Raw genomic sequence first — 57,671 nt, forward strand, 5'->3', positions numbered from 1 at the left:
TCTCGGTATTGCGATGGTGATTCGCGGTGTTGATGCCTGGCTTCAAGCCCCGCCGATTGCCGTCACAGACGCAGCAATCCCGGGGCCCGCCAATGTTCCGGCCGGAGTGTCGCACAGCAGGGCCAATTTTTCCAAATCGTGCGATAGCGTTTCACATAATGAAATTCAAAGGGATTGCTCGCTGCCCCGCCCCCACGCTGGACGGGATAATCCGCCCCATGTCTTCGCGTTTCGATCTCAAGGCCCAGCTGCGCCGCTGGTCCCAACCCCTGCGCCTGCTGGCCACCACCTGGTGGCGCCGCCAGTCCCCCTCCCGACAGGACCGCTTCGCCACCCTCGGCCCGCTGATCTCGGTGCTCCTGTTCCTGGCGGCCATCATCCTGGCCTTCTGGTATCTGCGTAACGAGGAAATCGAGCGCGAGCAGGAGGCCGTCAAGCGCGACACCGAGATCGCCCAGAAGCAGATCCAGCTGCGCCTGATCGAGAACCAGGAGCAGCTGGTGCGCATCGCCCGGGAGATCGCCACCCGCGCCACCGATACCCATGACTTCAACACCCAGGCCAGCACCTGGGCCCGGGACCGGCCCGAGATCACCCACGTCACCTGGCTCAACAACCGCCGCGAGCGGCGGGCCAGCGTCAGCGCCGCGGGCTACCAGGCGGACAGCCTCATGGCCCTGGAAGGCAGTGATCCGTCCATGCCGGCGGGCCATCCGGGCAGCGCCGCGGAAAGCGCCTTCCAGCTGGTCAAGGAGCGCCGCCAGCCGGCCTATTCCCAGGCCTTCAGCGACGCCAACAACACCATGGTCTTCCAGGTCCAGGTGCCCCTGATCGACCGCACCGGCTTCTCCGGCGTGCTGATCGCCGAGTACACCGTGGAGGGCCTGCTGCGCTACTACGTGCCCTCTGACGTCGCCGTGCGCCACGCCATCGCGGTGCTGGACTCGCGCGACATGATCGTGGCCAGCACCGTCACCCCCATGCCGGGGCAGAAGCTCAAGAAGCCCTCCATCTTCCACGAGGTGCCACTGGCACCGGCCTTCAACGGTCTGGTGCTGCGCGGCCAGGGCTACCGCACCTCGGTCGGCCTCATCTCCAACACCCTGTTCTGGATGGTGGTGGCGCTCTCGGTGCTGACCGTCTGGATGCTGCTGGGCACCTGGAAGCACATGCGCCGTCGCATGCAGGCCCAGAACGCCCTGATCAACGAGACCAACTTCCGCCGGGCCATGGAGAACTCCATGCTCACCGGCATGCGCGCCATGGACATGGAATCGCGCATCTCCTACGTGAACCCCGCGTTCTGCGCGATGACGGGCTTCTCGGAAGGCGAGCTGATCGGCCGCAAGCCGCCCTTCCCCTACTGGCCGCCCGATCGCTACGAAGAGAACGCCCGGCTGCTGCAGCAGGAGATCCAGGGCCGCAGCCCGGCCGGCGGCGCCGAGGTGAAGGTGATGCGCAAGGACGGCACCACCTTCGATGCCCGCATGTACGTCTCGCCCCTGATCGACCCCAAGGGCAAGCAGACCGGCTGGATGACCTCGATGACCAACATCACCGAGGCCAAGCGCGTGCGCGACCAGCTCTCGGCCTCGCACGAGCGCTTCACCACCGTGCTGGAAGGCCTGGACGCGGCCGTGTCCGTGCTGTCGGTCCAGCAGGGCGAGCTGCTCTTCGCCAACCGCAGCTACCGTCTCTGGTTCGGCGCCGATCCGAAAGGCCATGCCATGCTGGCCGGCGGCAAGCTGGGCCGCAGCAAGGAGGACCCGGACCACGATGAAGAGGTCGACGACTACTCCGGCCTGCCCGCCCAGCCGCTGATGGAAGTGGGCTCGGACCCGCGCGAGGTCTACATCGACAGCCTGGAGATGTGGTTCGACGTGCGCGCCCGCTACCTGCAGTGGACCGACGGCCGCCTGGCCCAGATGCTCATCGCGACCGACATCACCGCACGCCGCCGCGCCGAGGAGCAGGCCGCCCAGCAGGCCGAGAAGGCCCAGGTCACCAGCCGGCTGATGACCATGGGCGAGATGGCCTCCAGCGTGGCGCACGAGCTGAACCAGCCACTGACCGCCATCACCAACTACTGCAATGGCATGGTCTCGCGCGTACGCAATGACCAGATCGGCAAGGACGACCTGCTGGCCGCGCTGGAGAAGACCGCCAAGCAGGCGCAGCGCGCGGGGCAGATCATCCACCGCATCCGCAACTTCGTGAAGCGCAGCGAACCGCAGCGCGCGCCCTCGCAGGCGCATGACATCGTCGAGGATGCGGTCGAGCTCGCGGGCATCGAACTGCGCCGGCGCAATGTGGCCATCCACACCTACGTGGCCCAGCGCCTGCCCACGCTGCTGGTGGATCCCATCCTGATCGAGCAGGTGCTGATGAACCTGCTGAAGAACGCCGCCGAGGCCATCGACAACGCCGGCCTGCCGGTCTCGCGCCGCCACATCGAGCTGCGCGTGGTGCCCAAGCACACGCCGGAGCTGGGGGCCAATATCGAGTTCTCGGTGACCGACATGGGCCCGGGTTTGCCCGAGGAAGTCATCGAGCGCATGTACGAGGCCTTCTTCTCGACCAAGGCCGATGGCATGGGCATCGGACTAGGGTTATGCCGGTCCATCGTGGAGTCCCACCAGGGCCGGATCCGTGCCGAGAACTTATACAATGGCTCGGCGATCGTGGGGTGCAGGTTCGCCTTCACCATCCCCGTCGAAATCCCGCGCCACGAGGCGCCGGGCACAGCCCAAAACACTGCAGAGACACCATGAGCCTGATTCCGAAGAAGGGTACCGTCTACGTTGTCGATGACGATGAAGCGGTGCGCGATTCCCTGCAATGGCTGCTGGAAGGCAAGGACTACCGCGTGAAGTGCTTCGATTCCGCCGAGTCCTTCTTGAGCCGCTACGACCCGCGTGAAGTGGCCTGCCTGATCACCGACGTGCGCATGGACGGCATGAGCGGCCTGGACCTCCAGGACAAGCTGCTGGAGCGCAAGAGCCCCCTGCCCGCCGTGTTCATCACCGGCCATGGTGACGTGCCCATGGCCGTCAACACCATGAAGAAGGGTGCGATGGACTTCATCGAGAAGCCCTTCAAGGAAGAGGAGCTGCTGGCCCTCGTCGAGCGCATGCTGGAGCAGGCCCGCGTGGAGTTCTCGCAGCACCAGGAAGCGGCCAGCCGCGAGGCCCTGCTGTCGCGCCTGACCACCCGTGAAGCCCAGGTGCTGGAGCGCATCGTCGCCGGCCGCCTGAACAAGCAGATCGCCGACGACCTGGGCATCAGCATCAAGACCGTGGAGGCGCACCGCGCCAACATCATGGAGAAGCTCAACGCCAACACCGTGGCCGATCTGCTCAAGATCGCCCTGGGCGCCTCGGCCCAGGCCAAGGCCTGAAGCTTCACCCCATCCCAGGAAAGCCGCTGAAGTTCCAGCGGCTTTTTGCATTCTCCGGAGCCTTTCCCCCATGACCGCAACCCTCATCGACGGCGTCGCCCTCTCCAAGCAACTTCGCACCGAGGTGGCGCAGCGCGCCGCCGCCCTCGCACCGAAGGGCATCAAGCCCGGCCTGGCCGTGATCCTGGTCGGAGACAACCCGGCCAGCCAGGTCTATGTGCGCAACAAGGTCAAGGCTTGCGAAGACGTGGGCTTCCATTCGGTGCTGGAGAAGTACGAGGCCACGATGAGCGAGGCCGAGCTGCTGGCCCGCGTCGAGGCCCTCAACAACGACCCGTCCATCCACGGCATCCTGGTGCAGCTGCCCCTGCCTGACCACATCGACGACCACAAGGTCATCGAGGCCATCTCGCCCCTGAAGGATGTCGACGGCTTCCACGTGGCCTCGGCCGGTGCGCTGATGGTCGGTGAAGCCGGCTTCAAGGCCTGCACGCCCTACGGCTGCATGAAGATGCTGGAGAGCATCGGCATGAAGGACCTGCGCGGCAAGCATGCCGTGGTGATCGGCCGCTCCAACATCGTGGGCAAGCCCATGGCCCTGATGCTGCTGCAGGCCAATGCCACCGTCACCGTCTGCCACAGCGGCACGGCGGACCTCGCCGCCATGACCCGCCAGGCCGATGTGGTCGTTGCCGCGGTGGGCAAGCGCAATGTGCTGACTGCGGATATGGTCAAGTCTGGTGCCGTGGTGATCGACGTGGGCATGAACCGCAACGACGAAGGCAAGCTCTGCGGCGACGTGGACTTCGACGGCGTGCGCGAGGTGGCGGGCTGGATCACGCCCGTGCCCGGCGGCGTCGGCCCTATGACCATCACGATGCTGCTGGTCAACACCATGGAGTCGGCCGAGCGGGTGGCGGCAGGCCGCTGAGCGCCTGAGCGCCGCCGCAGCTGGCAGCTGCACCGCAAGAGCACCCGAGACACCGCAAGAGGCCCAGCGCCCAGGGAGAACCCGTGAACAACCCGCTGCTCAGTACCGCCCCCCTGCCCGCCTTCGCGAGCATCCGCCCCGAGCACATCCAGCCGGCCATCAGCGAACTGCTGGAGGCCGCCCGCCGGGCCCAGGCCGAGGCGACCGCGGACACCACGCCGGCGGACTTCGACACCCTCGAGCGCGTGCTGAGCATTGCCACGGAGCGCCTGTCGGTGTCCTGGGGCGCCGTCAGCCACATGAACTCGGTGGCCAACACGCCCGAGCTGCGCGAGGCCTACAACGCCATGCTGCCGGCCGTCACCGAGTTCTACACGAGCCTGGGCGCCGACGAGACGCTGTTCGCCAAGTACAAGGCCATCCAGCGGGCGCAGGGGGCGACGCTGAACCCCGCGCGCCAGCAGGCCCTGCGCCACTGGATCCGCGACTTCGTGCTCTCCGGCGCCGACCTGCACGGCGAGGCCAAGACCCGCTTCGCCGCCATCCAGGAGCGCGCCGCCGAGCTGGGCCAGGCCTTCAGCGAGCACGTGATGGACGCCACCGACGGCTGGGTGCACTACGCCAGCCCCGCCGAGATGGCCGGCGTGCCGGACGACGTGCTGGCCCAGACCGCCCAGGCCGCCGAGGCTGACGGCAAGCCCGGCCTGCACAAGATCACCCTGCACTTCCCCTGCTACCTGCCGGTGATGCAGTACGCCAGCCACCGGCCGCTGCGCGAACGCGTCTACCGTGCCTACGTCACCCGCGCCAGCGAGCTGGGCGACAAGCCCGAGTGGGACAACAGCGCCCTGATGCAGGAGATGCTGGCCCTGCACCAGGAAGAGGCCGCGCTGCTGGGCTATGCCAACTACGCCGAGGTGTCCCTCGTGGCCAAGATGGCCGAGTCGCCGGCCCAGGTGATGGCCTTCCTGCGCGAGCTGGCCGCCAAGGCCCGCCCCCATGCCCAGCGTGACCTGGACGCTCTGCGCGCCTTCGCCCGCGAGCAGCTGGCCGCCGAGTTCCCCGATGGCCAGCTGCAGGCCTGGGACCAGGCCTATGTCTCCGAGAAGCTGAAGATGGCCCGCTACGCCTTCAGCGACCAGGAGGTGAAGCAATACCTGACCCTCCCTCGTGTGCTGGAGGGCCTGTTCAGCATCCTGGAGCGCGTCTTCGGCGTGCGCCTGATCGCCGACACGGCCGAGGTCTGGCACGAGTCCGTGCGCTTCTACCGCCTGGAGCGCCAGGGTCAGCTGATCGGCCAGGTCTACCTGGACCTCTACGCCCGCACCGGCAAGCGCCCCGGCGCCTGGATGGACGAGGTGCGCGGCCGCTGGCGCCGCCCCGAGGGTTCGCTGCAGCTGCCGGTAGCGCACCTGGTGTGCAACTTCGCGTCGCCGGTGGGTGACAAGCCCGCCCTGCTCACGCATGACGACGTCACCACCCTCTTCCATGAAGTCGGCCATGGCCTGCATCACCTGCTGACGCGGGTTGAAGAAGCCGGCGTCTCCGGCATCTCCGGCGTCGAGTGGGACGCCGTGGAGCTGCCCAGCCAGTTCATGGAGAACTTCTGCTGGGAGTGGGAGGTGCTGCAGCAGCTGTCCCGCCATGTGGACAGCGGCGAGCCCCTGCCCCGCAGCCTCTACGACAAGATGGTGGCCGCCAAGAACTACCAGGCCGGCCTGCAGACCCTGCGCCAGATCGAGTTCGCGCTCTTCGACATGCGCCTGCATGCCGAACCCGGCAGCGAGACCCGCATCCAGCAGGTGCTGGACCAGGTGCGCGCCGAAATTTCCGTCAACCCGCCGCCGGCCTTCAACCGCTTCCAGCACAGCTTCTCGCACATCTTTGCGGGCGGGTATTCTGCAGGTTATTACAGCTACAAGTGGGCCGAGGTGCTCTCGGCCGATGCCTGGAGTGCCTTCGAGGAAGAAGGCGTGTTCAACCCGGCCGTGGGCCAGCGCTACCTGGAGAACATCCTGGAGGTGGGCGGCTCGCGCGACGCCATGGACAACTTCAAGGCCTTCCGCGGCCGCGAGCCCAGCATCGACGCCCTGCTGCGCCACCAGGGCATGGCGGCCTGAGCGGGCGCTCCGCGCCGCGCCTGCCGGGCACGCAGTGCGCAGGCAGGCACGGGGCACGCCGGACCGGCGGCATGGCCCCATGGGATGGATGCTGTGGCCGAAAGCCCTGTGGGCGGGAGCCTGCCGCCGGGATCAGCTCGACGGGCTTGTGGGATGGGGCCGGTTGGATGGACCCGGTCTGGTGGGCCCGGTCTGACGGACGCCTGATACGTGGCACGCAAGACGTGACACGGACTACATGACACGGTATTCGGGGTCACCGAAAAGCGGGTCATGGAACAGCGGGAGCGGTTTGAGTCGCTCGGCCTGGAGCGTGCGCATGGAAGACCCGGTTCGCACGCCCCCCGGGGCGGAAGGCTCAGCTCGCCAGGTCCAGCGCCGTTCCCGGTTCCAGGCCCAGGCGGCGCGCCATGCCGGCGCGGAGCTTGAGCACGGAGCGCGCCTGCTGGCAGCGCACGGTGCGCCAGGGCCGCACGCCGGTGACGATGCGCGCCACCGTGCCGTCGGCGTTCAGGAAGACGGCGTCCACCGCCTGGTTCATCCACCAGGTGGACAGGGTTCGGCTGGGCGCAATCCACAGCCCGTAGCTCTTGGCCTGCCCGTAGGTGGGCAGGGGTTCTCCGATGGGACGCCGCCACCAGGGCAGGGTCTTGTGCACGTGATAGGGCGTTGCCTGCCCGTCCACATGCAGGGCAATCGTGGCCATTCCAGTCTCTCCTCGCTGCGTCCTGCGCCGGGGCTTCTCTCTCGAGCCCCTGTGCGGCAAGGCCTTGCTCTCAGGCAGCCCTCCCCGGCTGCCGCGTTCCCGCGGACGTGCCGGCGGGAGAGGGAAGATAGCGTGGCCCTCCCGCGCTGTCCGTCAGCAGCGGTGAACAGAGGTAAGGGAATGTGGAGGGCAGATGACAGCGCCGCGGACCCGGGCTTCAGTCCAGCGCCAGACGCTGCTGCAGGCGCTGCAGCGCAGCCTCGTCGCGCCGGCCCTGGGCGCAGCTGCGCCCCTGCTGGCAGCGCACGCCGCCCTGCCCGGGCTGCAGCACGATGCCGGGTCCGGCCTCGCCCCGCCACTGGGCCTGCACGCCCTTGCTGCTGAAGGGCTCGCTGGCTGCGGCGCTGCCGTCGGGCGGCTCGCGGGACTCTACCGCCACCTCGCCGCTGAGCACATGCACCTGGGTGGCCTGGCGGCCGTCCACCTCCACCAGGAATTCCGTGCCGCGCACGGCGGTGACGGCGCTGGGCGTACGCACCTGCCAGTGGCCGCCGGCCACCGGGGCCACCTTCTGGCCCAGCAGGCCCAGCTTCAGCAGGAAGCTGGCCATGCGCGGCTGGCCCGCCATCGCCTCGAAGTGCTCGACCAGCAGGCGGCTCTGTTCGGCCATCACGAGCACGGAGTCGTCTGCACAGTGGAGCTTGAGGCGGGCGCCCTTGGCCGTGCGCAGCTCCATGCCCACCGGCACTGCCAGGCCCGCCTGCACGGCGCCCTGCCGGGTGCCCTGCTGCCACTGCGCGCTGCCCTTGAGCGAGCGCACCTCGCAGGCCGCGGTGGACGGCTCCGTTGCCGCGGCCGGGCCGGCCCAGCCCAGCAGGGCCAGCAGAGCCAAGGCGGCCAGCGCGGCCCGAGGCGCAGGTTGGCCGGGCATGGGCGTCCACAAGAAAACTGGCACGAGGCGCATGGACTTCTCCTGCAGGGGACTGCGGCAAGTCTAGCCCGCTCGCCCGCGGCTGCGCAGGCCGCCAATGCGGGGGGCGATGTCGCCGGTTTCCCTGCCATCGCCGCCTTGCCGCGGCGCGCTGCGCGGGCGCAGAATTCCCGCAGCTCGCCAGAGATCTGGCCGGAGGTGCCCGCATGAACGCCTCACCCGCACCGCGCCTGCTGCGCAGCGCGCTCCTCGCGGCCCTGCTGCTGGCGATGGTCGCCTCGCCGCCCCTGCAGGCCCAGCAGTCGGCCAATGCGGCGCTGGACCAGTGCATACGCGGCCAGCAGCGCGGCAGCGGCTTGCTGGGCGGTCTGCTGGGCGCGCTGGGAGGCCTGGGCGTGCACCTGGGTCGGCGCAGCGAGGACCGCAGCAACGAGCGCGGCGGCGTCAGCGTCAGCGTGGGAGCCGGCACCGGCGGCGCCCTCGGCCTGGCCTCGGCCTATTTCAATGCCGCCGCGACCTGCTTCAGGAAGCACCCGGAGTGGCTGCCCGAGTCCCGCCTGGAGCGCGGCCAGGACGTCGACGCCCTGGCACGCGAGACAGACTACCGGCCAGAGCAGGGCCTGCTGGCCCGCAGCACCCGGGTCGAGATGCCCGCCCAGGCGCGGCCTGACAGCGCGGTGGAGGTGCGCAGCCGCTTCATCCTGCTGACGCCCGACGGTGCCGAGGCCGCCGTGCAGATCGAGCGCCTTCTCTTCGCCGTGGTGGAGGGCCAGGAAAGCGCCCTGCCCCTGCCCGCCCAGGCCCAGGAGCAGCGCGTGCTGCCGCCGGGCGAGCACCTGGACCTCGTGCGCCTGCCCATCCCCAAGGACGCGCCGCTGGGCACGGTCTACCGGCTCGAGTTCCGCATCCGCGCCGGCGAGCTGCCGGCCTCCAGCGCGCAGGCGCAGGTCCAGGTGATCTGAGGCCGGGCGATGCGACGCCGCGCGCTGCTGGCCCTCACCTCGCTGCCCCTGCTGCCGCTGGCGGGCTGCGTCTCGCCCCAGCAGGTGCGCGGCTACGAGCGGGCCTACCTGGCTCATCAGCTGAGCGAACCCCAGCTGGCGCAGCTGCAGGCCCGGCTGCGCGCCGAAGGCCTGGCCGAGGCCCGCGTGGCCCGGGACGCCGTCGGTCGCGCGCAGCTGCAGGGCCGCTATGCCAGCGAGGAACAGGTGGAGACCGCCTTCGTGCTGGCCCAGGCCCTGCTGGGGCCGGCGGCGGTCTCGCCTTTCTATCCGGAGGACATCACCGAGCGGCGCTGGGAACGCGAGGCGGCGCTGGCCCTGCAGGCCCATGCCCAGGCCCGCCAGCGTCAGGCGCCGCCCTCGCGCCGGCGCGCCCTGCTGATCGGCATCAACCAGTTCCTGGACGATCGCCACCTGCGACCACTGCAGGGCGAGGACGACGCCCGCCGCGTGCAGCAGTACCTCGCCCGGGCCGGCTACGAGACCACCGCGCTGCTCGGGCCCGAGGCCACGCGCAACGCCATCGAGTCGGCCATCGCCGCCCTCGGCCGCGCGCTGGGCAGCGACGACGAGCTCTTCATCTACGTCTCCAGCCACGGCGCCCTGCCCCTGCCCGGGCCGGCGGGCGGAGACGACCGGCGCATGTCCATCGTGGCCTACGACTCCGGCGATGCGCTGGGGCCACGCAGCCGCGACGCCGCCGAGTACCTGCTGCGCCTGCAGCGCAGCAGCGTGCGGGACAGCCTGCTGCAGGACCTGGCCCAGCGGCCCAGCCGCCAGACCCGCGCCCTCATCGACACCTGCTACAGCGGCGAGATGCTGCAGTCCCTGCGCCTGGAGCCCCTGCCCGCCGGCCTGGCGGAGCAGCGCGAGGGCATCGCCCTGCAGCCGTGGGCCGCCACGGCGCGTGCCCAGCGTTCGCGCTACACCCTGCTGACGGCCACCAGCCCCGGCGAGCTGGCTCTGGGTCCGCCCCCACGCGAGGGCAGCTTCGAGAGCCCCCTGCGCAGCGGCCGGCGCCTGCGCGGTTCCTTCTTCACCCAGCTGCTGTTCGAATGCCTGGAGCAGCGCCAGGGCCTGCTGCAGGAGGCCTTTGCCGATGCCGAGCGCCTGACCGCGCAGCTGGCCCGCCAGGTCAGCGCCGGCCGGCTGACGCAGACGCCGCGCCTGCTCAGCACCATGGCACGCGGCCAGGACCGCCTCTGAGGCCGGGCCGGCTCAGGCGCGGGCCAGCCATGCTGTGGCCTGGGCTTCCGGCAGGGCCTTGGCGAAGAGCCAGCCCTGCCCCACCTGCACGCCGAGCCGGGCCAGCAGCTCGGCCTGCGCCTCGTCCTCCACCCCCTCGGCCAGAGTCTGCTTGCCCAGGGCCAGGGCCAGGCCCACGATGGTCCGCACGATCTCCTGCGCCTCCAGACCGGCGGCCAGGCGCATCACGAAGCTGCGGTCGACCTTCAGCGTGTCGAAGGGGAAGCGGTGCAGATAGGCCAGGGAGGAGTAGCCGGTGCCGAAGTCGTCGATGGAGAGCTTGAAGCCCATCACGGAGAGCTGACGCAGCAGCTCGGCGCTGCGGGTGGGGTTGGCCATGGCCATGCTCTCGGTGACCTCCAGCTTGAGCTGCCGGGCGGGCACGGCACCGAGCGCGGCCAGGGTGTCGCGGGCGTCGCGCAGCAGCTCGTCCTCGCGCTCCAGCTGCACGCCGGAGACATTCACCGCGATCTCGCCCTGGAAGCCCTGCGCGGCCCAGCGCTGCAGCTGCGCCGCGGCCTCCAGCAGGGTCCAGCGGCCGATGGCGGCGATCTGCCCGCTGGCCTCGGCCACGGGGATGAAGTCCCCCGGCATGATCAGACCGCGCTCGGGATGCTGCCAGCGCAGCAGGGCCTCGAAGCCCAGCAGGCGGCGATCGGACAGGCGGATGAAGGGCTGGTAGTGCAGCTGGAACTGCCCGCCTTCCTGCAGGGCCCGCTCGATCTGCTCGCGCATCCAGCGCCGTGAGTGCTCGACCAGCTGCTCGGCCGCATCGAAGGCATGCAGATGGCCGGGCCCCTGGGACTTGGCCCGGGCCAGGGCGGACTCGGCGGCGGCGAGCAGCTCGTCGACCTCCCCCGGCCCCTGGGCCTGGTGCGCCCAGCCCACGCAGGCCTGCAGCTGCACCTGCTGCACCGGCAGGGCCGGGGTGTCGCCGCCCATGGACACCGGCGTCGCACCGATCTCGAAGGGGGCCGCCAGCTGCTGCAGCGCCCAGACGGGCCAGCCACCGGGGGCGCCACCGCCCGGCTCCAGCGGCCCGCTGAAGCCCAGGCCGAACTCGTCGCCCGACAGCCGGGCCAACAGCAGGCCCTGCCCTTGTGCACGCGCCATCACCTCGGCCTCGCGCAGGCGCCGGGCCAGCTGGCGCAACACCTCGTCACCGGCCAGGGGGCCGTGGACCTCGTTGAAGCTGCGGAACTCGTCCAGGCCCAGCATCAGCAGGCCCAGCTCGCGCCGGCCCGGAGCCAGGCTCATCATCTGAGCCAGCTGGGTGCGAAAGGCCGTGCGGTTGGGCAGGCCGCTGAGGCGGTCATGCAGGGCGTCGTGGCTCAGCTGCTGCTGCAGGCGCTGCTGCTCGCTGATGTCACTCAGCGAGCCCGCCATGCGCAGCGCCCGCCCGCCGCGCGGCTCGCGAATGGCCGCGCCCTTGAGCAGGAGCCAGCGCTGCTGGCCGCCCTGCTCGAACTGCAGCACCTGGTGCAGTTGCAGGCTGCGCCCCTGCAGATGGGCCTCGATGGCGGCCTGCAGCCCTTCCCGCGCAGCCGGCGCCAGGGGCTTGCCGAGGGTGTCGATGCCTTGCGCCTCATCTGCGGCCAGGCCCAGCAGGGCGAGGCAGCGCGGCGAGAAGTGCACGCTGCCATGGACCAGGTCCCAGTCCCACAGCCCGTCGTTGGCGCCGCGGGCGGCCAGGGCATAGCGCTGCTCGCTCTCACGCAAGGCCTGCAGGGCCTGGCGGCGCCGGGCCTGTTCGCTGAGGCCCCGGATGAAGATGGCGCCCAGCGAGGCCAGCACCAGGCTCAGCAGCGGCAGGCCCAGGTCCAGCACATGGTGGCGCGCCAGGCCCCACTGCAGGGCCAGGGCCAGCGCCAGCAGCAGGACGGCCTGCAGCGCATAGGCGCGCCACAGGCCCAGCCGCGCCAGGCTCAGGCCCACCAGCAGGGGCAGGCCCAGCATCAGGCCCATCTCCATCAGCGCGGCCAGCGGCGGGTGGCGCAGCACGCGCTGGCTCAGCAGGTTGTCCACCGCAGTCGCCAGACGCTCGACGCCCGGCAGGCCGCCGTCGAAAGGGCTGGGGAAGGCGTCACCCGCGCCCAGGGCCGTGCTGCCTAGCAGCAGGATGCGGTCGTGCAGGCGCTCGGGCGGCACGCGGCCCTCCAGCAGGTCGATGAAGCTGATCTGCTCGAAGCGGCCGGCCGGGCCGTAGTAGTTGATCCACTGCCGGGACAGCGCATCCAGCGGCAGGGTCAGGTCTTGCCACAGCACGGCCTCGCCCAGCTGCGCCCGGGCCTGCGCCCAGTCCAGGCCGCGCGACGCGCCGGCCAGGCGCAGCGCCAGCGAGGGGTAGAGCTCGCCCTCGTAGGCCAGCACCGGCAGGTCGAAGGGCACGGCGCCGTCCACGCCACGCTGCACGCTGACATGACCCAGCGCCGCCGCCGCGCGGGCCAGCAGCGGCAAGGGCTGGCGCAGGGTGCAGGCCTGGAACAGCTGGGCCGCGTCGCCGGCATAGCGGGTGAAGGCGCTGCGCAGCACGGCCTCGTCCGGCTCGACGGCCTGCTCGCCAGCCTCCAGCTCGGCGGGCAGGGCAAAGGGCAGCAGCACCGTGCCGACCTGAGTCATCGCCGCGGCCAGGGCCTCATCGTCGGCAGGATCGGCGGCGGGCGCCAGCAGCAGGGTGTCCAGGGCCAGGGCGCGGGGCCGGGCCTGGGCGATGGGGGCCAGGGCTTGGGCCAGCTGGGCGCGGTCGGGCACGATGCGACCCAGGGCCTGCAGGCTGCGGTCATCCACGGCCACCAGCGTGATGGGCGCCTGGGGCTGCAGGGGGCCGCGCAGCTGCAGCTGGGCGTCCAGCAGCAGGCGGTCCAGACGCTGCAGCAGCGGCCACTGCGCGCGCTGCGACCACAGCAGCAGGCACAGCAGACCCACCAGGGCCGCCAGCAGCAGCTGCCCGCCGGCCTGGTGCCAGCGGCCGGGGCGGCCGGCGTGCGAAGCTTGTGCGGCATGCATGCGATGTCCTTGATGGCCGGCCTTCAGTCGACGCGGCGCTCAGAAGTCCAGGCGGTCCTGCAGGGCAAGGACGCGCGCCTGGGGCCAGGTCTTGACCTCGCTGCAGCCGGCGTCGACGCGGCAGTCCGTGCCCTGCGCCGGCTGGTTCAGCAGCCGCGTGGGTCCTGACGACGCGCCCGCCGGATCCACGGCCACCGCCCCCGTCTGCACGTGGACGGCCGTCTTGCGGCTGGCGTCCACCTCCACCACGAACTCGGTGCCCCGCACCGCCGTCACCGCGGAGGGCGTGCGCACCTGCCAGGTGCCGCCGGCCTGCGGTCGCACCGCCTGGCCGATCAGCCCCAGCGACAGCCACAGGCGGGCCTGGCGGGCGCCCGCGCCCGAGGGCGTCCATTGCTCCAGGCGCAGCTCGGTGGCATCGCTGAGCACCAGCACCGAGCCATCCTCGAAGCGCAGTCGCAGGCGGCCGGGCTGGCCGGTGCGCACGGTGGCGCCGGCCTGGAGGCGATCGCCCGCGCGCAGCGGATGGCCATCGATCCAGGCCTCGCCCTTGAGCACCAGCACCTCGCCGATCATGGGGCCCGCGCCCTGGGCGAAGGCGCCAGCCGTCCAGAGGCAGGCGCAGGCGGCGAGCCAGAGGGCGCCAGCGCAGGGCGCTGCCGCGCCCGGGTCCCGGCGACGTGAAGTCCGCATGTCCGGCTCCTGCCCCGTCATGCCAGCGGGGCTGCGGTCCATGCTAGCCAGCGGGCGGCGGGCCGACAAGCGCCAGCGCCGCCGGCGCTGCGCTGCGCTGTCCCGTGTGCGTGGCTCAGGGCTTGATGCGGATGCCGCGCGCCAGCCACTGCGCGCCGCCCAGCATCACCGCCATCAGCCACATGGGCGCGGCCTTCAGCGTGGCGGCGGCGAGCAGGCCGAAGCCGGTAGGCATGCTCACCGTGGCCGCGTTGACCATGAGCATGCGCAGGCCCAGCGCCTGGCCGTGGGCGTCATGCGGCGTCACCCGGTGCAGCATGGACAGCACCATGGGCTGCACCGAGCCCAGGGCCAGACCCAGCAGGGCCGAGCCGAACATCAGCCCCGGCGTGCCCGGCAGCCAGGCGTAGACCGCCAGCATCAGCATGGCCAGGCCCATGGCCCAGCGCAGGGCGCGCAGCTCGTCCAGGGTCTCGCCCCAGCGGGCGATGGCCAGGCGCACGCAGGTGGCGGCGACCGCGAAGGAGCCCAGCACCAGGCCGATGCTGGAGGCGCTGAGCCCCTTGCCGTGGCCGACCACGGGCACGACGAAGCTGTGCGCGTCCCAGCAGGCCGACAGCACGATGTTGACCATCAGCAGGCGGCGCAGGGCCGGCTGCTTCAGCAGGGCCCAGGCCGGGCGCTGGCGTGCCGCGCCGGCATGCGGCACGGGCACATGGCGCGGCACCTGGCGGGCGATCCACCAGGCCACCAGGGGCATGAGCACGGCCAGGGCAAAGGCCCAGCGGAAGCCGGCGTGGTCGATCAGCAGGCCCGTCACGACCGGGGCGATGGCATTGGACAGGGCCGGTCCCAGCGCCACCCAGCTGAAGACCTTCTTGAGCTCCGAGGGGCCGCTGGCCATCAGCCCGGCCTCGCGCTGGATGGCCACAGCGGCCACGGCCACCGCGCCGCCGCTGAGCAGGCAGCTCAGCGCGATGGCCCACAGCTGCAGCGAGGCCCAGGCCACCAGCGCGCCGGCCAGCGCCATGCAGACCCCCAGCCCCACGGGCCGGTGAAAGCCATGGCGATCCGCCAGGCGACCGGCCCAGAGCGAGAGCGCGATGGGCGCCACCGCGAAGAGGCTCAGCAGCACACCCACCGCCCATTCGCCGTGCCCCTCGCGCAGCACCCACAGGCTGGCCGCGACGCGCGTGACGGCCATGCAGGCATGAACGGCAATCAGGCTGGCGATGACCCAGGGAAAGGCGCGGCTCAGCGGGGCGGGTGAGGCGGAGGCCGGGGCGGGCTCCGTCATGCAGGCTCGTCCTCGGCCGCCTCGGATCCTTCCGCCAGGCCCAGGGCCAGCAGACGCTGGCTGCTGTCCTCCGGCAGGGCCTCGACGGTCTTGAGCCGGCGGTTCATGGCGCGGGTGCGGACCTCGGCGGCCTCGATGGTGTTGCTGGCCTCATCCAGCTTCTTCTTGGTCTTGGCCAGCACCTCGCCGAACTTGCCGAACTCAGTCTTGACGGCACCCAGCACCTCCCAGACCTCGGCCGAGCGCTTCTCCAGCGCCAGCGTGCGGAAGCCCATCTGCAGGCTGGTCAGGGTGGCCAGCAGCGTGGTGGGTCCCACCAGCATCACCTTGTGCTCGCGCTGCAGGGACTCGACCAGGCCCGGGCGGCGCAACGCCTCGGCGTAGAGCCCTTCCGTGGGCACGAAGAGCATGCCGAAGTCGGTGGTGTGCGGCGGGGCGATGTACTTCTCGCGGATGGTGCGGGCCTCCAGGCGCAGGCGCGTCTCGATGGCCTTGGCGGCCTGTTCGACGCCGGCGGCGTCGGCGCGGTCCTGGGCCTCGAGCAGGCGTTCGTAGTCCTCGCGGGGGAACTTGGCGTCGATGGGCAGCCACAGCGGCACGCCGTCCGCGCGCTGGCCCGGCAGCTTGATGGCGAACTCCACGCGCTCGCTCGAGCCCGGCAGCGTGGCCACGTTGGACGCGTACTGCTCGGGCGTGAAGACCTGCTCCAGCAGGCCGGCCAGCTGGACCTCGCCGAAGATGCCGCGCGTCTTCACATTCGTCAGCACGCGGTTGAGCGAGCCGACGTCGCGGGCCAGGTTCTGCATCTCGCCCAGGCCCTTGTGGACCTGCTCCAGGCGGTCGGCCACCTGCTTGAAGCTCTCGCCCAGGCGCTGCTCCAGCGTGGCGTGCAGCTTCTCGTCGACCGTGGCGCGCATCTGCTCGAGCTTCTTCTCGTTGTCCTGCTGGATGGACTGCAGGCGCTGCTCCACCGTCAGGCGCAGCTCGGCCAGGCGCTGCTCATTGCCCTGCTGCAGCTGCTGCAGCTGTTCGCGCAGCCCTTGCGCCAGCTGGGCCAGGCTCTCGGCCTGGGACTGGCTGCTGCGCAGCGCGGCGGCGTCCTGGGCCTCGCGGGCGGCGAGCGCCTGCGCGGCCAGCGATTGCGTGGTGGCCTGCAGGCCCTGGGAGAGCGCCGTCTGCAGGCTGGCCAGCTGCACGCGCAGGCTGTCGATCTGCTCGTTCTGCGTGCGCACGGCGTCGCCGCTCTGGCCCATCAGTGCCTGCTGGAACTGGGCCAGCTGGCCCAGGGTCTCCTGGCGCAGGGCGGTGCTGCCGCGCTGCAGCTCCTCGCGCAGCTCGCGCTCCAGGCGCTCGGTCAGGCGGCCCTGGGCGTCCTGGCCCTGCAGCAGGGCCTGCAGCTGCGGGGACTCCGGGGCCTGTTTCTGGCGCAGGGCCAGCACGACGAGGACGAGGAGGAGGGCCAGGCAGGCCAGCAGGAGCAGTTCGGCAAGCGTCATGGGCCGATTGTCTCAGGCAGCCGGGCCCGGCGCCTCGGGCCCCACCTGCTGTGCGAACAGGCGCGGGCCGCCCCGTAAAATCCGCCTCTCAACATGCCGTCCATCCAAAGCATCCAAGACATCCGGGACCGCCTGCGCGCCCTCGGCGCCCTGCCCAGGCACGAGCACCGCGTGCTGCGGCTCTGGAGCCAGGCCCTGCCCCAGGCCACCACCAAGCGCCCCATCGAGGACTTCCTGCCCAAGACCCTGCGCGAGGCACTGCCCGCGCTGGAGGCCGAGCTGGACGCCCTCGCCCGCGTGCAGAGCGAGCACCCGGCCGAGGACGGCTCCAAGCGCCTGCTGGTCGAGCTGGGCGACGGCCAGACGGTCGAGAGCGTGCTGCTGCCGCGGGATGGGCTGTGCGTGTCCAGCCAGGTGGGCTGCGCGGTGGGCTGCCAGTTCTGCATGACGGGCCGCTACGGGCTGCTGCGCCAGGTCACCAGCGCCGAGATCGTGGCGCAGGTCGTGCTCGGACGGCGGCAGCGGCCGGTGAAGAAGGTCGTGTTCATGGGCATGGGCGAGCCGGCCCACAACCTGGAGCACGTGATGGAGGCCATCGAGCTGCTGGGCACCGCCGGCAACATCGGCCACAAGAGCCTGGTCTTCTCGACCGTGGGCGACCCGCGCGTCTTCGAGCGTCTGCCGCAAGGGCCGGTGAAGCCGGCGCTTGCGCTCTCTCTTCACACCAGCAAGGCCGCGCTGCGCGAGCAGCTGCTGCCGCGCGCGCCGCGCCTCACGCCCGAGGAGATCGTGGCCGAGGGCGAGCGCTATGCGCGGCTCAGCGGCTATCCCATCCAGTATCAATGGACCCTGATCGAGGGCGTCAACGACGGCGAGGACGAGCTGGACGGCATCGTGCGCCTGCTCAAGGGCCGTTATGGCGTGCTCAACATGATTCCCTACAACAGCGTGCCCGAGCTGCCCTTCAAGCGCCCGGCCTGGGAGCGCGCCGCCGAGATCGCCCGCCAGCTGCACCGGCGCGGCGTGCTGACCAAGCTGCGCAACTCCGCCGGCCAGGAGGTGGACGGCGGCTGCGGCCAGCTGCGGGCCCGCACGCTGGACGGCTCGGTGGCGGTGCGCGTGATGCGCAAGGCAGGCTGAAGAGGCGCGAGGATCAGGCGGCCGCAGGTTCGCAGTTGACCATCCAGGGCACGCCGAAGCGGTCCGTCAGCATGCCGAAGCCGGGCGACCAGAAGGTGGGGCCATAGGGCATGGTCACCTGGCCTCCGACGGACAGGGCCTGGAAGAGCCGCTCGCCTTCGGCCGGCTCGTGGGCCGAGACGGTCAGGCTGAAGCCCTTGTAGCCTTCGAAGGGCATGCCCGGCGGCATGTCCGAGCCCATGAGGGTCAGGCCTTGCGCCTCGATGCGGGCATGCATGATGCGGCCCTTCCATTCGTCCGGCGTGGGCGGGCGCTCGGGGGCCGGCGGCGCCTCGCCGTAGGTAGAGCGCATGGTCTTGCGGCCGCCCAGGGCGGCGGCGTAGAAGTCCAGGGCCTCGTCGCAGCGGCCGTCAAAGCTCAGGTAGGCAATCATGGGGAGTCTCCTTCCTCAGGTTCGGGGTTCGGGGCCTTGCGCCCCCGCCCGGTATAACCCGATTCGGAGACGGGCGCCGACGAGACCCTGCCGGCGTCCTTGCCGCCAGGGACATCGGCGCCCTGGCCTGGCTCAGTTCAGCGCCGTCTTCATCGTCCCGCCGGTCAGCGCGGCGATGAGGTTGTCCACTGCCAGATCGCACATGGCGCGGCGCGTGGGGATGGAGGCACTGGCGATGTGCGGCGTCAGCACCACGTTGCGGCAGGCCAGCAGGCCCGGGTGCACGGCGGGCTCGCCCTCGAACACGTCCAGGCCTGCCGCGGCCAGGCGCCCGGCCTGCAGGGCCTCGGCCAGAGCGGCGTCGTCGACGATGCCGCCGCGCGCCACATTGGTCAGCGTGGCCGAGGGCTTCATCAGGGCCAGCTCGGCCGCACCGATGAGGTGGTGCGCCTCGGGGCTGTAGGGCAGCACGATGACGAGGTGGTCGCTCCGGCGCAGCAGGTCCTCCTTGCTGACCCAGCACGCCCCCAGCGGCTGCTCCACTTCCGGCGCGAGCCGGCTGCGGTTGTGATAGAGCACGGACATGCCGAAGCCCAGCGCCCCGCGCCGTGCAATGGCCTGCCCGATGCGGCCCATGCCCAGGACGCCGAGGGTGCTGCCATGCAGGTCCGCGCCCACCAGCAGGTCCACATGCCACTGCTTCCATTGCCCTTCGCGCAGGTAGCGCTCGGATTCGCTGATGCGCCGCGCGGCGGCCATCATCAGCGCGAAGCCGAAGTCGGCCGTGGTCTCGGTCAGCACGTCCGGGGCGTTGCTGACACGCACGCCGCGCGCGGTGCAGGCGGCCAGGTCCACGTTGTTGTAGCCCACGGTCATCAGGCAGACGGCGCGCAGCTGCGGGCAGGCGTCCAGCAGCGCGGCGTCGATGCGCTCGGTGCCGGTGGCGAAGAGGCCCGCCTTGCCCTGCAGGCGCCGGACCAGCGCCTCGGGGGGCAGGGGCTCGTCGCTGTCGGTCTCCTCGACCTCGGCATGCTCGCGCAGGCGCTCGACGATGTCCGCAAAGATGCGGCGGGCCACGAAGACGGCCGGCTTGTTGGGGCTCATCAGGGGCCTCACTGATCCAGGAAGCGGACGAACTCGTCCAGCGCGGCGCGCTCGGTCACCAGGCTGTTCTCGATGGCGTTCGGGTCCGCGTAGCCCAGGGCCATGCCGCAGACCAGCATCTGCTCGGGCCCGAACTTCAGCTCCTCGGCGATCAGGCGGTGGAACTGGGTGAAGGCCGCCTGCGGGCAGGTGTGCAGGCCGCGGCCGCGGGCGGCGATCATGATGTTCTCGAGGAACATGCCGTAGTCCAGCCAGCTGCCCTGCTGCATCACGCGGTCGATGCTGAAGATCAGGCCCACCGGCGCGTCGAAGAAGCGGTAGTTGCGGCCGTGCTGCTCGTGCATGCGGGCCTTGTCGCCCTTGGTGATGTTGAGCAGGCCGTAGAGGTCCCAGCCCACCTTGCGGCGGCGGTCGATGAAGGGCGAGACCCATTCGCGCGGGTAGTAGGCGTACTCCTCCTGGTGCGTGGACAGCTCCTGCGGGTCGTCATAGACGGCCATGATGCGGTCGCTGAGCCGCTTCAGCGCCGCGCCGGTGAGCACATGCACCTGCCAGGGCTGGGTGTTGGTGCCCGAGGGCGCGCGGGCGGCCACGCGCAGGATGTCCTCCAGGGTCTCGCGCGGGACGGGCATGTCCAGGAAGGCGCGCATCGAATGGCGGGTGCGGATGGCCTCGTCCACGGCCGCCTGGGCCTCGGGGCTGGGTCGATCAAAGACAGGGTTCTTGGCACTCACTTGGGCAGTCCTTCCAGGGCTTGCAGGGCGTTCAGATAGGCCGCGGGCAGGGCCGGCACGGGGCGGCGCGTCTCGCGGTCGACGTAGACATGGACGAAGTGGCCGCGCGCCGCACACGAGGGCGCACCTTCGGCGAAGAGGCCGATCTCGTAGCGCACGCTGGAGCGGCCGCGGTGCGCCACGCGCAGGCCGGCCTCCACGCGCTGCGGGAAGGCCAGCGATTCGAAGTAGTTGCAGCGCGTCTCCACCACCAGGCCGATCACCTCGCCGCCGTGCAGGTCCAGCGCGCCCTGCTCGATCAGGTACTGGTTCACCGCGGTATCGAAGAGGCTGTAGTAGACGACGTTGTTGAGGTGGCCGTAGAGGTCGTTGTCCATCCAGCGGGTGCTCAGCGGGATGAAGCGGGCGAAGGCGCTGCGGGGCTCGGGGCCGGGGCGCGCGTCAGGGGCGGGGGCGGGGGCGGCGTTCGTCATCGGGCCATTGTTCCACCGGCGTCCTGCCAGCGCTGCCACGCGCGCGACGCCGCCTGCACCGTCGCGTACTGCACCTCCACCATGGCGGCCAGGTCCGCGCCATAGCCGCCGGCCATGCTCAGGGCCACGGGGATGCGGCGCTGCCAGAGCCAGTCCAGCACGCGCTCGTCCCGCGCCAGCAGGCCGGCCGCGCTGAGCTTCAGGCGCCCCAGCCGATCGCCCTCGTGCGGATCGGCGCCCGCCAGGTAGAAGGCCAGGCCGGGCGGGTGCGCCTGCGTGCGTCGATCGACCTCGGCCAGGGCCTCGTCCAGCGCGGCCAGGTAGGCCGCATCGGCGGTGCCGTCGGGCAGTTCCACATCCAGGCTGCTGGCCTCCTTGCGGAAGGGGAAGTTGCGGGCGCCGTGCAGGGACAGGGTGAAGACGCTGGGGTCGTCCCGGAAGATGGCGGCGGTGCCATTGCCCTGGTGCACGTCCAGGTCGATCACCAGCACCCGCAGGCCGGGGCAGGCGCTGCCCCGGCGGCCGTGCCATTCGGCCTGCATCAGCCGGGCGGCCACCGCCACGTCATTGAACACGCAGTAGCCGCTGCCCTTGTGGGCATAGGCGTGATGGGTGCCGCCGGCCAGGTTCATGGCCACGCCCTCGCTCAGGGCCGTGCGGGCGGCGGCGATGGTGGCGCCCACCGAATGGCGCGAGCGCACCGGCATGGCGGGCGACCAGGGGAAGCCGATCTCGCGCTGCTCGGCCTCGCTAAGGCGGCCGTCCAGCACCCGGGCGATGTAGTCCGGCTCATGGGCCAGGGCCAGCTCGCCCTCGCTGGCCGCGGGCGCCGGGCACAGCCACACCGCGCCGGGTTCGGCCTCCACGCGCTCCCGCAGCAGGCGGTACTTGGCCTGCGGGAAGCGGTGCTGGGCGGGCAGCTGCAAGGCGTGGGCGTCGGAGTGAAAGGCCTGCATGGGCATCGGGCGGCAGCCCGGCGGGGCGGAGATGGCGGCATCCTAGCCACAAACGCGCCCGGAGCGCCGGCCGCCACCGCCCCAACGAAAAAACACCCCGGCAACTGGCGTCGCCGGGGTGTTCCATGGAGCCGGCCTCAGCCGGTCAGGACCGGAGGTCCGGCCCTCAGAACTCGTACTGGGCCATCAGGCGCACGCGGCGCGGCTGCTGCACGGAGTTGGCGTCCGGCTGGCCATAGGCAGGACGGGGCGAGTTGATGCCGTTGTCCGACTGCTCGTCGATGGCGCCGGGCGTGCGGGCGTTGAACACGTTCAGCAGGTCCACCGAGAAGGTCATGCCCTTCAGCGCGCGAGGCGTGTAGGTGGCCTGGAGGTTCAGCTCCTTGGTCCAGTCCAGGCGCCCTGCGGTACCGCGCGGCGTCAGCTTGCCCATGCAGTAGAACGAGGTGGAGCCGTAGTTGATCGACTGGGTGTCGATGGTGCCGGCATAGGTGCCCAGGCAGTTGCGGGGGCGGCCGCTCTGCAGGATCAGGTTCGCGCCCAGGCGCCATTCGTCGGTGGCGGCGTAGGAGCCCCACAGCTTGAAGGTATGGCGGCGATCGTTGGGCAGGTAGCCATCGGAGCCTTCCATCAGGCCCGGGTAGTCCCAGTCCTGGCCGATGCCGGCGTCGCGCTGGCCGATGTCCGACTTGACGTAGCCCTCGGTCGTGCCCTTGCTGAAGGCCAGCACGTAGGAGCCCTGCAGGCTCCACTTCTTGTCCCAGGCGCGCTCGACCGTGAACTCCAGCGCGTCATAGGTCCGCTTGGGCTTGACGGGGAAGCGCAGCGCCTCGGCCGGGATGGTCACCGCCGTCAGCTCGTGCTTGCCGTCGAGGTCGACATTGGCGGTCAGGTCCTTGCCGGGGTTGGCCAGGAAGCAGCGCTGGATGGTGTTCCCGATGCGGCGTGCCTGGGCTTCCGTGTACTTGCCGGACTTGCGGGCCCAGTCGTAGGCGCCTTCGAAGGCGCAGACGTCGTCCATCGAGTTCTTCAGCGCACGGTGGGTGTACTTGACGCCACCGGACCAGCGCTCCACCAGGGCCTTCTGGAAGCCGATGATGAACTCGTCCTGGAACATCGGCTTGATGTTGGGGTCGACGATGGTGCGGGGGTCCGGGGCCGTGCCGTCCGAGTTCATCTTGCGGTCGCCCAGCTTGGCCCCGAGGGCCGGCAGCTCGAGCTTGTCGGCACTGAAGCTGCCGCCGAACTGGTAGTAGTCGGTCCAGTCACCCTGCCTGCCGGAGAGGCGGACGTTGGTGTTCGCGTACACCGGGATGTAGTAGCGGCCCACGTTGGAGTAGACCTTCAGCTTGCCGTCGCCGGCCACGTCCCAGGCGGCGGCCAGGCGCGGTGCGTAGGTGTTCTTCACGTCGATGAAGGGAACGCCGTCACCATTCTTGTTCGTGAAGGCCTCGCTGCGCAGGCCCACGCTCACCAGCAGGTTCTTCGTCGCCTGCCAGTTGTCCTCGATGTACCAGGCCGAGTTCTCGGTGCGGAAATCACCACCGTTCTCGAAGTAGCGCACCGAGACCACGTCCTGCGTCGCCCCTGTGGCATTGGTGTAGCCGTTGGCCAGCTTGCCGCCCGCGGCCAGGGTGGTCAGGGTCCACCAGGACTTGGAGGCGCCCGGTGCCACGCTGCCGTCATGCGTCAGATAGACCTCGGAATCAAGGCCGGCGCGCAGCGTGTGCTTGGCGTTGAGCGCGTACTCGACGTCGAAGCGATAGGCCGTGCGCTTGTCCTTGGCCGCCGGGTCACCGACCGTGGTCTGGGTGGAGCAGCCGCGCAGGATGGCCTCGGGGCCACGCTCGTCGCTGATGTACTCGCAACCGCTGCTGGGGATGATGGAGGAGCGGCTGTAGCGGCCCACGCCGTACAGGGCGGAGACGGTGAGGTCGTCGGTGAGCCAGCTGGTCCACTTGAGGATCTGGGTCGCGCCGCCGGTGGTGTAGACGTCGGTGCCCAGGTCGTCACCCCGCGCAGTCTCGTAGGCCTGGGGCGACTTGAAGTTGGCGCGGTTGCGCTCCGTCTTGTCGTTGAAGGCGGTCAGCTCCAGCAGGTTGTTCTTGGTGACGTTCCAGTCCAGCTTGAGCAGGTACTGGGGGGTCTTGTTGGTCTCGTCGTACTGCGTGTTGATCCCGTACCAGCGCGTGCGCTCGTTCTGCAGCTGCACCAGGCCGAAGCCGTAGAGCGTGTCCTTGACCAGCGCGCCGCCCGCGTAGGCACTCACCTTGCGGCGGTCGAAGTCGCCCGGGCGGTTCATGGCCTGCCAGTCGCCCCACTTCGAGGCGTCGGTGCTGGCGTTCTTGAAGTAGATGGAAGACCCGCGCAGCGAGGCCGGCTCGAAGCTGGCGCTCACGCCGCCGTGCCATTCATCGGTGCCGCGCTTGGTCGTCACCGAGATCACGCCGCCCAGCGAGCGGCCGTACTCCGCGCCATAGCCGCCGGTCTTGACCTGCTGGTTGGCAATGCCTTCGAAGGGCACCGAGTTGAAGGCGATGCCGTTGACGATGTTGGTGACGTTGAAGCCATTGATGTAGTAGGCGTTCTCGGCCGGCGAGGCACCGCCCAGCGAAGGCACGTTGCCGATGCGACCGTCGCCGCGCACCGCGCCAGGCGCCAGCAGGGCGATGGCGGTGACGTCCCGCACGACGGGGATGCGGTCGATGTCCGCCTTGTTCAGCAGGGTGGCGCTTTCCGTCGACTTCATGTCGATGGTCTTGACCGCCGAGCCGGTCACGATCACTTGATCCAGGGCATTGAAGTCAGCCACCGACCCTTTGCCGGGGACCACGGCAACGGTCTGCGTGCGGGTGCTGCCATCGCTTCGCGTCACCACCACCTGGTAATCGCCCGGGGGCAGCTGGCTCACCACGTAGCCGCCATCCTTGTCGACCGTGACCGTGCGGGTCAGGCCGACGGCCTTGTTCACGATGGTGATCCTGTCACCTGCGCGGGCCTGCCCGTTGATGGAGCCGGCGCTCTGCTGGGCCAGCACGGGCGTGGCACTCAGGGCGGCGCCCATGGCGATGGCCAGTGCCGAACGCCGCAGGACGGCGGCCGTGGTCAGGCATTTTCTGGATTGGGACATAGTTGTTCCTGTCATCTGATTTGAATGTCATGACGCACACCGCCGGGCCGACCCTTGTGAGGCCGTGCAGATCCTCCTCGCGGCAGCAGTGCTCACGGATCATCCCGGCTGTCGCGCCGGGGCGAATCAGCGCCACCACACCTTGACAGCGGGCTCCAGCGCTGCCGGGTTGCTAACCCCCAGAAGAGCATCCCTCACAATCCGGCCCTGACCCAGGAAGACGCGGGGCTGCCGGCCAGGCGCAGGCTGCGCGGCGGGACCGTGACAGGCGCATCGCAATGGCCGCTATCCGGACATCCGCGCGCGGGCGCCGGCACGCAGTTGCCTCGCGGCGACGTTTCGTGCGCAGGACGTTTCAATTGCTTGCGAAGTTCGCTGCTCGCCCCGATGTGGCTGGCCCCCTGCAGGGCCCACGGCCGCAGACACAGCGCTGCTGTGACCCGGCTGTGACGATCCTCCCGGATCGTCGCTTTCCCGCCGATTTGCCCCCTTTTGCTGCATCGCAGCAAAAAGTGCTTGCAAGCCGCCCCGGAAGCCTCCACAATTCATTTCATGTTGCAGTGCAACATTATCGCTGTCACCAAGTATCCATCAGGAATCCCGCGGGTCGCCCCGCTCAGACTTAGGAGAGCATCATGCTGACTGCTGAACAAATCTTCGCCGCCCACAAGGCCAATATCGAGACCCTGTTCGGTCTGACCAACAAGGCTTTCGAAGGCGTGGAGAAGCTGGTCGAGCTGAACCTGCAGGTGGCCAAGGCCACCCTGGCTGAAGCCGCCGAGAACACCCAGGCCGCCCTGTCCGTGAAGGACGCGCAAGAGCTGCTGGCCCTGCAGACCTCGCTGCTGCAACCCAGCGCCGAGAAGGCCGCCGCCTACAGCCGTCACCTGTACGACATCGCCACCGCCACCAACGCCGAAGTGGCCAAGGTCGCCGAGGCCCAGTTCGCCGAAGCGCAGACCAAGTTCAACGCCGTGGTCGACACCGCTGCCAAGAACGCCCCGGCCGGCACCGAGAACGCCGTGGCCCTGGTGAAGTCCGCCGTGGCCGCCGCCAACAACGCCATCGAGAACATCCAGAAGGCCGCCAAGCAAGCCACCGAAGTGGCCGAGGCCAACTTCGAGGCCGTGACCAACACCGCCGTGAAGGCCTCGCAAGGCAGCAGCCGCGCCAAGCGTTCCGCCTCCGCCTGAATCTGACGAGTTGTCTCCTCGGTACCCCGTGGTGACCGCGTCACCCAGGTACCCTTGAAGCCCGATGCCTTGTGCCTCGGGCTTTTTTTATGGACTTCCCCGGGCCTGACCTCCGTGCAGGCGCTGCTAGCATCCGCGCCTGACCATGAGCGAGCGCGCCGCCCCTTCCCTTGTCGACTGCCCCAATTGCGAGGCGCCGCTGGCCCGGCCTCCCGCGCCTTTCTGTGCGCAGTGCGGCCAGGAGGCGCGGGTCCGGGCGCCCACGCTGATGGAGTTCCTCCAGCAGTTCGGCGGGGCCTACATCTCCACCGAAGGCGCCCTGTGGCGCACGCTGAAGCTGCTGCTGACGCGACCCGGCGCCCTGACGGCGGACTACCTGCGCGGCAAGCGCCGCAGCCATGTGCTGCCCCTGCGCCTGTACCTCACCATCAGCGTGCTGACCCTGGCCCTGCTGAAGCTCCTGGGCCATGCGCCCTTCAGCGAGGAGAAAGCCGAACGCACCCGCCAGAGCCTGCAGACTGGCACCTTCTCCGTGGTGGGGATCCCGCCGGTCGTGCTGGCCATGGAGCACCGGCAGTTCGTCTGCACCGGGCTGCCGGACTGGTACTGCACGCGCGCCCGGGCCCGGCTGGAGCAGGATCCCGGCACCGTGGTGCAGGCCGTGCAGGCGGCGCCGGAGCAGGTCATCGGCAGCATGGGGCGGGCGATGTTCGTGCTGCTGCCGGTCTTCGCCCTGCTGCTGAAGCTGCTGCAATGGCGCCGTGACGGCCAGGGCCTGCGCTACACCGAGCACCTGGTCTTCGCCCTGCACCTGCACTGCGTGTGGTTTCTGGCCCTGTGGGCGGTCGCGCTGCCGTCCCCGCTGCCCCTGGGCGCGCTGGCGTGGAGCCAGGGCTACACCCTGCTGGCCCTGCGCAGGGTCTACGGGCGCGGCTGGTGGGGCACGGCCTGGCGGGCCGTGCTGCTGCTGGCGACGCAGGCCGTGCTGATATTCGGCATGTTCATCCTCTCCGTCCTCTGGTCCGTGGTCTCATGAACTGGTTTCGCAGGCAGTTGCTGGTCCCCTCCCCCGTGCCCGGCCACTGCGCCAACTGCGGCAGCGCGCTGCCCGAGCCGCGGCCGCGCTTCTGCGGCCACTGCGGCCAGGAGACCGAAGTCAAGGCGCCCTCGCTGGGCGAGTTCATCCAGCAGTTCGGCGGCGCCTACTTCTCCACCGAGGGCGCGCTGTGGCGCACGCTGTGGCGGCTCTTCATCCCCGGGCAGCTGACGCTGGAGTACTTCGCGGGCCGCCGCCGGCATTACGTGCTGCCGCTGCGGCTGTACCTGACGATGTCCGTGGTGTTGCTGCTGGCCCTGCGCTTCAACAGCCAGCTGGAATGGACGGACGACGCGCCCGCCGACGGTCCGCCCGCGGCCGCCTCCGCGCCACAGTCCACGCCGCAGGCCGGCACCGGTGCGCTGAAACCGGCCCGGGTGGCCAGCGGGCCACAGCGGGTGCACCGCGGCCTGATCATCGACGACAAGGACCGCGCCGAGCTGACCATGATCGAGCTGGGCGGCTGGCGGGCCGGCATGCACCAGGGGAAGTTCTACTGCGAAGGCTTCAGTGACAAGGTCTGCAAGCGCCTCGAACGCCGCCTCACGGCCGACCCGGAGACCGCCCGGCAAGAGTTCGCCGACCTCCCCTCCCGGGCCCTGGACCACCTCGGCCAGGCCATGTTCGTGCTGCTGCCGGCCTTCGCGCTGTGGCTCAAGCTGCTCTACGTGGACAAGCGCCGCCGCTACACCGAGCACCTGGTCTTCGCCCTGCACCAGCACGCCTTCTGGTTCGCGATGCTGGCCCTGCTGACGCTGAAGGCCGAGCCGGTGGCGGTGTTCTGCGCGCTGGCCATGGTGGTCCACCCGCTGCTCGCCCTGCACCGCGTCTACGGCACGCGCTGGTGGAGCACCCTGCCCCGCGCCTTCGGCCTGATGGTGGCTTACACCGTCAGCCTGGGCCTGGTGATGACGGCCGTGTTCATCTACCTGTTCGCGTCTTAGCCGCCAGACGCTGGCGCAGCTGGGGCATGGCGGCCAGCGCAGCCTCGCGCCCCGCCTGGATGCTGCGCTTGCGGGCCGAGAAGTCGGCGCTGCCCACGCCCTCCAGTCTGGGGCGGATGATGACGTCCGCCTCGCGCAGCTCGAAGTTGTTGATGGAGCGGCCCATGATGGAGAAGGTCTGCAGCAGCATGCGCATGGCGTCGCCGGGCGGCTTGGCCTCGGGCGGCTCGGAGATGTCCACCGCGACGACCAGCTCGGCGCCCATCTGCTTGGCGAAGCGCACCGGCACCGGCGCCACCAGGCCGCCGTCCACATACTCGCGCTGGCCGATCTTGACCGGCTGGAACACCGCCGGCACCGAGCTGGAGGCGCGCACCGCGGCGCCCGTGTCGCCGGTGCGGAAGAGGATGGGCGAGCCGTCCGAGAGGTCGGTGGCGACGATGCCCAGCGGCAGGGGCATCTGCTCGATCAGGCGGTGGCCGGTCTTCTCACGCACGAAGCGCGCCAGCGCCTCGCCGCGGATCAGGCCCCGGGTGGGGAAGGCCCAGTCGGTGATGGCGCCCTCGTCCATGGACTCGGCCATCTGGGCCAGCTCCTTGCCGTTCTTGCCCGAGGCGTAGAGCGAGGCCACCAGGCTGCCCGCCGAGGTGCCCGCCACCAGATCGACCTTGATGCCGTTCTCCTCCAGCACCTGGATCACGCCGATGTGCGCGAAGCCCCGCGCCGCGCCGCCGCCCAGGGCCAGGCCCAGCTTGGGTGGCTTCGGGGGCGGCAGGGGCACGACGGGGTCGACCGGCTGCACGGGCTGGGGCGGCGGTGTCTCCGTGCCGGGGTTGCGGGTGGGCGCGGTGGCGCAGGCGGCCAGGCCCAGGGCGAGCAGGGCCGCCAAAGCGGCACGACGGGGGCGGACAGTGGCCGCAATATCAGACGATCGCATGGCGCGGCATTCTATTGAGCCGGCCGGCACTGCGGCGCCGGGGCCACGTCTTGCCTCCCCGCCGCCGGGCGCGATGCCACAATGCAGCAGCGCCTGCGCCTGCCAGGCGCGCCCACCGGGGAGTCGTGCGTGGACGAATCGGAACAGGTCAGGGAACGCATCGCCGCCATGCTGCGCAGCAGCCCGGTGTTCGGCCCGCTGTCCGATGCGCTGCGCCTGGCCCTGGCCGCCGCGATGCGCCTGCACACCGTGCCAGGTGGCAGCCCGCTGTTCCATGAGGGCGAGCCGGCGGACAGCATGGCCGTGGTCCTCAGCGGCGGCCTGCGCGCCTGGCGCCAGACGCCCGCCGGCGAGCTGCTGCTCTACAACCAGTTCCATCCCGGCCAGAGCGTGGGCGAGCTGGCCATGATCCTGCAGCAGGCGCGCGCCCAGCACGTCACCGCGCTGCGGGACTCCCTGGTCGCTCTGCTGGACCGCCAGGCCTACGAGGCCCTGCTGCTGCTGCACCCGCTGGAGCTGAGCCGGGTCATGATCAAGACGGTGGCGGACCGGCTGCGCAACCAGGCCGACGGCAGCGAGCAGCGGCTGGCGCAGACCTTTCTCGTGCTGCCCCTGTCGCCCGACGCGGCCACCCGCCAGGCCGCCGCCACGCTGGCCCGCCAGCTGAGCCAGGCCCTGGGCCACGGAGGCCGCGCCGGCCATCTGCTGGAGCACGGCCCCGAGCAGACCCTGCGCCTGGACGGCCAGCCCTGGCCCCGCGATCGTCTGCCGGAGCTGGACGACAGCCATGACTACCTGGTCTACGAGGCCGACCCACAGGCCAGCGACTGGACACGCTACGCCTTCCGCCACGCCGACCAGCTCGTGCTGGTGGCCCGCGCCGGCAGCGGCCCGGGGCTCAGCGAGATCGAGCGCCAGCTGCAGCGCGAGACCGGCTGGTCCCTCAAGCGCCAGCACCTGGCCCTGCTGCACCCGGCCGCCGCGCGCGATGCCGAGGCGCCGCAGCCCTGGTCGGTCGAACGCCAGCTGGAGCGCGTCTACCCGCTGCGCGAAGGCCATGACGAGGACGTGGCGCGCCTGGCCCGCTTCCTCACCGGCCAGGCCGTGGGCCTGGTGCTGGGCGGCGGCGGCGCGCGCGGCTTCGCGCACCTGGGGGTGCTGCGCGCGCTGCGCGAGGCGGGCGTGCCGGTGGATCTCATCGGCGGCAACAGCATGGGCGCCCTGATCGGCGCCCAGCTGGCCCAGGGCCATGACATCGCCACCGTGCTGGCGCAGACGCGCCGCTTCGCCACCGGCGGCGAACGGCTCACGCTGCCGCTGGTGTCGCTGGTGGGCGGGCGGCGCATCGAGCGCGACCTGCGCGCCCTCTTCGGCGAGCAGCAGATCGAGTGCCTGTGGCGCCCCTTTTTCGCCGCCAGCTGCAACCTGAGCCGCGGCAGCACGGCGGTGCTGGACCAGGGGCCGCTGTGGCGCGCCGTGCTCGCCAGCAATTCGCCCGCCGGCCTGCTGCCCCCCGTGCTGCAGGACGGCGACCTGCTGGTGGACGGCGCCATCCTGGAGAACGTGCCGGTCCAGGCCATGCGCGTGCGCCTGGGCACGCCCCTGGAGCGGCGGCGCGGCAACGGGCAGATCATCGCCATCGACGTCGATGCGCGCGCCGAACTGCGCGCCGACCCGCAGCTGCACCGCCTCAGCGCCGGCAGCCGGCTGCGCTCGCTGATCCGGCGCAGCGCCCCGTCCGCCCCGGGCATCGCCGACATCCTCTACGCCGCCGGCCACGTAGGCGGGGCCAGCCAGCGCGGCCGCACCATCGCGCAGGCCGACGTCTACCTGCAGCCCGACCTCAGCCGCTACGCGCTGATGGCCTATGCCCGCGCCCAGGAGATTGCTGACGAAGGCTATCGCCACGCCCTGCAGCAGGTCGAGCAATGGCAAGACCTGGCCCCCGGAGGCCGGAGGCGATGAGCGAGGCGCAGGCCACCCTGCCCCTGTCCCTGAGCCAGCGCGAGGTCTGGCTGGACCAGCGCGCCTGGCCGGGCAGCGTGCACCTGCACATCGGCGGCTTCGCCTTCCTGCATGGGCCGCTGGACCTCGCCCTGCTGCGCCTGAGCCTGCAGCAGCTGGTGGATGAGAACGAGGCCCTGCGCCTGCAGCCGCTGCCGGACGAGGGCGGCCAGCGCCTGCTCGAGCAGTTCGCCGCGCCGCTGGACATCCTGCCCCTTGATCCCGGTCGCGACACGCGTTCCGCCATGCTGGACTGGTGGCACCGGGAATGCCACCAGCGCTTCGACCTCGGCCGCGCCCCGCCCTGGCGCTGCGTGCTGCTGAGCGACGGCCATGCCCTGCACGGCCTGTCCATCCGCTTCCACCACCTCGTCATGGACGGCTGGTCCACCCAACTCTTCATGCAGCGCTGGACCGAACGCTACACCCAGCTCCAGCAAGACCTGACCCCCGCGCGCGAGCTTCCCGGCGCCTACCGGGCCTTCATCGAAGCCGGGCGCGACTACCTCGGCAGCGCCGCCTGCCTGCGCGACTCCGACTACTGGGCCGGGCAATGGCCCACGCTGCAGGAACCGGCCCTGCCGCCACGCCATGCCCTGCGCGCCCCCGACCGGCTGCCGCGCGCCCACGTCGCCCGCCTGCAAGTGCCGCGGCGCGAGCTCCAGCCCCTGCAGGCCGCACTGCAGGCGCAGGAAGCCAGCCTCTTTGATGCCGCCCTCTGCGCCATCGCCCTGTACCTGCAGCGCAGCCGCGGCATCGAGCACCTGGCGGTGGGCATGCCCAGCCTCAACCGCGGCGGTGCGCGCTGGCGGCAGACCCTGGGCATGTTCGTCAGCGTCCAGCCCCTGCTGCTGCACCTGCGTCCGCAGATGAGCATCGGCGCCCTGCTGGCTGAAGGCCGCCACCAGGCCCGCACCGGCCTGCGCCATGCCCGCTACCCGCTCAGCGAGACCGCCCACCGCCTGCAACTGATGCGCAGCGGCCGGGACAGCCTGCTGGACGTGATGGTGTCCCTGGAGCGCCAGAGCTATGCCCTGGGCTTCGGCGCCTGCCGCCTGGAGCAGGCGCGCCAGAGCTTTGCCGAGGAGGCCCGCTACCCGCTGGCCCTGACCCTGTGCGAGTTCGGTGACGCCGAAGAGGTGGAGCTCGTGCTGGAGCTGTCTGAGCGCTGCTTCGAGGCCGACGAGGCCGAGCTGCTGCTGCGCCGGCTCTGGCATCTCATGAAGCTGCTGCCCGACGCGCTGGACAGCCCGCTCGACGCCCCCGCCCTGATGCCCGCCGAGGAGTCCTGGGCCCTCATCCACGGCCTGCACAAGAACCTGGCCAGCACCGAGGCGCCACAGCCGGTGTGGCTGCAGTTCAGCCGGCAGGCCGGGCTGAATCCCGAGGCCGTGGCCCTGGTCTGGGACGATGCCGCCGGGCAGGCTCAGTCCATGAGCTATGCCGAACTGCAGCAGCGCAGCCTGAGCCTGGAGTCGGCCCTGCTGCGCGCGGGCCTTCGCCCGGGCCAGGTGGTCGCCCTGCTGCTGGACCGCAGCCCGGCCCTGCTGGCGGCCCTGCTGGCGGCCTGGCGCTGCGGCGCCTGCGTGCTGCCCCTGTCGACCGAGCTGCCCGGGGAGCGTCTGGCGGAGCTGCTGGAGACCGCCGCGCCCGCCCTGCTGCTGGGCCAGCGCCAGGAGGTGCTGCGCTGGAGCACGGGCATGCTGCCAGGCATCAGCCTGACGCCGCTGGGCGAGCTGCTCGACGCACCGGCCCTGGCCGGCGCCGCGCGCCCGCTGCCTGACGCCGCCTACCTGCTCTTCACCTCGGGCTCGACCGGCCGGCCCAAGGCTGTTCGCATGGGCCACGACGCCCTGGCGCGGCGCCTGGCCTGGCTGGCACGGCGCTGGCAGATCGGCCCGCAGGACCGCTCGGTGCAACAGGTGCAAGCCAGCTTCGACCCGGCCCTGATCGAGCTGCTGCTGCCGCTCGTGCAGGGCGGCAGCGTGGCCCTGATGCCGCCGGGCCGCCACCATCCCGAGCGCCTGGCGGCCTTCATGCAGCGCCACCGCGCCAGCTTCTGTGCCCTGGTGCCCTCCAGCCTGGCCGGTCTGCTGGCCGGCCTGCAGAAGCACCCGGTGCCCAGCCTGCGCGTGGCCTGCTGCGGCGGCGAGGTGCTGGCGCCGGCCCTGTCCAACCGCTTCCTCGCGGAGACGGGCGCCGCGCTCTTCAACGTCTACGGGCCGACGGAAGCCTGCATCTTCGCCAGCGCCTGGCCCTGCGAGCCCTGGCCCGAGACCGAGGCCCTGCCCCTGGGCCCCGCGGTGGACGACACCCGCATCTACGTGCTGGACGAGCAGCAGCGCCCGCAGCCCTTCGGCGTCAGCGGCGAGGTCTGGCTGGCCGGACCGACCCTGGCCCTGGGCTACCTGGACCCGCAGGACACGGCCGCTGCCTTCCTGCCCGACCCCTTCCACCCCGGCGAGCGCATGTACCGCAGCGGGGACCGCGGCTGGCTGGACGTCCAGGGCCGCCTGCATTTCGCCGGCCGGTGCGACCGCCAGCTGAAGCTGCGCGGCTACCGCATCGACCTGGGCGACGTGGAGGCGGCCTGCCTCAAGCTGCCCGGCGTGCACCAGGCCGCCGTGCAGTGCCTGGACATGGGGGACGGCCCGCGACTGCATGCCTGGCTGGCAGGCCCGCGCGCCCAGGCCGAGCCCACCCTGGCCGCCCTGCTGCGCCAGCGCCTGCCCGATTACATGGTGCCCGCCAGCCTCACCCTGCTGCCGGAGCTGCCGCTGAACAGCAGCGGCAAGCTGCTGCTGGAGCGGCTGCCACCGCCCGCGCACGCCACGGGCCCCTTGGCCGAGCCCCGCGCCGCCACCGCGCTGGAGGCAGCGCTGCAGGACCTGTGGCGCGAGCACCTGAAACGGACCGTCGTCGGCCTGGAGCAGAACTTCTTCGACCTGGGTGGAGATTCCCTGGCAGCGCTCGCCATCCTGGCGGCCATGGAGGAGCGGCTGGGGCGCCGCCTGCCCCTGCAGCTGATCGTGGACCACCCCACCGTGCGCCAGCTCGCCTTCGCCCTGGCCGCACCGCAGGCCGCCGAGGGCGTCCTTCTGTCCCTGAGCCGAGACATGCAGGCGCCGCGCCTGTACGTCGCGGCCTCCGGCCATGGCGACGTGCTGCGCCTGCAGGCCCTGGCGCGTGCGCTGGAAGGCCGGCTGAGCGTGCTGATGCTGCAGCCGCCGCGCGAGGCCCCGGCGCACATGGGCGCGCTGGCCGAGGTCTATGCCGATGCGATCGCGAGCGAGCCCTCGCGGCGCTTCTGGCTGGCCGGATTCTCGGTGGGCGGGGTCAGTGCCCTGGCCTGCTGCCGGGCGCTGGAAGCCCGCGGGCTCGCGCCGCAGGGCCTGGTGCTGCTGGACAGCATCCACCCGGAAGCCGTCATCGGTGGCACCAGCTCCTGGCGCGCCCTGGGCTGGCTGGTCCGTCGACTGCATGTGCAGGACCTCAGCATGAATGGCCGCCGCCTGGGCGCCATGTTCGCCGACCCCGGCCTGGTGGCCCAGGTCATGGCCCTGCGCAGCCACCGGGTCGAGCCCTGCAGCAGCCCGGTCTGGCTGCTCAAGACCACCGGCCTGCTGCGCTGGAACCGCCTGCTCTTCCAGGGCTGGCAGCGGCTCTTCGGCGAGCGCCTGCGCAGCACCGCGGTGCGCGGCCTGCATGGCTCCATGTTCGAGCCCGAGCATGTGCAGCACCTGGCCGACAGCCTGCTCGCGCTGATGGGCACCAGGATCGAGCCATGAGCCGGGCTGCGCTGGCACCGGGCCTGCGATGGCGCCTGGTCCTGCTGTTCGTCCTGCTGACGGGCCTGTTGCTGCTGGCCTGGGCCTGGCAGCAAGACCATTGGCAGGCCTGGCTGCGCGGCGGGCAGGCCCTGCAGTGGCTGCGCGCTCAGGCCGCCGCGCTGGGGCCGCTGGCCGTCTGGCTGATGATGAGCGCCGCCCTGTGCCTGGCGCTGCCCCTGGTGGTGCTGAGCCTGCTGGTGATCGCCGCCTTCGGCCCGGCCTGGGGCATGGCGCTGTGCTTTGCCGCCGCCGGGCTGTCCGCGCTGGTGAGCCACCGCATCGGCCACGGGCTGGGCCATGCGCTGCTGCTGCGCCTGGCCGGTCCGCGGGTGCGCCTGCTCAGCGAGGCCCTGGGCCGGCGTGGTCTGCTGGCCGTGATCCTGATGCGCCTGACGCCCATCGCGCCCTTCGCGGTGGTGAACATGGTGGCGGGCGCCACCCACATCCGCCCCTGGCAGATGCTGCTGGGTACCTGGATCGGCATGGCGCCCAGCACCCTGGTCATGGGCCTCTTTCTTGACCCGCTGCTGCGCCTGCTCGGGCGCCTGGACCTGCCGGTGGCCGCCGGCATCGCCGCGCTGATTGCCGCGGCGGCCGCGCTGCTGGGCTGGCGCCGCCGCCGGGCGCGCCCTCAGGGCTGAGGCCGTGCCTGCACCCGCAGCTGCTGCTCGCCCAAGCCCTGCACGCCCAGTCGCATCTCGTCACCCGCCTTCAGGTAGACGGGCTGCGGCTTGCGGCCCATGCCCACGCCGGGCGGCGTGCCGGTGGAGATCAGGTCTCCCGGGTAAAGCGTCATGAAGCGGCTGATGTAGCTCACCAGCTGAGCCACGCCGAAGACCATGGTGCGCGTGCTGCCGCGCTGCATGGGCTGACCGTTGAGGTCCAGCCAGAGGGTCAGGTCTTGCGGGTCGGCCACCTCGTCCGCCGTGACCAGCCAGGGGCCGATGGGGCCGAAGCTGTCGCAGCCCTTGCCCTTGTCCCAGGTGCCGCCGCGCTCCAGCTGGTACTCGCGCTCAGAGACATCGTTGACCACGCAGTAGCCGGCCACGTGGGACAGCGCATCCGCCTCGTCCACATAGCTGGCCTGGCGGCCGATCACCACGCCCAGCTCCACCTCCCAGTCTGTCCGCGTCGAGCCCCGGGGCAGCCAGACGGTGTCCCGGGCGCCGATGGCGCAGGAGGGCGGCTTCATGAACAGCACCGGCTCGGCCGGCACGGCCATGCCGGCCTCGGCGGCGTGGTCCGCGTAGTTGAGCCCCACGCAAAGGAACTTGCCCATGCCGCTCCAGGGCAGGCCCAGGCGGGTCTCGGGCGGCAGCAGCGGCAGGCGCGCTGGATCGATCCGGCGCAGCCGCTCCAGGACCTCGGGCGCCAGCGCGGCGCCGTCCAGCACGGGGCAGTGGGCGCTGAGATCGCGCAGCTGCCCGTCATCGTCCACCAGGCCCGGGCGCTCGGCTCCGGGCGCGCCCCAGCGCATCAGCTTCATGCGTGCTCCTCGATGTGAATGGCCGGGGCCAGTCTACGGCCCCCGGGTTTCCGTTCAGGACAGCTTGTAGGTCTGCAGGTGGATGCTGGTCTCGGTGGCACCGATGCCCTTGATCAGGCGCACCCGCTCCAGCACCTCGGCGAGCTCGCCCAGGGTGGCGGCGCGCAGCTCGGCCAGCAGGTCCCAGCGGCCGTTCGTGTCGAAAAGGCCGGACACGCCGGGCTCGCCCAGCAGGATGGCGATCACCTCGCGGGTCTTGTTGCCCTCCACCGCGATGCTCATCCAGGCGGTGATGGCATTGGGCGTGACGTCGGGCCGCAGCTTGACGGTGTAGCCGACGATCACGCCGCTGTCTTCCAGCTTGGCGATCCGGTTGGTGACCGTCCCGCGCGAGACCTTGAGCTTGGCCGCCAGCGTGGCCACGGTGGCGCGGGCGTCCTGGCGCAGCAGCGCCATCAATTGCTGGTCGAGGGTATCCATGGGTGGCTCCGGCGGAAGGGGGCCTCGTGCGATCTCAAGGCCCGGGTGCGAGGGGGATTTTGCCATTTTGGCAATTTCTACTGCCGAAATGGCAATGAACCTTGAGTTTTTGAACAACTCTTGCGCTTCTTTCTAACGCCAGGCTTGAGAAGAATCATGTCCATCACAACAACGGAGACTTCTCATGGCACTCCTGCTGAGCACCCACGATGTGGCTGCAATGACCCGACGAATGGGCCTTCCCGAGCTGCTGAAGCGCCTGGTGGGCTATCTGGAAGCCGACTACCTGCGCTGGCAGGACTTCGACAAGACGCCCCGCATCGCCGCTCATTCGGCGGACGGCGTGATCGAGCTGATGCCCATCGCCGACCACGAGCTCTACACCTTCAAGTACGTGAATGGCCACCCGACGAACTACCGTTTCGGCCTGTCCACCGTGATGGCCTTCGGCGCCCTGGCCGAAATGGCCACCGGCACGCCGCAAGTGCTGTCCGAGCTGACCATCAGCACGGCGCTGCGCACGGCCGCCACCTCGGTAATGGTCGCCAAGCGGCTTGCACGTCCTGATGCCAAGACCATGGCCCTGATCGGCAATGGCGCGCAAAGCGAATTCCAGGCCCTGGCCTTCCACCACCTGCTGGGTATCGAGGAGATCCGTCTCTTCGACATCGACCCCGCAGCCACCGCCAAGCTGATGCGCCATCTCCAATCCGTGCCGGGCCTGCGTCTGGTTCCCTGCCAGAGCACGGCCGAGGCAGTGAAGGGCGCGGACATCGTCACCACGGTCACCGCCGACAAGACCAATGCCACCATCATCACGCCCGAAATGCTGGAGCCCGGCATGCACATCAACGGCGTGGGCGGAGACTGCCCCGGCAAGACGGAGCTGCACCGCGGCGTGCTGGAGCAGTCCAGCGTGTTCGTGGAGTTCGAGCCTCAGTCGCGCATCGAGGGGGACATCCAGCAGATGCCTGCCGACTTCGCCGTGACCGAGTTCTGGCGTGTGCTGTCCGGCCAGGTGCCTGGCCGCCGTGACGCGCAGGAGATCACCGTGTTCGACTCCGTAGGCTTTGCACTGGAGGACTTCTCCATGCTGCGCCTGCTGCGCGACTGCGCCCGTGAACTGGGCCTGGGCAGCGAGATCAGCCTGGTGCCGCGCATGGCCGACCCCAAGGACCTCTTCGGCGAACTGATCACGCCCGAGGCCGAATCCCAGCGCCGGGCCGCCTGAGCCGGCTCACCCTTGCGGGCGGCGCCCCCTCCCCCGATGGAGTGATAGGGGCGCCGGTCGGCAACACCGAAGATGCCACCCCAGCGGCGCCGCCACAGGCAGGGCCGCCCGGGTGGCTGAAGCATGGAGGTGTTGCATGAGTCCCGAACTGAGACGGGTGCTGGGGGTCCAGACCCTGGCCCTGCTGGCGGCCCTGCTCTGCATTCTTCATGAGACGGCGCCGGCGCAGCCGGGGCCCATCGGCCTGGGTCAGGCCACTCGAGGCAGCATCCCTGCGGGGGCTGCCTCGAAGTCCGCCCTGCCTCAGGCGGCCAGGCTGGCCTTGAAGGCGCGCGCCTCCCGGCGCTTGGCCTTGGTGGCCTCCTGACGGTAGAGCTCCTCGGCTTCCTGGCGCAGCAGCACGGCCTTTTCCAGGGCCTGCATGTAGCGCTCCACGGTGTAGGTGGACTCGGAAGCGATGTAGACGCTGCGGCGGCGTGCCGGCTCACCATAACGGGGCAGGAGCACGGTGAAGCTGCAATCCCTCAGCTTGCCGCGGCGCTGGCGCACGATGGGGCCGGAGATGCCCACCGGCAGCTCGCTGGTCTTGTTGGCGTTGGGTTCGGGCTTGAGGCGGGTGGGGGCCGGGAGCTTGGCCACGCGCTTGAGCAGTTCCTTGGTCGCCGCGGCGAGGGCACCACCGGCTCCGCCGGGGAACTTGCTGTCCGAATAGAACTTGGTGCCGCCGTAGCGCAGCTGCCAACCGTGGGTGGAACGTGAATCGATGCGCTGCACGCCCTGCGGAACGGTGAACTGTTCACCGGTGTAGATCAATACTTCTCTGGTTTTCATGAGGTATCCCCATACAACTGGATAACTCCCTGTGTGCGCTAGTGTAACGGTCGCGTCACAGAAGCAGACTTGTGTCGTTAGGAAAGGGGACGGCGCCTGCAGGCTGGATGCCACAGTGGCCGCCCCAGTGTCACCCGGGTGACAAGCAAAGGCCCATCACGAGACCTTGCAAGCCCCTCGCGCCTCGGCCCCAGCTTCGTGCTCAGCCGAGCGCTCGGCCTCCCGCCGGCTCCGTGCAGTGTCGCGGCACAGGCCGTTCCACACAGGCGCGGCGTCTCGAAACTTAGGTCCGACTGAAGCCTTCCCGCGGGTCCCTGGCCGGGTGGCCTTGATCCTGCACAATGCGGCATCTGTCACCGAGAGGGTCTATGCAAAGGCGTCAATTCATCGTCCAGGGCAGCGCCAGCCTGTCCATGCTTGCCGTGCCTGCGCTGAGCCAGGCACAAGTCCGGCCGACCGAAGGCCGGCAATACCTGAAGCTGTCCACGCCCCTGCCCGGCGCGGCTGCCGACGGCGAGGTGCTGGAGTTCTTCTCCTACACCTGCCCGCATTGCCATGCCTTCGAGCCGTCTCTGCACCAGTGGCTGGCGCGCAAGCCGGCCAAGGTCCAGTTCCGCCGGGTCCCCATGGTCATCAATCCCATCGCCCGGGTGACGCAGAAGGTCTACTACGCCCTGGAAGCCATGGGCCAGCTGGAAGCCCTGCACAGCAGTGTCTTCAAGGCGGTGCAGGCGGACCTCACCAAGTTCCAGACCCTGGACAGCGCCCAGGCCGAGCTGGTGAAGCTGGGCGTCGATGGCGCGCGCTTCAAGCAGACGGCGGAATCCTTCGGCGTGCAGTCCAAGTGCCAGCAGGCCACCAGCCTGGGGCAGGCGGTCACCAGCCATGGCGTGCCGACCGTCGTCGTCAATGGCCGCTGGGTGACCAGCCCCTCCATCGCCCAGGGCTATCCCGAGGCCCTGGCTGCCATCGACCACCTGCTGACCCTGCCCCGGGCCTGAGCCCCATGGCCGGCTATGGTGCGCTGATCAAGGAAGTCGGGCGTGGCGCGCGGGGAGCGCGCAGCCTGGATCGGCCACAGGCCGCCGCCCTGTATGGCGACATGCTCGATGGCCGGGTGCCGGACATGGAGCTCGGCGCCCTGCTGATCGCCCTGCGCATCAAGGGTGAAAGCTGCGACGAGCTGCTGGGCTTCCATGACGCCCTGCAGGCGCGCACCGCCAGGATCGAGCCGCCCGCGGGGCCGCGCCTGGTCCTGCTGCCGGCCCTCAACGGGGCCCGCAAGCTGGCCAATCTGATGCCGCTGGTGGCCCTGCTGCTGGCACGGCGGGGCGTGCCCGTGCTGATCCATGGCCGTCATGACTTCGACAGCCGGGAGAATTCCTTCGATCTCCTCCGGGCCCTGGGCCTTGAGCAGGCCACCGACCTGGCCGCCGCGCTCGCGGCCGGCCGGCCGGCGGTCGCCCCCCTGGACCTGCTGTGCCCCGGCCTGGACGCGCTGATGGCCCTGCGCCCGCGCCTGGGCGTACGCAACAGCGCGCACATCATGGCCAAGCTGCTGGACCCGGCGCCCGGGCGCAGTCTGCGCGTGGTGGCGGTCACCCATCCCGAATACCTGGACAGCATGAGCGAAGCCCTGCCCGCCCTCTGCCGGGACAGCGGCGGCCAGGCCCTGCTGATGCGCGCCTGCGAAGGCGAGGCCCATGCCCACCTGCGCCGCAAGGCCTGGATGCGCCGCTTCGGCCCCGACGGCAGCTCCGAGCTGCAGACGGGCGACGATGACCTGAACCAGCCGCTGCTGGAGCTGCCGGGCATCGATGACAACGCGGCCTTGATCCAGGACTTCCTCTCCGGCCGGCGCCCCTTGCCGGCGCGCATCGAGGAGCAGGTCGAGGCCCTGGACGCCCTGGCGCGGGCCTGAAGCACGGGCCTGAAGCACAGGCGATTGGCGGGCCCACCCGGCGCCGCGGACCCGCACGATTTGTGCGAACTGGTTACCAGCCGTTCTGCCATCCGCACGTTTTCAGCCTGGGCGCCCCCCTTCGCGGGACCTGGCCCCACGGCTGACGGCCCCGCCCCAACCCTGACCTGGCCGCGCTCGCGGCACCCGGATCGGTGCCGCGCCAGGCCCGGCGCAGGCCCGGCGGCGTCGCACTCCCGCCCCTCCGCATGCGGGTTTCCGCGGAGTCACCTGACGGTGCGAAGCCTCGCCGCCAGGGCCGCCGCCGCCGCGGCGCCTAGGCGAGAAGGTCCTCCTGGCGCAAGTCGATACAAAGCGTCACCAACACCCCAGGGATTTCCTCTTGTTAAATATTTCCTGCGTACGTCCAATATATTGTCATCAGCAGATGTACATCGTTGTGGTACGCAGGACTGCTGATGCAGGGCTCGGCCCTTACGCGAGCCTGTAGTTCCCGGTCCGGCCGGCCGGGACTCGTCCCCTCTAAACAAATCGGAACCCCTCCTATGCGAACCCCCACTCTGACGGGGCTTGGCCTCGCCATGTCCTTTTGCCTGAGCCTGTCCCACGCCGATGCCATCCCTGCGGGCCCGCTGCCGCAGAACCAGCAGGCGGACAGCCGCCTTCCCGCAGCCCACAGCCACGCGGAGCACCGCACGGTCGATGCCAAGGACCGCCCGCCCGTGTCTGCGGAACGCTCGCGGCCCAGCACTGACAACGTCCGGCGCAGCAAGCTCAGCGTCACCAGCAAGGCAGCGCTGGCCGCCTCCTGCGACACCACGCTCTTCACCACCCGCACCGGCAGCGCCCTGGTCGAGGCGGTGCGCACCAGCACGGCGGACTGCGTCAACTCGCTCTTCAGCCTGCGCGGCACCGACGCCCAGCGCGCCTTCAACGAGACCCAGATGCGCAGCGTCGCCGACGGCCTGCGCAGCTACGCCTCGGGCTACAACGGCACCAACAGCAGCGGCGTGCTGCAGCTGATCCTGTTCCTGCGCGCCGGCTACTACGTGCAGTACAACGACAGCGCTTCGGTGGGCACCTATGGCAGCACCCTGAAGAGCGCGCTGCGCGGCGCCCTGGACACGCTCTATGCCAACGGCAGCATCTTCGGCGTGTCGGACGCCAACGGCGAGGTGCTGGCGGAGTCGGTCATCCTGATCGACTCCTCCACGGAGAACGCGCGCTACGCCTGGGTGGTCAAGCGCCTGCTGGACTCCTACACCAGCAGCTGGAACAGCTCGTACTACATGAAGGTCGCGGTCAACAACACCTTCACCGTGCTGTGGCGCGGTCACCAGAACGCCGACTACCAGGCCCTGGTGAAGTCCGATCTGTCGCTGCAGACCGCGGTCAGCAACTTCGCCAACCGCAACTGGGGCCTGATCGGCACCACCGAAAGCTACCTGGTCAGCAATGCCGCCAAGGAGCTGTCGCGCTTCCTGCAGTACCCCACCATCATCTCGACCACCCGGCCGCAGGTGCAGGCCCTGATGAACCGCGGCGGCCTGGGCACGTCCAGCCAGGCCATCTGGGTGGGTCTGGCCGACATGACGGACTACTACGACCCCGGCCAGTGCAACACCTATGGCAGCTGCAACTGGAAGCCCCGCGCCGAGGCCGCCGTGCTGCCGCTGAAGCAGGTCTGCAGCCCGAGCCTGACCCTGCGTGCCCAGTCCATGACGGCCGCCGAGCTCAACGCCACCTGCACCTCGGTGATCAACGAGGAGGCCTACTTCCACAACAAGCTGCAGACCAACCGCACGCCTGTCGCCAATGACAACAACAGCAGCCTGGAGCTGGTGGTCTTCGACAGCAGCTCGGACTACCAGGACTACGCCGGCGCGCTCTTCGGCATCGACACCAACAACGGTGGCATGTACATCGAAGGCAATCCGGCCCAGGCCGGCAATGTGCCGCGCTTCTACGCCTATGAGGCCGAGTGGTCGCGGCCCACGTTCGAGGTGTGGAACCTCAACCATGAGTACACCCACTACCTGGACGGCCGCTTCGACATGTACGGCGACTTCAGCGCCAACATGACCACCCCGACCGTCTGGTGGGTCGAAGGCCTGGCCGAGCACGTGTCCTACTGCTATCGCAATGTGCGCTACAGCAATGCCCTCACCGAGGCAGGCACCCTGCGCTATGCCCTGAGCACCCTGTTCGACACCACCTACGACAACGCCGACCAGACGCGCATCTACAACTGGGGCTACCTGGCCGTCAGCTTCATGATGGAGAAGCACCGCGCTGACGTCACCACCCTGCTGGGCCTGTACCGCAAGGGCGACTGGACGGGAGCGCGCAATCTGCTCAAGTCCACCATCGGCAGCCGCTACGACAGCGAGTTCCGCAGCTGGCTGGGCACCGTGGGCACCAACGGCGTGAACTGCGGCAGCACCGCCCAGCAGGCGCCGGTGGCCTCGTTCAAGACCAGCGTCTCCGGCCTGACCGTGGGCTTCACCGACACCTCCACCGACGCCGACGGTACCATCGCCAGCCGCGTCTGGAACTTCGGTGACGGCAGCAGCTCCACCGCCGCCAACCCCAGCAAGACCTACGCCGCCCCCGGCAGCTACACGGTCAAGCTGACGGTCACGGACAACAGCAACCTGAGCACCACGACGACCCAGGTGGTGAGCGTCTCGAATCCGACTTCGCAGCCGCCGGTTGCCGCGTTCTCTGTTGGCACCACGGGTCTCACCGCCTACTTCACCGACACCTCCACCGACGCTGACGGCACCATCGCCAGCCGCCTGTGGGACTTCGGTGACGGCAGCACCTCGACCCTGTCCAACCCCGCCAAGACCTACGCCACCGGCGGCACCTACACGGTGAAGCTCAAGGTGACGGACAACAGCGGTCTGAGCACCACGACCTCGAAGTCGGTGTCGGTCTCCGGCACGGTGCCCTCCACCTGCCCCACGCGTACCGACAGCATGAGCAACGGCTGCGTCCGCACCGGCCTGGCCGGCAACGCGGGTGACCTGCTGTACTACTTCATCTACGTGGACAAGCCCAATGTGCAGCTGAGCATCAGCACCAGCGGCGGCAGCGGCAATGCGGACCTCTACGTCAACACCCAGGGCTGGGCCTCGCCGACCTCGCACAACTACCGCTCCACCAGCAGCGGCAATGCGGAGACGGTGGTGGTGCCGGTGTACACGCCGGGCTACGTCTACCTGACGGTGTCGGGCAAGACGGCGTTCAGCGGGGTGAGCCTGAGCACCAAGTACTGAGCGTCTTGAGATGACGGGCCGGGAGTCTCCCGGCTCACCAATTCGGCGGCGCCTCTGCAGACATGCGGAGGCGCCGTCGGTGCTTGGCCGCCTGGAAACGGTTTCACAATGCAGTCCGGCGGCATGCTCGCTGCCTTGCGCGATGGAGCCTCCAGCGATGAAGCCACTTGCCTACCTCATCCTTGCCCCGACGCTGGCCACCTTGCCGGCATGGGCCACCCCGTCGGTCGACGAATTGCTCCGCGACGGGGAATCCATGCTTGCGGCCGGACACTTCGACCGGGCCCTGGCCTCTTGCCGTGCAGGCCTGGACACCCTGGGGACGGCCTATATGCGCCCTGGCGTGGATGACGACACCGACCTGAAGCTGATGGCCGCCGATCTCCAGCGCAGAAACGGTCATGTGGACCGCGCGGCGCAGCTCAGCTGCCAGATGCTGCGCGCCCGCATCGATCTGTACCGGCGTCCGGGACCGGGCGCCAGCGTTGCCGCGCCCCCAGCCGCGGCGAAGGCCGGCCGATGACGCGCGCTACCTGGGCCAGCGCGTCGCGCAGCGCATCGGCCTGAGCCCCCTGCGAGCCCAGAAGCGTGTCATTGACACCTTCGAGCGCTGAGCTGCCAGCGGGCCGGCGTTTGCCCGCGACGATGAGCTGTTTTGACTTGCATCAGGTCTATATTCCATTTAGACCATAAGCAATCTACGATTCAGTAGTTCTCATATATATAAAGGACTTCTACAGTCCGCCACCTAGGCTGCCAATGGGGGCTGCCACAGGGAGCGGATGTGGACTGGATTGCGGTTGCGAGCGGCTTCGGCGTCGGCGCCATCGTCGGGGTCACCGGCGTGGGCGGCGGCTCGCTGATGACGCCCCTGCTGCTCTCGGTCTTCAAGCTCAACCCGGCCGTGGCCATCGGCACGGACCTCTGGTTCGCCGGCCTCAGCAAGCTCTCCGGCTCCGTGGCGCACAGCCGCCACGGCCATGTGCGCTGGGACATCGTCCGCCAGCTGCTGGCCGGCAGCATCCCCGCCTCCCTGGCCACCGTGGCGCTGATGCACTTCAGCGGCCTCACCAAGGGCTGGGCCAGCGCCCTCACCTTCTCGCTGGGCATCGCCCTCTTCCTGACCGCCCTGGTCGTGGCCTTCCGCCCCACCTGGCAGGCCGTGGGCCTGCGCCTGGAGCGCTACATCCCTGAATCCCGCAAGCCCGCGCTGACCGTGATCAGCGGCCTGATCCTGGGCGTGCTGGTGTCCCTGTCTTCCATCGGGGCCGGGGCCATCGGCGCGACCCTGATCCTGCTCATCCACCCCCGGCTGCAGGCCCGCTACATCGTGGGCAGCGACATCGCCCATGCCGTGCCCCTGACCCTGGTCGCCGGCCTCGGCCACGCCAGCCTGGGCCATGTGGACTGGGCCCTGCTGGGCTCCCTCCTGATCGGCTCCATTCCCGGCATCTGGCTGGGCGCGCAGGCCACCCGCCGTCTGCCCGACGGCGTGATCCGCAGCCTGCTGTGCGCCTCCCTGCTGATGGCCGGCTGGAAAGTGCTTCACTGAATTCTTGAGTTGAACTGACATGTACGCCTACACCGACTTCGACCGCCAGTTCGTCCACGCCCGTGCCGCGCAGTTCCGCGACCAGCTGGAGCGCAACCTCGCCGGCACCCTGACCGACGACGAGTTCCGCCCCCTGCGCCTGCAAAACGGCTGGTACGTGCAGCGCCACGCCCCCATGCTGCGCGTGGCCGTGCCCTACGGCGTGATGTCCTCGCGTCAGCTGCGCCAGCTGGCCCGCATCGCCCGCGAGTTCGACCGCGGCTACGGCCACTTCACCACCCGCCAGAACCTGCAGTACAACTGGATCCCGCTGCCCCAGGCGGCTGACGTGATGGACTTGCTGGCCGACGTGGACATGCACGGCATCCAGACCAGCGGCAACTGCATCCGCAACATCACCAGCGATGCCACGGCCGGCGTGGCACCCGACGAGATCGTCGACCCCCGCCCCTACGCCGAGGTGCTGCGCCAGTGGAGCACCCTGCACCCGGAGTTCGCCTTCCTGCCGCGCAAGTTCAAGATCGCCATCTCCGGCGCCCGCGAAGACCGCGCCGCCATCGCCTGGCATGACATCGGCCTGCAGCTCAAGAAGAACGAGGCCGGCGAGGTCGGCTTCGAGGTGCTGGTGGGCGGCGGCATGGGCCGCACGCCGGTGATCGCCACCACGATCCGCGACTTCCTGCCCTGGCAGCAGATCCTCGTCTACATCGAGGCCATCGTGCGCGTCTACAACCGCTACGGCCGCCGCGACAACGCCTACAAGGCCCGCATCAAGATCCTGGTGAAGGCCGAAGGCCAGGCCTTCTTCGACGACGTGAACCGCGAGTTCGCGCAGATCCTGCAGGACGACCCGGCCGGCCACGAGCACATCATCCCCCAGGCCGAGCTGGACCGCGTGGCCGCGAGCTTCGTGGTGCCGGCTGGCGTGGCCGCGGTGCCAGGTCTTGACCTCTTCGAGGGCGTGCAGCCCGGCGCCTACAAGCGCTGGCTGGAGCGCAATGTGCACGGCCACCGCCTGAGCGGCTACCGTGCCGTGACGCTGTCCCTCAAGCGCGTGGGCCAGGCGCCCGGCGACGCGACCGACGCCCAGATGGACGCCGCCGCCCAGCTGGCCGACCAGTTCAGCCACGGCGAGCTGCGCGTGACGCACGACCAGAACCTGCTGCTGCCCTGGGTCCGCGAGAGCGACCTCCCGGCGCTGTTCGAGGCCGCCCGCGACAACAGCTTCGCCACGCCCAACATCGGCCTGCTGACCGACATGATCGCCTGCCCCGGCGGCGACTTCTGCGCGCTGGCCAATGCCCGCTCCATCCCCGTCGCGGCCGAGATCACCGAGCGCTTCCAGGACCTGGACGAGCAGTACGACATCGGCGACATCGACCTGCACATCAGCGGCTGCATCAACTCCTGCGGCCACCACCACAGCGGCCACATCGGCATCCTCGGCGTCGACAAGGACGGCACCGAGTGGTACCAGATCACGCTGGGCGGCTCGGACGGCTCCACGCTCTCCGGCGCCTCGCAGGCCGGCAAGGTGATCGGCCCCTCCTTCGCCGCCGACGAGGTGGGGGACGTGATCGAGTCGGTGGTGAGCACCTACAAGCGCGAGCGCCAGGCCGCCGAGCGCTTCATCGACACCGTGCGCCGCGTCGGCATCGAGCCCTTCAAGGCTGCCGCCAACGCCGTCCGCTCCTCCACCGCCGCGCGCTGAAGACTGCAAGAGAGACCGCCATGAAGTTCATCGACACCCACCACGACCAATGGCACCGCGTGGCCGGCGAGGACGGCCCGCTGCCCCACCCGAGCGCCGCTCCGAACCTGCTGCTGACGCTGGAGCAATGGCACGCCGTGCGCGACACCTGGCCCGCCGGCCTGCCTGTGGGCGTGGAGCTCGCCAATGATTTCGATGTGGAAGAGCTCGTCGCCGACCTGCCCCGCCTCGCCCTGATCGCCCTGCAGTTCCCCAAGTGGGTCGATGGCCGCGCCTACACCCAGGCCCGCCTGCTGCGCGTGCGCTACAAGTTCAGCGGCGAGATCCGCGCCGTGGGCGATGTGCTCGTGGACATGCTGCCCTTGCTGGCCCGCACCGGCTTCGACGCCGTGCAGCTGCGCGGCGACCAGCACCGCGACGCCGCAGAGCGCGCGCTGACCTTCTTCCCCGGCCACTACCAGGGCGATGTGAGCGAGCCCCGCCCGCACTTCGCCCAAGTGCTGGCCAGCCAGGCCTGAGGAGCACGGTCATGAGCGACAGCGCCTCCGACGCCGTGTCCTTCCTGCCGCTGGGCAACGCACCGCAGAGCTCGGCCATCAGCCTCTACGCCCGCGCCACCGCCGGCTTCGACGCGCGCCTGGACGAGACCCGCGCCCTGCTGCGCGAGGCCCATGCCGAGTTCGGCGACGCGCTGCTGCAGTCCAGCAGCCTCGGCGCCGAGGACATGGTCATCACCGCCCTGCTGGCCGAGCTGCAGCTGCCCGTGGCCGTCGCCACGCTGGACACCGGCCGCCTGCACGCCGAGACGCTGGCGCTGATCCCACAGATCCGCACGCAGTACGGCATCGAGGTGCAGGTCTTCACGCCGGTGGCGGACGCCGTCGTGCAGTTCGTGAAGACCCGCGGCGAGAACGCCATGTACGAGAGCCTCGCGCTGCGCAAGGAATGCTGCGGCATCCGCAAGCTGGAGCCGCTCTCGCGCATGCTGGCCGGCCGCAGCGCCTGGATCACCGGCCTGCGCCGCGAGCAGTCCGCCAACCGCGCCGAAGTGCCCTTCAGCGAGCCGGACGGCCAAGGCCGCACCAAGCTCAACCCGCTGGCCGCCTGGAGCTGGGCCGACGTCTGGCATTTCATCCAGACCCGCGGCGTGCCCTACAACGCCCTGCATGACCAGTTCATGCCCTCCATCGGCTGCGCGCCCTGCACCCGCGCCATCGCCGTCGGCGAGGACTTCCGCGCCGGCCGCTGGTGGTGGGAGGACGAGAACGCCAAGGAATGCGGCCTGCACAAGGCCAAGAGCAATGAAGATCTGAAGTCTGGAGCGACTGCATGAACGCCCCCGTGAACCTGGAACACCTGGTCGCCAACGTCGACCACCGCCATCTGGACCACCTGGAAGAAGAGGCCATCTTCATCCTGCGCGAGGTCGCCGCCGCCTTCGAGCGCCCGGGCCTGCTGTTCTCCAGCGGCAAAGATTCCTGCGTGGTCCTGCGACTCGCTGAAAAGGCCTTCAAGCAACGCGTGTCCGGCAACGAGTTCAAGGGCAAGCTGCCCTTCCCCCTCGTGCACGTGGACACCGGCCACAACTTCCCCGAGGTCATCGAATTCCGTGACCGCCGCGTGGCGGAGATGGGCGAGCGCCTGGTCGTCGGGCACCTGGAAGACTCGATCAAGAAGGGCACGATCCGCCTCGCGCACCCGCTGGAATCGCGCAACGGCCATCAGACCGTGACGCTGCTGGAGACCATCGAGGAGCACCGCTTCGACGTGCTGATCGGCGGCGCCCGCCGCGACGAGGAGAAGGCGCGCGCCAAGGAGCGCATCTTCAGCCACCGCGACAGCTTCGGCCAGTGGCAGCCCAAGGAGCAGCGCCCCGAGCTGTGGAACCTGTTCAACACCCGCATCCGCCCGGGCGAGCATTTCCGCGCCTTCCCCATCAGCAACTGGACCGAGCTCGATGTGTGGCTCTACATCCAGCGCGAGAACATCCCCCTGCCGCAGCTCTACTACGCCCACGAGCGCCAGGTGATCCGCCGCAAGGGCCTGCTGGTGCCGCTGACCGAGGTCACGCCGCCCGAGGCCGGCGAGACGGTCGAGACCGCCACCGTGCGCTTCCGCACCGTGGGCGACATGACCTGCACCTGCCCGGTGGAGAGCGACGCCGCCAGCGCTGCCGACATCGTGGCCGAGACCCTGACGGTGACGGTGAGCGAGCGTGGCGCCACGCGAATGGACGATCGCACCTCGGATGCCTCCATGGAGCGCCGAAAGAAAGAAGGCTACTTCTGACGCCACCCCGCGGCGCCCCGCGCTGCGACGAGCCCGCCGCTCAGGCAAGACCTGACCCCGGGCCTCACTCGACGACTACAGATTGAGCAAGCCATGAGTGCAGTTCCCCAATTCGAGACGGTCCACCAACAGGACGTGGACACCCAGCACCGCGCCCTGCGCTTCCTGACCGCGGGCAGCGTGGACGACGGCAAGAGCACCCTGATCGGCCGCCTGCTGTTTGACAGCCGCGCCATCCTCGCCGACCAGCTGGACACCCTGGAGCGCCGCGCCGCCGGCCAGCCCATCGACCTCTCCCTGCTGACCGACGGCCTGGAGGCCGAGCGCGAGCAGGGCATCACCATCGACGTGGCCTACCGCTACTTCGCCACCAAGGCGCGCAAGTTCATCATTGCCGACGCTCCGGGCCACGAGCAGTACACCCGCAACATGGTCACCGCCGCCGCCGGCAGCGACGCCGCCGTGGTGCTGGTGGACATCACCAAGCTGGACCTGGCCCAGGCCGAGGTGCCCCTGCTGCCGCAGACCCGCCGCCACAGCCTGCTGGCCCACCTGCTGCGCGTGCCCAGCATCGTGTTCGCCGTCAACAAGATCGACGCCCTGGCCGCCGACGCCGCGGGCGAAGGCTTCGCCAAGGTCAGCGCCGCGCTGCGCCGCTTTGCCGAGGAAGCCGGCATCACCGTGACGGCCATCGTGCCCGTCTCAGCCCTGAACGGCGACAACGTCACCCAGCCCCTGGACGCCCCCTGGTACACCGGCCCCTCGCTGCTGCAGGTGCTGGAAGGCCTGCCCACGGCGCAAGAGACCGTCGAGGGCCCGCTGCAGCAGCCGGTGCAGTACGTGAGCAAGGAAGGCGAAGGCACGGGTTACCAGCCGCGCACCTTCTGGGGCCGCATCGCGCAAGGCCAGGTGAAGGCGGGTGATGAGGTCGAGGTGCTGCCCAGCGGCGTCAAGGCCGTGATCGCCGAGGTCCGCCGTGCGGGCGAGACGGTGGCCCATGCCGTGGCCGGTGAGTCCGCCGGCCTCGTGTTCGACCGCCAGGTGGACGTGAGCCGCGGTGACTGGATCGTCGCCCCCGGCAGCGCCGCCCCGCGCCAGCAGTTCGAGGCCACGCTGGCCTGGCTGGACACCGAGCCGGCCCAGATCGGCCGCAAGTACTGGGTGCGCCACGGCAACCGCTGGGTGCAGGCCCGCATCAGCGCCATCGAGCACCGCCTGGACATCCACACCCTGGCCGAGACCGAGGCCCACGAGCTGGCCGTGAACGAGATCGGCCACGTCGTGGTCGAGCTGCAAGCCCCGCTGCCCCTGGCGGCCTATGCCCAGAACCGCGTGGCCGGCGCGCTGATCGTCGTCGACCCCACCAGCAACCGCACCTCGGGTGCGCTGCTGGTGCGCTGAGCCGGCACCCACGAGTCAAGACCTGACCCCAAGGAGCATCACATGGGACGCGTCATCTTCGTCAGTGCCGGCCCCGGCAGCGCCGACCTCATCACCCTGCGCGGCCTGCGCGCCCTGCAGCAGGCCGATGTGGTGCTGTTCGACGCCCTGACCGACCCCGCCCTGCGCGAGTTCGCCCCCAGCGCCCGCTGGCTGGACGTGGGCAAGCGCGGCTTCTGCGACTCCACCGCCCAGACCGCCATCAACGCCGCCCTGGTGCGCGAAGCCCGCCAGGCCGGCGTGGTGGTGCGCCTCAAGGGCGGGGACGCCAGCGTCTTCGGCCGCCTGGAAGAGGAGCTGCTGGCGCTGGACGAGGCCGGCATCGACTCGGAAGTGGTGCCCGGCGTGACCGCCGCCATTGCCGCCGCCGCCCACACCCGCCGCCCCCTGACCCGCCGCGGCCAGGGCCGCAGCGTGGCCCTGACGACCGCCATGACCAAGGACGGCGACCTCCAGGCCCTCAAGAGCGCCGACACCGAGGTCTTCTACATGGCCGGCCGCCAGCTCGGCGCCCTGGCGCGCAAGCTGGCCCTGGCCGGATGGGCAGGTGACACGCCGGTGATGGTCGTCTCCCGCGCGGGCTGTGCCGATGCCCTGAGCAGCGAGCACACCGTCGACACCCTGCCCGCCGCCAGCCTGCTGCACCGCGGCCGCCCGACGGTGGTCACCGTCGGCGCGGGTGCCGCGCCGGTGTCCCCGGTGCGACAGCGCGCCGCCTTGCCGCAAGCCCTGGCCGCGCGCACGCCGGGCGATCAATGCCCCCAAGTTGAGCCCCATCAAGTGGAGCCGACGATCGCGCACGATTAAAATCCGCCCTTTGCCGCCAGAGCGCCCATGCGCTGGCGGTCCCCGGGCCCAACAACTCTAGAGCTGCTCCATGACCCACGTCGTTACCGAAGCCTGCATTCGCTGCAAGTACACCGATTGCGTTGATGTCTGCCCCGTCGACTGCTTCCGTGAAGGTCCGAACTTCCTGACCATCGATCCGGACGAGTGCATCGACTGCGCCGTGTGCATCCCCGAGTGCCCCGTGAACGCCATCGTTCCCGAGGAAGACGTGCCGGGCAACCAGCAGCACATGATCAAGATCAACGCCGACCTGGCGAAGAAGTGGCCCAGCATCACCAAGCGCAAGGCCGCCCTGCCCGACGCGGACGAATGGAAAGACAAGAGCGACAAGCTCTCCGAACTCATCCGCTGATTACCCCTGCGGGCCACGAGCAAGGGGCCCGGACTCGATAGATTGGATCCTCAAGTGACTCAAGCGACCTCCTCCGCGTCTGCCGGCGTGATCGAAACCGATGCCGTCATCGTTGGCGCTGGCCCCGTGGGCCTGTTCCAGGTGTTCGAACTCGGCCTTCTGGAGATCAAGGCCCACATCATTGACTCCCTGGCCTACCCCGGTGGCCAGTGCATCGAGCTCTACCCCGACAAGCCCATCTACGACATCCCCGCCCTGCCCGTCGTCACCGGCAAGGAGCTGACGGACAACCTGATGAAGCAGATCGAGCCCTTCGGCGCGACCTTCCATCTGGGCCAGGAAGTGACCACCGTCGAGAAACAGGAAGACGGCCGCTTCTTCGTCGCCACCTCCAAGGGCACGCAGTTCCTGACCAAGACCATCTTCATCGCCGGCGGCGTGGGCTCCTTCCAGCCCCGCACCCTGAAGGTGGACGGCATCGACAAGCACGAGGGCTCGCAAGTGCACTACCGCGTGCGCAAGCCCGAGCAGTTCGCCGGCAAGAACCTGCTGATCGTCGGCGGCGGTGACTCCGCCCTCGACTGGGCCCTGAACTTCTGCGGCGGCAACGAAGACGGCAACCCGCACAAGGCCGAGAGCGTCATCCTGCTGCACCGCCGCGACGGCTTCCGCGCCGCCCCGGCCAGCGTCGCCAAGATGAAGGAACTCTGCGACAACTACGAGATGCAGTTCATCGTCGGCCAGGTCACCGACCTGGATGAAGCCGAGGATGGCGCGCTCAAGGGCGTGAAGGTCACCGGCGGCGACGGCGTCACCCGCGTCGTCCCCTGCGACCAGGTTCTCGTCTTCTTCGGCCTCTCCCCCAAGCTCGGCCCCATCGCCGAGTGGGGCCTGGCCCTGGAGCGCAAGCAGATCCTCGTGGACACCGAGAAGTTCCAGACCAGCGTGCCCGGCATCTTCGCCGTGGGTGACATCAACACCTACCCCGGCAAGAAGAAGCTGATCCTCTCCGGCTTCCACGAGGCCGCCCTGGCCGCGTTCGGTGCGATGCCCATCATCAACCCGGAGAAGCGCGTGCATCTGCAGTACACGACCACCAGCCCGAAGCTGCACAAGGTGCTGGGCGTGGAGACGCCGGTGTTTGACTGAGGCTTGGCCTTTTGTCTGCGAAGAACCCGCCCGTGTGGCGGGTTTTTTGTTGTCTGAAGCTCTCGCGGTGGCGAGGGGGCTTCAACAGGCTTGGTGAGGTGCTTGGGGACGATCGCAGCGGCGCTCCCTACACTGATCGCCGCTCTGCCCTTCAGAGCACGGGATTGGCGTCCCGATGAGATCCGCGGGTCACTCTCTGTGGAGATCTCATGGACGAATCTGATCAATCCAACCCTGGGCGTGTTCTGCGCCAGGGGATACCCGACATTCTTGATGAGTTGGACCGGCTGCTTGGTTTGCAGACGGCGGATGCCCCTGCGTGGGTCGAATGGGGACGAACTGCGCGAGTGGGTTTGGCGGACACGTATCGGCGGCAGCTGGAGGTACTAGAAGCGCTGGAAGTGATACTGGCTTTGCTCGGGAGAGATCCTGAGAATCGGGTGCGATTCAGCGGCTTGGCGTGCTTGTTGGGACCCTTGGTAGACAAGCTAGGAGTCTCTTGCGCTCGCGTTACTGGAGCGACCTATGCAATTCCTAATTGATTCAATGCCCGCAGCCTAGAGGATGCTTTGCAGCTGAAGTGGTTTTCGGCAAACTGGAGCTCGGCTAACAGGACTGGCTATCTGGCCGACACGCAGCGGCAGGGCGGAGCGCCAAATGCATTGATCTACGCTGCAACAAAGAAAGGGGCGTCTGCACGTCAGCAGGCGGCTCAAGTCGAGCCGCGATGGGCCCTTCAGTGCCGCAACTTAATATAGGTCGCATGACATAGCTGCACCCTATCGGGCGAATGTGAAATGCACCTCAGCAGAGCTGCCTATACAGACTGAGATTCAGTACATCTGAGCCGCCCCAACAGTAGGCAACGACCTCCTAATCCATAGTGAAATTCAAGGGCACGATAGGGCGGATTAAATTCGAAAAGCAGTCTGAACTCACCTTAGGATCTGCTCCCGCCCGTGGGGATATACCAATGGCGCTGCACGCCAATCCATCTATCATTTACAAAACAACAGGAGGAAATGATGAGCATCAACTTCCCAATCCAGCCAGCCAGTGATGCGGGTGGTAAGAGTTCACTCGTTCAACACTTTGCAATTCAGGGCTTGTTTGGTTATCGATCGGTCAGTCTTGCCTCTGAATACGCGGCAACAATTCTAATTGCCCACAATGGGGCGGGCAAGACAACAATGTTAGGCGCATTGGATGCATTTCTAAGGTGCCAATTCGGAAGACTCGCCGAACTGACGTTTCAACGAATCGAATGCAAGTTGAGAACCTTGCCAGAAATGCTTGTTCTGGAGAAGACTGATCTAGACCATTACCTGAAGGACGTTGCCGAAAATTCAGCAATCTTGCGCACAGCAAAGCAATTCGATTTAGATCCTCAAGATGTCCTATTCTTTGTTTTGTGGGAATTTCCTCTATTATCCAGCAAGAGGCAACTGCTTAACCAAAACCCCGTCTTCAACAAAGTTTACAACCACCACACGCACACATACGATTCTACGTACGCCCTCTTCCAGGAACTATCCAAGGGGATGAGCATACCTGGATCGCCGATCGAATCGCTACGACAAAAAGTATCTACAGCGCTCGGTGAAACTGAAATCGTCTATCTTCCAACGTATCGCCGGATTGAGCTCTCTTTGCCGGAGCAAGAAGAGCCGCGCTACGGAAGAAAACCAGTCAGCGTTCATGCGCGCCTAGGCCTAACTCGACGAGGCCTGCACACCGGCGATATTCAGTTTGGCCTCTCCGATATATCAGCTCGACTTAAAGAGTTGAATCAGGAGATCATGTTTGAGTCAAATCAAAAGTATGCAGAAATTAGTGCAAACATTATTGACGACTTAATAAGCGGATCTTTTGAAAAGCAGAGCCCGAGCCTCGAAGAGCGGCCTAGCCGACAAGAGCTAGGAATCTTCTTTGAACGAATGAAGGCTGGCGGCCGAAGCGGACTTCTATTCGCGCCCTATTACGGACCATATGGACCAGCGAAGATTCCGGACTTCGATAGAATTTATTCCGGGAGGGTTCCCGAGAACTCCCAAAAGTTCCTTACCTACTTCTTGGGAAAACTGAACAGCGTTATCCAAAAGACGCGCGACACTGAAAACATCGTTGACAGCTTCGTCAGAAATTGCAACCGCTACCTCTCGGGCACGGATTCAACAACTGACGGGGAAGGGATTGACGTAAGGGATGAGAAAAACCTCCAACTAGACCGCGCGACTCTAGATGTTTCCGTTTGGCGCAAACGCCCAGCAAAAGAAATTCCACTGGATGCACTTTCGTCAGGCGAAAAGCAAATGATCTCCTTATTCGCCCGACTCTACCTATACCCACGCGACAAGCTTATCCTAATTGACGAACCAGAACTTTCACTATCCCTTGATTGGCAGCGAAAAATACTCCCTGATATTTTAAACGCACCACATTGCCGACAAGTAATCGCCATTACGCATTCGCCGTTTATATTTGACAACGAACTAGATGCTTTTGCCACCGCACTACGCATACAAATCTCGAACCAAGACTTCGAGGGCGGTAACTGAAGGCACAAAGTGGAGGTAAGCGTGGATACTTCTAAAAAAGACTGCGGATCGGCTACCGTCCAAAAATTGAGGGACGCAAGGAATTCCCCGACGGTCATGAAGTCAAAGCTCGCGGGAATCAGGTCTCATTGCAGGGATTGCATCGTCTTTGCCTTTGAAGGAATTGAGGATAAGACTATTTATTTTCATTGGCTTAGACAAATCAATCCCGGCATGAAATATGAATTCCTAGTCTGCAGCGGAAAGGCACAGGTTCTCGAATTTCGGGAGCTTTTAAGACGAGACTTGACTGGACTAAGAGATTCCATCTTCTTCTTTGTTGATCGTGATTTTGACGACCTTCGGGGCGTTGAGTTCGGCGACGATATTTTCATGACGGAAACATATTCCATTGAAAATCAATTGGTTTGCCATAAAGTTCTCGAAGGGATTATGAATGTTGACTTGCACTGCCACGGCGAACCCGAATGCCGCCGAACGGTACTACGAAAATTTGACGAATTATATGATTCTTTTCTATCTATCACCGAAGCCCTCAATAGAAGAATATTTTTAGCTCGTACTCTTAGCATTCGGAATAGCAAACCCTTCCCGGACAAGATTAGGCTATTGGCAAACGTAGAGCTTCTTCATGTCAGCTCCACAGACCTTGATCCAATGCAAATCGTAGTTCTCGATCGAGAGCCCACAGAACAAGAAGTGTCGGCACATGAGGACGCATTCAAGACGCTGAATCGCAGAGATCGCTATAGAGGTAAATTTGCCTTGCTCTTCTTTCAGCGCTGGCTTGAGCTACTCGGCGAAGAGCGCAACAAGCCAGACTCAGAAATTTTCAAAGGATTAGAACGCAAGAATACCGCAAATGGCCGCTTGTCCCTTGATTCACTGGCCGCCAAATCGGTTCCGCCGGAGGGCTTCAAAAACTTCATAGATAGGATTTTCTCCAAGCTTCCCGCGACTCCGGAAGTAAGCGTTATTTAGCGGTCCCGGGACCCGGGAGGCGGGGGCAGATACTGTCTTGAATTTCATAGGCTCCGGGGTCAGGCCTTAAGTTTCAAGCCCTTCAGAATTTAGCCCTGCCCCCGGCGTCCCAAGCCTGTGGTTTGCCACGGTTTTCAAGCGTCCGCAGTACATCAAGGCGGCTTAGACCAGACTGTGGAGCTCGTCCAGGTCCTCTTGCGTCGGCCCCGCCTGCTGCACTTCCTGCTTGAGGGCCTGATGGTCTGCCCGCCGGCCCATCAGCTTGTCCTGCGGGGCGGGGCTGAGGGAGGCAGAAGTCGTATCTTTGCGCGCGGACTCCGGGCCTACATTGGTGCCATGTTCAACAACTGGAGCCCCAGAATGGCCAACGCCGCAAAGCTCGCCCTCGCCGCCGTCCATCGCCGCCGTGCTCGTCTGGAGTTCGTCTCCAGGTGGAACCCCATGCGCCGGGACCTGGCCCGATTCAGCAGGCACGCCGCCGGCTTGCGCAGAAGGATTGATGTGCTTATGCAGTGCTGCTCTCCAAAGCTCATGGGCAGTAGCTCATTGCCAAACCCCGCAAGAGGAATCTGAGGCCAGGTTTCGGAATGATTCAGCTCAGGCAAAACAACGCCTGCAGCTGATGACACCTGAAACTCAATTCCTCATCGACATAGCCGCCAAAACTGCGGCTTACTTCCTTGCCTACTTGGTCATCGAGTGGATGCGTCAACGCGCTCAAACTCGACGACCCACACCCAGGGGTTCGCGCCCCAGGAATCTG

The 57,671-nt window shown here is 68.8% G+C and carries 45 protein-coding genes; 29 read left to right on the plus strand and 16 right to left on the minus strand.

Annotated features, from left to right (window positions below; genetic code table 11):
• Positions 1 to 218 precede the first annotated feature (218 nt).
• The 4 genes from ABDJ40_RS09655 to ABDJ40_RS09670 all read left to right on the plus strand — a co-directional run bounded on the left by ABDJ40_RS09655 (position 219) and on the right by ABDJ40_RS09670 (position 6,448).
• Positions 219 to 2,771 carry a PAS domain S-box protein gene (locus ABDJ40_RS09655; RefSeq protein WP_347609087.1) on the plus strand — a complete coding sequence of 851 codons (2,553 nt, stop codon included), beginning with the start codon at positions 219 to 221 and terminating at the stop codon, positions 2,769 to 2,771.
• Entirely contained in the window at positions 2,768 to 3,397 is a 630-nt protein-coding gene (locus ABDJ40_RS09660; RefSeq protein WP_183103233.1) for a response regulator transcription factor, read from the plus strand. The genes ABDJ40_RS09655 and ABDJ40_RS09660 overlap by 4 nt, the downstream gene beginning before the upstream one ends.
• 70 nt (positions 3,398 to 3,467) lie before the next feature.
• Complete coding sequence (gene folD, locus ABDJ40_RS09665) at positions 3,468 to 4,328, plus strand: bifunctional methylenetetrahydrofolate dehydrogenase/methenyltetrahydrofolate cyclohydrolase FolD (protein WP_347609090.1); 861 nt, start codon at positions 3,468 to 3,470, stop codon at positions 4,326 to 4,328.
• A gap of 83 nt (positions 4,329 to 4,411) precedes the next feature.
• Positions 4,412 to 6,448, plus strand: a complete 2,037-nt coding sequence (locus tag ABDJ40_RS09670; protein ID WP_347609092.1) for a M3 family metallopeptidase — start codon at positions 4,412 to 4,414, stop codon at positions 6,446 to 6,448.
• A gap of 358 nt (positions 6,449 to 6,806) precedes the next feature.
• Here ABDJ40_RS09670 and ABDJ40_RS09675 read toward each other — a convergent pair whose 3' ends face one another.
• Positions 6,807 to 7,154 (minus strand): DUF192 domain-containing protein, encoded by a 348-nt coding sequence (locus tag ABDJ40_RS09675; RefSeq protein ID WP_269629772.1) that lies wholly within the window; start codon positions 7,152 to 7,154, stop codon positions 6,807 to 6,809.
• 217 nt (positions 7,155 to 7,371) lie between these two features.
• Positions 7,372 to 8,118: a FecR domain-containing protein gene (locus ABDJ40_RS09680; RefSeq protein WP_347609094.1), complete on the minus strand. Its 747-nt coding sequence runs from the start codon at positions 8,116 to 8,118 to the stop codon at positions 7,372 to 7,374.
• A gap of 173 nt (positions 8,119 to 8,291) precedes the next feature.
• Between ABDJ40_RS09680 and ABDJ40_RS09685 the strand changes: the two genes are divergently transcribed.
• Positions 8,292 to 9,047: a hypothetical protein gene (locus tag ABDJ40_RS09685; RefSeq protein WP_347609096.1), complete on the plus strand. Its 756-nt coding sequence runs from the start codon at positions 8,292 to 8,294 to the stop codon at positions 9,045 to 9,047.
• Positions 9,048 to 9,056: 9 nt separating this feature from the next.
• On the plus strand, positions 9,057 to 10,292 hold the full coding sequence (locus ABDJ40_RS09690) for a caspase family protein (RefSeq protein WP_347609098.1): 1,236 nt from the start codon (positions 9,057 to 9,059) through the stop codon (positions 10,290 to 10,292).
• Between the two features lie 12 nt (positions 10,293 to 10,304).
• Here ABDJ40_RS09690 and ABDJ40_RS09695 read toward each other — a convergent pair whose 3' ends face one another.
• The 4 genes from ABDJ40_RS09695 to ABDJ40_RS09710 all read right to left on the minus strand — a co-directional run bounded on the left by ABDJ40_RS09695 (position 10,305) and on the right by ABDJ40_RS09710 (position 16,823).
• The gene (locus ABDJ40_RS09695) at positions 10,305 to 13,337 is read right to left on the minus strand and encodes an EAL domain-containing protein (protein WP_347609100.1); all 3,033 of its coding nucleotides are present in this window, start codon (positions 13,335 to 13,337) and stop codon (positions 10,305 to 10,307) included.
• Positions 13,338 to 13,376: 39 nt separating this feature from the next.
• Positions 13,377 to 14,030, minus strand: a complete 654-nt coding sequence (locus ABDJ40_RS09700; protein WP_347609102.1) for a FecR family protein — start codon at positions 14,028 to 14,030, stop codon at positions 13,377 to 13,379.
• Positions 14,031 to 14,145: 115 nt separating this feature from the next.
• The gene (locus tag ABDJ40_RS09705) at positions 14,146 to 15,327 is read right to left on the minus strand and encodes an MFS transporter (RefSeq protein ID WP_347609104.1); all 1,182 of its coding nucleotides are present in this window, start codon (positions 15,325 to 15,327) and stop codon (positions 14,146 to 14,148) included.
• Positions 15,324 to 16,823 (minus strand): DNA recombination protein RmuC, encoded by a 1,500-nt coding sequence (locus ABDJ40_RS09710; protein WP_347609106.1) that lies wholly within the window; start codon positions 16,821 to 16,823, stop codon positions 15,324 to 15,326. The genes ABDJ40_RS09705 and ABDJ40_RS09710 overlap by 4 nt, the downstream gene beginning before the upstream one ends.
• 93 nt (positions 16,824 to 16,916) lie before the next feature.
• Here ABDJ40_RS09710 and ABDJ40_RS09715 point away from each other — a divergent pair, with 93 nt between their 5' ends.
• Positions 16,917 to 17,963 (plus strand): RNA methyltransferase, encoded by a 1,047-nt coding sequence (locus tag ABDJ40_RS09715; protein WP_347609108.1) that lies wholly within the window; start codon positions 16,917 to 16,919, stop codon positions 17,961 to 17,963.
• 13 nt (positions 17,964 to 17,976) lie between these two features.
• On the opposite strand, the gene ABDJ40_RS09720 is transcribed toward ABDJ40_RS09715, so the two are convergent.
• The 6 genes from ABDJ40_RS09720 to ABDJ40_RS09745 form a co-directional block, all read right to left on the minus strand.
• On the minus strand, positions 17,977 to 18,396 hold the full coding sequence (locus ABDJ40_RS09720) for a VOC family protein (RefSeq protein ID WP_347609110.1): 420 nt from the start codon (positions 18,394 to 18,396) through the stop codon (positions 17,977 to 17,979).
• Between the two features lie 132 nt (positions 18,397 to 18,528).
• Entirely contained in the window at positions 18,529 to 19,500 is a 972-nt protein-coding gene (locus ABDJ40_RS09725) for a 2-hydroxyacid dehydrogenase (RefSeq protein ID WP_347609112.1), read from the minus strand.
• A gap of 8 nt (positions 19,501 to 19,508) precedes the next feature.
• Positions 19,509 to 20,234, minus strand: a complete 726-nt coding sequence (locus tag ABDJ40_RS09730; RefSeq protein WP_347609114.1) for a nitroreductase — start codon at positions 20,232 to 20,234, stop codon at positions 19,509 to 19,511.
• On the minus strand, positions 20,231 to 20,707 hold the full coding sequence (locus ABDJ40_RS09735) for an acyl-CoA thioesterase (RefSeq protein WP_347609116.1): 477 nt from the start codon (positions 20,705 to 20,707) through the stop codon (positions 20,231 to 20,233). Before ABDJ40_RS09735 ends, ABDJ40_RS09730 begins: the two co-directional genes overlap by 4 nt.
• On the minus strand, positions 20,704 to 21,663 hold the full coding sequence (locus ABDJ40_RS09740) for a histone deacetylase family protein (RefSeq protein WP_347609118.1): 960 nt from the start codon (positions 21,661 to 21,663) through the stop codon (positions 20,704 to 20,706). The genes ABDJ40_RS09735 and ABDJ40_RS09740 overlap by 4 nt, the downstream gene beginning before the upstream one ends.
• 166 nt (positions 21,664 to 21,829) lie before the next feature.
• Positions 21,830 to 24,793 carry a TonB-dependent receptor gene (locus ABDJ40_RS09745; RefSeq protein ID WP_347609120.1) on the minus strand — a complete coding sequence of 988 codons (2,964 nt, stop codon included), beginning with the start codon at positions 24,791 to 24,793 and terminating at the stop codon, positions 21,830 to 21,832.
• Between the two features lie 635 nt (positions 24,794 to 25,428).
• Between ABDJ40_RS09745 and phaP the strand changes: the two genes are divergently transcribed.
• From phaP to ABDJ40_RS09760, 3 genes are all read left to right on the plus strand, one after another.
• Complete coding sequence (gene phaP, locus ABDJ40_RS09750) at positions 25,429 to 25,986, plus strand: TIGR01841 family phasin (protein ID WP_347609122.1); 558 nt, start codon at positions 25,429 to 25,431, stop codon at positions 25,984 to 25,986.
• 145 nt (positions 25,987 to 26,131) lie between these two features.
• A complete protein-coding gene (locus ABDJ40_RS09755) occupies positions 26,132 to 27,022 on the plus strand; it encodes a DUF3667 domain-containing protein (protein ID WP_347609124.1) in 891 nt (296 codons plus the stop codon).
• Positions 27,019 to 28,026, plus strand: coding sequence for a DUF3667 domain-containing protein (locus ABDJ40_RS09760; protein WP_347609126.1), 1,008 nt, complete (start codon positions 27,019 to 27,021; stop codon positions 28,024 to 28,026). The genes ABDJ40_RS09755 and ABDJ40_RS09760 overlap by 4 nt, the downstream gene beginning before the upstream one ends.
• On the opposite strand, the gene ABDJ40_RS09765 is transcribed toward ABDJ40_RS09760, so the two are convergent.
• A complete protein-coding gene (locus ABDJ40_RS09765) occupies positions 28,004 to 28,963 on the minus strand; it encodes a patatin-like phospholipase family protein (RefSeq protein WP_347609128.1) in 960 nt (319 codons plus the stop codon). The two genes, ABDJ40_RS09760 and ABDJ40_RS09765, sit on opposite strands and share 23 nt — an antisense overlap.
• A gap of 129 nt (positions 28,964 to 29,092) precedes the next feature.
• Between ABDJ40_RS09765 and ABDJ40_RS09770 the strand changes: the two genes are divergently transcribed.
• From ABDJ40_RS09770 to ABDJ40_RS09780, 3 genes are read left to right on the plus strand one after another with little or no spacing between them, the layout of a single operon-like run.
• Positions 29,093 to 30,928 (plus strand): patatin-like phospholipase family protein, encoded by a 1,836-nt coding sequence (locus ABDJ40_RS09770; protein WP_347609130.1) that lies wholly within the window; start codon positions 29,093 to 29,095, stop codon positions 30,926 to 30,928.
• Positions 30,925 to 34,755 carry a non-ribosomal peptide synthetase gene (locus tag ABDJ40_RS09775; RefSeq protein ID WP_347609132.1) on the plus strand — a complete coding sequence of 1,277 codons (3,831 nt, stop codon included), beginning with the start codon at positions 30,925 to 30,927 and terminating at the stop codon, positions 34,753 to 34,755. Before ABDJ40_RS09770 ends, ABDJ40_RS09775 begins: the two co-directional genes overlap by 4 nt.
• Positions 34,752 to 35,438, plus strand: coding sequence for a TVP38/TMEM64 family protein (locus tag ABDJ40_RS09780; protein ID WP_347609134.1), 687 nt, complete (start codon positions 34,752 to 34,754; stop codon positions 35,436 to 35,438). The genes ABDJ40_RS09775 and ABDJ40_RS09780 overlap by 4 nt, the downstream gene beginning before the upstream one ends.
• Here ABDJ40_RS09780 and ABDJ40_RS09785 read toward each other — a convergent pair.
• A complete protein-coding gene (locus ABDJ40_RS09785) occupies positions 35,429 to 36,283 on the minus strand; it encodes a fumarylacetoacetate hydrolase family protein (protein ID WP_347609136.1) in 855 nt (284 codons plus the stop codon). The two genes, ABDJ40_RS09780 and ABDJ40_RS09785, sit on opposite strands and share 10 nt — an antisense overlap.
• A 54-nt stretch (positions 36,284 to 36,337) precedes the next feature.
• Positions 36,338 to 36,763, minus strand: coding sequence for an Lrp/AsnC family transcriptional regulator (locus ABDJ40_RS09790; RefSeq protein ID WP_269629795.1), 426 nt, complete (start codon positions 36,761 to 36,763; stop codon positions 36,338 to 36,340).
• 184 nt (positions 36,764 to 36,947) lie between these two features.
• Here ABDJ40_RS09790 and ocd point away from each other — a divergent pair, with 184 nt between their 5' ends.
• Positions 36,948 to 37,994, plus strand: a complete 1,047-nt coding sequence (gene ocd, locus ABDJ40_RS09795; protein WP_347609139.1) for an ornithine cyclodeaminase — start codon at positions 36,948 to 36,950, stop codon at positions 37,992 to 37,994.
• A gap of 303 nt (positions 37,995 to 38,297) precedes the next feature.
• On the opposite strand, the gene ABDJ40_RS09800 is transcribed toward ocd, so the two are convergent.
• Entirely contained in the window at positions 38,298 to 38,825 is a 528-nt protein-coding gene (locus tag ABDJ40_RS09800; protein ID WP_269629797.1) for a hypothetical protein, read from the minus strand.
• A 368-nt stretch (positions 38,826 to 39,193) separates the two neighbouring features.
• Between ABDJ40_RS09800 and ABDJ40_RS09805 the strand changes: the two genes are divergently transcribed.
• From ABDJ40_RS09805 to ABDJ40_RS09875, 15 genes are all read left to right on the plus strand, one after another.
• Entirely contained in the window at positions 39,194 to 39,826 is a 633-nt protein-coding gene (locus ABDJ40_RS09805; protein ID WP_347609141.1) for a thiol:disulfide interchange protein DsbA/DsbL, read from the plus strand.
• Between the two features lie 5 nt (positions 39,827 to 39,831).
• A complete protein-coding gene (gene ybiB / locus ABDJ40_RS09810) occupies positions 39,832 to 40,746 on the plus strand; it encodes a DNA-binding protein YbiB (RefSeq protein ID WP_347609143.1) in 915 nt (304 codons plus the stop codon).
• A gap of 581 nt (positions 40,747 to 41,327) precedes the next feature.
• Entirely contained in the window at positions 41,328 to 44,027 is a 2,700-nt protein-coding gene (locus ABDJ40_RS09815) for a collagenase (RefSeq protein WP_347609145.1), read from the plus strand.
• Positions 44,028 to 44,184: 157 nt separating this feature from the next.
• Positions 44,185 to 44,550, plus strand: coding sequence for a hypothetical protein (locus ABDJ40_RS09820; protein WP_347609147.1), 366 nt, complete (start codon positions 44,185 to 44,187; stop codon positions 44,548 to 44,550).
• A 261-nt stretch (positions 44,551 to 44,811) separates the two neighbouring features.
• A complete protein-coding gene (locus ABDJ40_RS09825) occupies positions 44,812 to 45,579 on the plus strand; it encodes a sulfite exporter TauE/SafE family protein (protein ID WP_347609149.1) in 768 nt (255 codons plus the stop codon).
• A gap of 19 nt (positions 45,580 to 45,598) precedes the next feature.
• A complete protein-coding gene (locus tag ABDJ40_RS09830) occupies positions 45,599 to 47,290 on the plus strand; it encodes a nitrite/sulfite reductase (protein WP_347609151.1) in 1,692 nt (563 codons plus the stop codon).
• Positions 47,291 to 47,310: 20 nt separating this feature from the next.
• Complete coding sequence (locus ABDJ40_RS09835; protein ID WP_347609153.1) at positions 47,311 to 47,808, plus strand: DUF934 domain-containing protein; 498 nt, start codon at positions 47,311 to 47,313, stop codon at positions 47,806 to 47,808.
• 11 nt (positions 47,809 to 47,819) lie between these two features.
• Positions 47,820 to 48,623 carry a phosphoadenylyl-sulfate reductase gene (locus tag ABDJ40_RS09840; RefSeq protein WP_347609155.1) on the plus strand — a complete coding sequence of 268 codons (804 nt, stop codon included), beginning with the start codon at positions 47,820 to 47,822 and terminating at the stop codon, positions 48,621 to 48,623.
• Positions 48,620 to 49,579 carry a sulfate adenylyltransferase subunit CysD gene (gene cysD, locus ABDJ40_RS09845; protein ID WP_183103270.1) on the plus strand — a complete coding sequence of 320 codons (960 nt, stop codon included), beginning with the start codon at positions 48,620 to 48,622 and terminating at the stop codon, positions 49,577 to 49,579. Before ABDJ40_RS09840 ends, cysD begins: the two co-directional genes overlap by 4 nt.
• A 93-nt stretch (positions 49,580 to 49,672) precedes the next feature.
• Positions 49,673 to 50,980, plus strand: coding sequence for a sulfate adenylyltransferase subunit 1 (locus ABDJ40_RS09850; protein ID WP_347609158.1), 1,308 nt, complete (start codon positions 49,673 to 49,675; stop codon positions 50,978 to 50,980).
• Positions 50,981 to 51,022: 42 nt separating this feature from the next.
• Positions 51,023 to 51,826, plus strand: coding sequence for a uroporphyrinogen-III C-methyltransferase (gene cobA, locus ABDJ40_RS09855; RefSeq protein WP_347609160.1), 804 nt, complete (start codon positions 51,023 to 51,025; stop codon positions 51,824 to 51,826).
• A gap of 70 nt (positions 51,827 to 51,896) precedes the next feature.
• Positions 51,897 to 52,220 (plus strand): ferredoxin FdxA, encoded by a 324-nt coding sequence (fdxA, locus tag ABDJ40_RS09860; protein ID WP_269629811.1) that lies wholly within the window; start codon positions 51,897 to 51,899, stop codon positions 52,218 to 52,220.
• A 54-nt stretch (positions 52,221 to 52,274) separates the two neighbouring features.
• Positions 52,275 to 53,369: an NAD(P)/FAD-dependent oxidoreductase gene (locus ABDJ40_RS09865; protein ID WP_430765625.1), complete on the plus strand. Its 1,095-nt coding sequence runs from the start codon at positions 52,275 to 52,277 to the stop codon at positions 53,367 to 53,369.
• A gap of 1,025 nt (positions 53,370 to 54,394) precedes the next feature.
• A complete protein-coding gene (locus ABDJ40_RS09870) occupies positions 54,395 to 55,927 on the plus strand; it encodes an AAA family ATPase (RefSeq protein ID WP_347609164.1) in 1,533 nt (510 codons plus the stop codon).
• A gap of 96 nt (positions 55,928 to 56,023) precedes the next feature.
• Positions 56,024 to 56,908, plus strand: coding sequence for a DUF4435 domain-containing protein (locus ABDJ40_RS09875; protein WP_347609166.1), 885 nt, complete (start codon positions 56,024 to 56,026; stop codon positions 56,906 to 56,908).
• Positions 56,909 to 57,671: the final 763 nt, after the last annotated feature.

Origin of the sequence: Roseateles flavus, assembly GCF_039872765.1 — a bacterium.
Lineage (GTDB): Bacteria > Pseudomonadota > Gammaproteobacteria > Burkholderiales > Burkholderiaceae_C > Roseateles_B > Roseateles_B flavus.

Coding starts and splice junctions, on each gene's coding strand:
- ABDJ40_RS09655 (WP_347609087.1), top strand. CDS start 219: ATGTCTTCGCGTTTCGATCTCAAGGCCCAGCTGCGCCGCTGGTCCCAA.
- ABDJ40_RS09660 (WP_183103233.1), top strand. CDS start 2,768: ATGAGCCTGATTCCGAAGAAGGGTACCGTCTACGTTGTCGATGACGAT.
- folD (WP_347609090.1), top strand. CDS start 3,468: ATGACCGCAACCCTCATCGACGGCGTCGCCCTCTCCAAGCAACTTCGC.
- ABDJ40_RS09675 (WP_269629772.1), bottom strand. CDS start 7,154: ATGGCCACGATTGCCCTGCATGTGGACGGGCAGGCAACGCCCTATCAC.
- ABDJ40_RS09680 (WP_347609094.1), bottom strand. CDS start 8,118: ATGCGCCTCGTGCCAGTTTTCTTGTGGACGCCCATGCCCGGCCAACCT.
- ABDJ40_RS09685 (WP_347609096.1), top strand. CDS start 8,292: ATGAACGCCTCACCCGCACCGCGCCTGCTGCGCAGCGCGCTCCTCGCG.
- ABDJ40_RS09690 (WP_347609098.1), top strand. CDS start 9,057: ATGCGACGCCGCGCGCTGCTGGCCCTCACCTCGCTGCCCCTGCTGCCG.
- ABDJ40_RS09695 (WP_347609100.1), bottom strand. CDS start 13,337: ATGCATGCCGCACAAGCTTCGCACGCCGGCCGCCCCGGCCGCTGGCAC.
- ABDJ40_RS09700 (WP_347609102.1), bottom strand. CDS start 14,030: ATGCGGACTTCACGTCGCCGGGACCCGGGCGCGGCAGCGCCCTGCGCT.
- ABDJ40_RS09705 (WP_347609104.1), bottom strand. CDS start 15,327: ATGACGGAGCCCGCCCCGGCCTCCGCCTCACCCGCCCCGCTGAGCCGC.
- ABDJ40_RS09710 (WP_347609106.1), bottom strand. CDS start 16,823: ATGACGCTTGCCGAACTGCTCCTGCTGGCCTGCCTGGCCCTCCTCCTC.
- ABDJ40_RS09715 (WP_347609108.1), top strand. CDS start 16,917: ATGCCGTCCATCCAAAGCATCCAAGACATCCGGGACCGCCTGCGCGCC.
- ABDJ40_RS09720 (WP_347609110.1), bottom strand. CDS start 18,396: ATGATTGCCTACCTGAGCTTTGACGGCCGCTGCGACGAGGCCCTGGAC.
- ABDJ40_RS09725 (WP_347609112.1), bottom strand. CDS start 19,500: ATGAGCCCCAACAAGCCGGCCGTCTTCGTGGCCCGCCGCATCTTTGCG.
- ABDJ40_RS09735 (WP_347609116.1), bottom strand. CDS start 20,707: ATGACGAACGCCGCCCCCGCCCCCGCCCCTGACGCGCGCCCCGGCCCC.
- ABDJ40_RS09740 (WP_347609118.1), bottom strand. CDS start 21,663: ATGCAGGCCTTTCACTCCGACGCCCACGCCTTGCAGCTGCCCGCCCAG.
- ABDJ40_RS09745 (WP_347609120.1), bottom strand. CDS start 24,793: ATGTCCCAATCCAGAAAATGCCTGACCACGGCCGCCGTCCTGCGGCGT.
- phaP (WP_347609122.1), top strand. CDS start 25,429: ATGCTGACTGCTGAACAAATCTTCGCCGCCCACAAGGCCAATATCGAG.
- ABDJ40_RS09755 (WP_347609124.1), top strand. CDS start 26,132: ATGAGCGAGCGCGCCGCCCCTTCCCTTGTCGACTGCCCCAATTGCGAG.
- ABDJ40_RS09760 (WP_347609126.1), top strand. CDS start 27,019: ATGAACTGGTTTCGCAGGCAGTTGCTGGTCCCCTCCCCCGTGCCCGGC.
- ABDJ40_RS09765 (WP_347609128.1), bottom strand. CDS start 28,963: ATGCGATCGTCTGATATTGCGGCCACTGTCCGCCCCCGTCGTGCCGCT.
- ABDJ40_RS09775 (WP_347609132.1), top strand. CDS start 30,925: ATGAGCGAGGCGCAGGCCACCCTGCCCCTGTCCCTGAGCCAGCGCGAG.
- ABDJ40_RS09780 (WP_347609134.1), top strand. CDS start 34,752: ATGAGCCGGGCTGCGCTGGCACCGGGCCTGCGATGGCGCCTGGTCCTG.
- ABDJ40_RS09785 (WP_347609136.1), bottom strand. CDS start 36,283: ATGAAGCTGATGCGCTGGGGCGCGCCCGGAGCCGAGCGCCCGGGCCTG.
- ABDJ40_RS09790 (WP_269629795.1), bottom strand. CDS start 36,763: ATGGATACCCTCGACCAGCAATTGATGGCGCTGCTGCGCCAGGACGCC.
- ocd (WP_347609139.1), top strand. CDS start 36,948: ATGGCACTCCTGCTGAGCACCCACGATGTGGCTGCAATGACCCGACGA.
- ABDJ40_RS09800 (WP_269629797.1), bottom strand. CDS start 38,825: ATGAAAACCAGAGAAGTATTGATCTACACCGGTGAACAGTTCACCGTT.
- ABDJ40_RS09805 (WP_347609141.1), top strand. CDS start 39,194: ATGCAAAGGCGTCAATTCATCGTCCAGGGCAGCGCCAGCCTGTCCATG.
- ybiB (WP_347609143.1), top strand. CDS start 39,832: ATGGCCGGCTATGGTGCGCTGATCAAGGAAGTCGGGCGTGGCGCGCGG.
- ABDJ40_RS09815 (WP_347609145.1), top strand. CDS start 41,328: ATGTCCTTTTGCCTGAGCCTGTCCCACGCCGATGCCATCCCTGCGGGC.
- ABDJ40_RS09820 (WP_347609147.1), top strand. CDS start 44,185: ATGAAGCCACTTGCCTACCTCATCCTTGCCCCGACGCTGGCCACCTTG.
- ABDJ40_RS09830 (WP_347609151.1), top strand. CDS start 45,599: ATGTACGCCTACACCGACTTCGACCGCCAGTTCGTCCACGCCCGTGCC.
- ABDJ40_RS09835 (WP_347609153.1), top strand. CDS start 47,311: ATGAAGTTCATCGACACCCACCACGACCAATGGCACCGCGTGGCCGGC.
- ABDJ40_RS09840 (WP_347609155.1), top strand. CDS start 47,820: ATGAGCGACAGCGCCTCCGACGCCGTGTCCTTCCTGCCGCTGGGCAAC.
- cysD (WP_183103270.1), top strand. CDS start 48,620: ATGAACGCCCCCGTGAACCTGGAACACCTGGTCGCCAACGTCGACCAC.
- ABDJ40_RS09850 (WP_347609158.1), top strand. CDS start 49,673: ATGAGTGCAGTTCCCCAATTCGAGACGGTCCACCAACAGGACGTGGAC.
- cobA (WP_347609160.1), top strand. CDS start 51,023: ATGGGACGCGTCATCTTCGTCAGTGCCGGCCCCGGCAGCGCCGACCTC.
- fdxA (WP_269629811.1), top strand. CDS start 51,897: ATGACCCACGTCGTTACCGAAGCCTGCATTCGCTGCAAGTACACCGAT.
- ABDJ40_RS09870 (WP_347609164.1), top strand. CDS start 54,395: ATGAGCATCAACTTCCCAATCCAGCCAGCCAGTGATGCGGGTGGTAAG.
- ABDJ40_RS09875 (WP_347609166.1), top strand. CDS start 56,024: ATGAAGTCAAAGCTCGCGGGAATCAGGTCTCATTGCAGGGATTGCATC.